The sequence below is a fragment of the SAR324 cluster bacterium genome (assembly GCA_015232315.1).
Taxonomy (GTDB): domain Bacteria; phylum SAR324; class SAR324; order SAR324; family NAC60-12; genus JADFZZ01.
Genome location: JADFZZ010000016.1, coordinates 1 through 57,671, shown reverse-complemented (window position 1 = coordinate 57,671; position 57,671 = coordinate 1). Strand labels below are relative to the sequence as shown.

Here is a 57,671-nt window from a genome sequence, read left to right as displayed (position 1 = left end):
GCGATCATTCCGTTGAATTTGTTTTTAAACCCAGGGTTAAATACTTGTTAATAGTTGAAAATATCATTTTCTGGATGGGGGTAGTCATTGTCATTTATGTTAACTCGAGGAGAAAAAGTGGAGTCGTCAATCTGACTTGATGGAAATGTTATCAGGAACCACATGTGGCCTGATGTCAATTATCATCCAGGAAGGGCCTTTTATATCGATGGAACGGACGTCGAAATTAATAAAACTGCTTTCAAGTTGCAAAAAATATTGATCCCTGAGGGAGAACATGTCATTACGTTCCGCTTCAGAAGTGCATACCCATGGTTGTTTTATTCGCAATTAGTATTAATCCCTTTAGGATGGGGGATGATTGTGTTCTATTTGGGAACTCAAAAAATCAAACAATACAGTGATCCTTTACTGACAAAATTAACAGGAGTATATAATGACACCAGAAATCAGGAAAAAATTATATTTTGAAATGCTCCGAATTCGGATGATTGAGCAAAAAATTGCGGAAGTATATCCTGAACAGGAAATGCGCTGTCCGGTGCATTTGTGTATTGGACAGGAAGCGGTTGCGGCAGGAGTCTGCGCTAATCTGAAAGTGGAAGATCAAGTGGTGAGCGCTCATCGGTCTCACGCGCATTATCTGGCAAAAGGAGGCGACCTTAAACGGATGCTCGGAGAACTTTATGGCAAAGTGAGCGGATGCGCACATGGAAAAGGCGGTTCCATGCATCTGATTGATCTGAATGCGGGATTGCTGGCGGCTGTACCGATTGTGGGAAGTACCATTCCCATTGGAGTTGGTGCCGCTTGGGGAATGGTCATGAAACAATTACCGCATCTGGTAGTGGTATTCTTTGGAGATGGTTCGATTGAAGAAGGTGTGTTTCATGAAAGCCTCAATTTTGCGGCTTTGAAAAAACTGCCGGTTTTGTTTCTGTGCGAAAATAATTTTTATTCCGTGTATTCACCTCTGGAAGTAAGGCAACCTGCGGGAAGGGAAATTTTTGAAATTGCGAGGGCCCACGGTATTGAGAGCCACCAGGGCGATGGGAATGATGTGGAAGAAGTTTATTCGATGACAGCCCATGCCGTGGAAAAAATCCGACAGGGAAAAGGCCCAATGTTTCTGGAGTTCAAAACTTTTCGATGGTTGGAACATTGTGGTCCGTTTTGGGATGATGAATTGGGATATCGAAAAGAAAATGAATTGCAGAACTGGCGTGAGCGTTGCCCGGTGAAACTGCATGAAAACAAGCTCAGATCAGAAGGTTTATTAAACGAGCATGATATGGTGCCAATGGTGAACCAAATTACAGAGGAAATCAACGAGGCCTTCCATTCCGCAAAGACGAGTCCTCTTCCACCGCCGGAAATGTTGTGGACACACGTGTATGATGAATCCTTACCAACTGAATAGCAGGAGAAATTTGTGAGAGAATTAAAATATTTTGAAGCGCTTCGTGAAGCGACTGATCAATGTATGGAACGTGACTCATCCGTATATCTTATGGGACTGGGAGTTCCTGATCCTAAAGGCATTTTTGGAACAACTGCCGGTTTGTTGAAAAAATATGGAAAGAACCGTGTGTTGGATATGCCAACTGCGGAAAATGGCATGACCGGCGTGGCGATAGGCACAGCATTGATGGGGATGAGACCCATCATGACTCATCAACGGGTTGATTTTGCGTTACTGGCCCTGGAGCAGATTGTGAATCAAGCCGCTAAATGGTATTACATGAACGATGGGCAGATGCATGTTCCCTTGGTGATTCGCATGATTGTAGGTCGTGGCTGGGGGCAAGGACCCCAGCACGCTCAAAGTCTGGAATCATGGTTTGCTCATATTCCCGGTTTGAAAGTGGTGATGCCCGCAAATCCCTATGATGCCAAAGGTTTAATGATTTCAAGTATTGAAGATAATAATCCGGTCATCTTTTTGGAAAATCGTTGGCTGCATAACATTTATGGGGATGTTCCCCAGGAATATTACAAGGTCCCCATTGGTAAGGCCAGAATCGCGCGGGAAGGTCGAGACTTGACGATAGTCACTCATTCCTATATGGTGCTTGAATCTTTACGTGCTGCTGACATTTTAGCGTCCGGAGGAATTGATGCTGAAGTGATTGATTTGAGAACACTACGCCCCTTGGATCATACAACGGTGTTGGACTCTGTGAAAAAAACAGGGAACCTTCTGGTCGTTGATCATGGTTGGATTCACTATGGTGTCAGCGCTGAAATCATCGCGATGGTGTCTGAGCAAATATGGGATTGTCTAAAATCACCTCCACGACGTATGGGGGTGGCTGATGTCCCAATTCCGAGTAGCCGTTCATTGGCTCAATACTGTTATCCCCGTTCAGCGGATGTGGTTAAAATGGTGGCTGAAATGCTCCACAAACCAATGGATCAGTTTAAAATAGAAATTTCTGAAATCCCCTCTGATATTCCTGACAGGAGTTTTACAGGGCCTTTTTAATACCTCCAGAATCCTGAAGTCTTGTTTCATTGCATGAAGCATTGAAATGAAAACCACCTCGCATTATCTTTCAAGTAAAGTCGATGAGAGTGCAGTTGAAATGTTTTGCTTCAAATTCAATGATCTCTAAAGTATAAAATTTGTTTGGTGAGGAATCATGTCTAAAGAAATTATCCGGTTAGATTACGAGGAACTAGTCAAGGCCTATTGGCAAAACCTGAATCTTCTGCTGAGGAGCTTCAATACAGGCGGTGAGTTTTTAGAAATGTGGGTGGCGGATGAAAACCCTGAAAAAAGTATTGTGAATCTTATTGAAGCGGCACAGGCCGGACAATGTGAACAACTGGATCTATTTATTTCAGAGACAATCTGGAATAAACTTCATTTTGAAAATATTCATGAAATGTTGAATGGTGTTTGTGATGTGACGGTTCATCAGGAATCAGGAGGAATTCTGATGAGCGTGAGGGGATTACAGGATTGGGCTATGTTTCAGGATGTTCATGCTATCTATCGGAAACGAATCAGGGACGCATATCAGCAGAAAAGTCTGGAAGGTAAACTGGAACCTGTGCCAGGCCAAATCCTGCTGACTAGCCAAACCTCTGGAGTGTCTCTTTCAGTCCTCGTAGATGCTGAATCTCATGTGATTCAGCAGGCGTTATATACAGGCAGTCAATCGCCAACGCAAAAAGGGGTGTTGAATAAACTTTGCCAATGGCTGGTTGGAACACCAGTGCAAGAGGCGAGCGAACATGCGCTGATTTATCTGGAATATTCGCTGAGAGATCCACAGCAAAAACATCACGTACAGGGGATCATTTCTCCTAGAAACGCAGATCCAGTATTCCACTTACCATTAGCACTTACTCGTGAAATTTTACCCACCTATCGTGGTAAAACAGGGTATCAAATACAGCAGAATTTTTTCATCCGAAAACCTTCCGATCAATGGACTCAATTATCTGATCAGGAAAAATTTGCAAAAGCAGAAAGCGTATTATCCGCATTGTGCCCGGGTTTGTCTCTTCAACCAGTGGATGTTGAACTGATTTCTGTTCAGGATACCAAGATCACCGTGCATTTTGTAAAAGAACTTCTTAGCCTCGAAAAGGCCATATTGCTGACTCAAATTGAGCGGGGGATGAAAGATGGAATTGATGGACAATTACGTTTATACATGGAAGAGTTGAAAGATAAAAATATCATTCGTCGAGAAATTTGATTTATACGAGCGCAATTTGACAAGGAGTAATTTATGAGTGGAATGGTTGATCATGTAGAAAAATTGATTCTGGATGGAACAAAGATTGGTTGGCATCTGGATCGAGTCCGAGCTTGGGAGCGTGGAGAGCGCTTTGCTCCCATTACCATTGATATGGCGCTAACACGTGCCTGCAATTATGGCTGTCACTACTGTTATGCTATTCTTCAGGAAAATGATCGACAGGTGATTGATCAAAAATCAATCTATCATTTTCTGGAGGATGCTGCGGAAATTGGAGTCAAAGGGATCAGCCTCGTGTCTGATGGGGAAAGTACTATTTCCCCTGTTTTTGTAGACACCGTAGTGAAAGGGAGTGAAGTTGGACTTTCAATGGCCTGTGGCACCAATGGATTTATTTTTAATCGTAGAAAACTGGAAGAAATTCTACCGCATATGACCTATCTGCGGATTAACATTTCCGCAGGTGAACCTGCACGGTATGCTGAAATCATGGGTGTTAAAGAACAATGGTTCCACCGGGTTGTTCAGAATATCAAAGACATGGTAGACATCAAAAAGAAAAACAATCTCGATGTAACGATAGGGTTACAGATGGTATTGATGCCGGAATATCAGGATCAAATCCTTCCATTGGCGCGACTAGGCAAAGAGCTGCGTCCTGATTATCTGGTCATCAAACATTGTAGTGATAATGAGGAAGGTGATTTGGGCGTGGATTATAAAGGGTATCGTGCCATTTACGAACTTTTGAAAGAGGCTGAGTCATTATCGGATGAAGAGTATCTTGTAAAAGTGAAGTGGTCCAAAATTGATGCAGATGGTACCAGACAGTATCAACGTTGCTATGGTGCGCCCTTTATGTTGCAAATGTCTGGTTCTGGATTGGTTGCTCCTTGTGGGATGCTGTTCAATGAACGTTATAAAAAATTTCATATCGGTAATATCGTTGAACAGCGATTCAAGGATATTTGGGCCAGTGATCGATACTGGGATGTTATGAGGTATCTGAGTTCACCTAACTTTAATGCTCAGGTGATGTGCGGTTCTCTGTGCCTCCAGCATAAGGTCAATGAATTTTTGGATGCCTATCAGAAAGGCTATCTGGAATTGACAGATCCAACAGGTTCCCCTCCACAACATCTCAATTTCATTTAAACATGGAATTTGTTTTAGCAATTCTTCAGGTTCATGGGCGTTATGTCATGCAGCATCGGGACGACAATCTCAATATTCCGGCCCCGGGAATGTGGGGGCTGTTTGGAGGTAAAATTGAGCCTGGAGAAACTCCGGATAATGCGTTGATCCGGGAAATACAAGAGGAATTATGTCTGATTTTGAAAGACTATAAGTTTTTATTTCAAATAAACCATTACAATGATTTCTGGAAACAGACAGTTTCATATTTTGTTTATCATGCGGACATCACTCACTTCTGGGGAACTCACCAGTTATGTGAAGGACAAGCAGTTGATTATTTTGCCTATGAACAATTAACCCACCTTCCCATTCCATCGGTGATTCAAAACATATTGGATCAATACCAAAACACTGATTATATTTCATGAATAGTGATCCTTCCAGATTTGCTGGCCTTCTCCAATTCTTTTCAAGAATACGTCAAAAAAGTATTAAATCGTTAATACTTGCTGTGATACGGCGTATTTTTCGCCATTATCCACGATTGATCACAGGTTATATTCTTTCTCTATTGTTATTGGGTATTTGTTGGATCTTGTTCCCGTTCAAACAAATCAGAATTGGATTCATCAATACTGAACGAATTGGACACCTGGCACTCAATCTTGAATTATTCTGTCGTAAGCAGCAATCAGGTTATTCTAAAGGCTGGACACATATTTTTCTGGCGGGAAATCCATGCAATCAACAATTGTTGACCATGTGGAAACGACATCTTCACATTTTTCAAATACCTGTATTGTGGGAGTTATTATGGCCAGTTCAATGGTTGTGGAAAACATCACGGTTTTTTGAACCTCTGGAGATGCTGTCGAACGAATATGAAGACTTTCAGACTGGACATCCAACTCTTTTTTTTACAGAAGATGAGAAAAAAAAGGGGAGAAATTTTTTATCAACGTTAGGAATTGATCTTGAAAAACATTGGTATGTCTGCGTTTTTGCACGTGATGAAGCCTATCTCAATGTGAATTACCCTGGTGCTGACTGGGGTTACCATCAATTTCGCAATGCGGATATTGATCACTTTATTCCTGCCATTGAATATATCACAAACCGGGGAGGATTCGTGATTCGCATGGGACACCATGTTGGAAAGCCCTTGAAGTTTAGGCATCCTCAGGTGATTGATTATGCTTTATCCGCCCGAAATGATTTTGCTGATATCTATTTAATGGCACATTGCCGTTTTGTATTAGGCACCACTTCCGGTATTTGTGACATTGCCATGATTTTTGATGTCCCCCGTATTGGGACTAACTTTGTACCTATCGGACATATGCCGCATGGTAAACATTGTTTATATCTTCCCAAGCTTCTTTTTCAAAAAGAAATGAACCAGCCTGTTCCTTTTAAGTGGATTTTATCAGAAACCAGAAAGCGTGAACACCCCTGGAATTTTGATGGTGAAACAATCACCAAAGCGGGTTATGAATATGTGGAAAATAAACCAGAAGATATTTTAGCCATTACCCAGGAAATGATGGACAGATTGGAAGGAATATGGAAACCATCGATGGAGGATCAAGAATTGTTACTCCACTATTTTAACCTTTTTCCTCAAGATCATTGGTCAAAAATGGTCAAAACCCCCATTGGATTGGAATTCTTTAAAAAATATCGTGAGTTTTTCATTTCATGAAATAGCTGGTGCTATTCAGATATACATTAATTCGAACTATAACTAAGAATAAATTCTATGAAATCCAATTTGGTTGTCCTTCTTTATCGCCACGTCATAGCTGAAAATAAGAAGGCTTTTTGGGGGGTCATGTTGATCAGTGTCTCTGTTGCGATAGGTGAAATGGTTGGGGTTTCTGCGCTTTACCCTTTTTTTTCGATGCTCAGTAAACCGGATTTAATCCAGGAACAGAAAACATTGCAAGCATTATACGATTGGGGAAATTTTGTTAGCACGCAACAGTTTGTTTTCTTTTTTGGTGTTGGCGCATTAGGTGTTTTCATTGCTATCAATATTCTTGGTTATGTTAAAAATGTGTTTATCGCACGATTCGCATTCAGACAATCCGCCAAAATTTCGGTTAAATTGTTACGTAATTATCTGGAACATCCATATCTTTATTTTTTGACACATGATATTGGGGAAATTAGTAAAAATATTATGGTGCAATCGGATGCGGTAGCTCATGGAGTACTATATTCATGGATTATTATAGTCTCTGAATTTATGGTCCTTTTTTTAATAACTTCCATCATTATCCGTGAAAATGCTGTCATTGGTGTGATCCTGTTTGGAGTCTTTTTACTACTACTATTAGTGGTTTATAGATTGGTTAAAAACATCTTATATAAAGCCGGTGAAGAAACAGACGCAGCTAATGGTCGACGATTCAGTTATTGTTTGGAGGTCTTTGGATCCATCAAGGAAATCAAGGTATCTCAGCAAGAATCCTTTTTTGCCGACCAATTTTCACCAATTGCTATGAGGCATGCGCAGGCATTCACAAAAGCGAATATTATTCAATTATTCCCACCTGCATTCATGCAACTGCTTACAATAAGCGGCTTAATGACATTGACCCTATTTTTTATTTATGAGCAGACACAATTCAATACTATTTTGTCAACACTTTCTCTGTATGCAATTGCGGGATATCGCATGATGCCCTCATTTTCAAAAGTTGCTAACGCAATTTCTGTTATTCGGCAGCATGGACCTATTGTCAAGAATGTACTGAATGTGTTAACCCAAACACCAAAAGTTTCTTTGAATCGAGAGCAAATCAATCCAATTTCTTTCAATGACGTAATAAAACTAAATAATTTGTGTCTTTCTTATCCCGGATCCAATAGCAATGTGTTTGATAATCTGAATATCATTTTTAAAAAGAACAGGTTGACAGCACTCGTTGGCCGTTCAGGGGCCGGAAAAACATCGTTAGTTGATGTCCTAACAGGATTGATTCCCCTTCAAAATGGACAGATTCTTGTCGATCATGCAGAATTGTCTGATGACTCCAGATTTAATATGTGGAGAAGACTTATCGCTTATATTCCTCAATCCATTTTTTTAATGAATCGGAGTATAGCTAGTAATATCGCATTTGGAGTTCACAGTGAGGATATTGACTGGAAAAAAATGAAAAAGGTGATTGAACAGGCCCATCTTGAAAGTTTTATTCAGGATCTTCCTGACGGATGGAACACCAATGTTGGTGAGCGAGGAAACAGATTGAGTGGTGGACAAATTCAACGGATTGGTATTGCGAGAGCTCTTTATCGTGACCCAGAAGTGATTATCATGGATGAATCTACCAGTGCCTTGGATGGAATTACAGAACAGCAAATCATTCAAACACTGCAAGAACTTAAAAAACAAAAAACCATTATTGTGATTGCTCATAGGAACACAACGGTTCGCTATAGCGACTATATTGTGTTGATGGATAAGGGAAATGCTGTTGATGCCGGCACTTATGAAGAATTAGTGAACCGCAACCCATATTTTGCGAGCTTAATGGTACATTCAGAGAATAAAAACTAATATGGCTATCGAAAAGATCATTGATCTCTTAAATTCTGATAAGAATTTCCGTTATGTTCTATTAACTCCCTGCCATTATGCCATCGGCAATTGTGCTGAAGAAATATATTTTGGTTTTCTGAAAGCCAGACGAGAAGGTAAAAAATTGATGGTTTTCCATCTTCCTGAACTACCTGGGATGTTCAAATATCGATGGCTCAATAATCATGAAATATTTGATGTGGATTCCGATTATCGTCATTTTTCCACACAAAACAGGATTGAACGATTAGCTCAAGCAGGTCTGATAGCGTATCACATGCCTTTACGGGCACTCAATCGGCCATTTTCAAAGATTGCTCGTCATCCGTTGACTGATCATTATCTGTACCCGTCTATTGGTCCATTTACTTTGTGGCAACCCGAAGCCTCACAGGATTATTTTGCATGGGAGATTGCAGAACGTTATGATTGGCGAACACAGATGCAAACTTATTTACCCATCAGATTAAGGGCTGAGAAACAACTCAACGCAGAGCAAATACGTCAAAAGTTAGGGCTTCCTCGGGATGTGTGGTTTGTCTGTTTGCATGTAAGGGAAGGGGGATATCATAAGGATCATGCCCAAAGTTCGGTCAGAAATGCGGATATCCTCAATTATGTTCCTGCTATTGAAGAAATCACAAAAAGAGGTGGTTGGGTCATTCGTCTTGGTGATAATACCATGAAGCCTCTACCTGCTCTCAAGCAAGTAATAGATTATCCTTTCACGCCATGGAAAAGCGAGTTGATGGATCTTTATTTAATTCAGGAATGTCAATTTTATATTGGCTCTCAATCCGGAATTTGGGATATTGCGGTGCTGTTTCAAAAACCGTTATTGATGCCGAATATGTGTCACTGGACCATGAGTTATCCGCCTAAAGAGGGTGACTTAGGCTTGCTCAAACACGTCTATTCCCATTCACGCAAACGATTTCTGTCTGTTGAAGAACTCTTTCATGAACCTTGGGAGGCTCAGCATTTTTTAGGAATTGGGCCGGATTACCATATGGAAGAAAATACCGCTGAAGAAATAAAAACTCTGGTGCTGGAATATCTGGATAGATCCACATCCATACCTGCCGAAACAAATTTTCAACAAGCAGCCAATAAGCAACGTGTTGCTCAAGCGAAACAACTATTTGAAAAACAAATGTTTGATCGTCATCGAGATGATATTTATAACAAGTATCGCATTGCTTCTCGTGTGTTAGGTTGTGGCGGAACATTAGGTTCTCATTTTTTAGCAAACTATTGGAAAACATCTAAGTAGGAGCACCGTAGTTTGTTGTGGATAGATGCCTGAACAGCGGGTTTATATGCAAAATGGGATTAGAGAATTGTGGTTTATCCCGCTGCAAGCGGACAGGTATTACTCAAGCGGATTACCTTCCAAGTCCTTTGAAAATCAATCTGAATCTTAATATATGAGGATGCAGTTATGGGACACGTCTTCGCAAAAATTGAACTCAGCAACCCCCGACACCCTGAAGACATGCCTCTTCAGGTAAATGCACTCGTTGATACAGGCGCTCTAATGTTATGTATTCCTGAACATGTTGCGCTACAACTTAATCTGGAAACAGAATCAACACGTGAGGTATCGGTTGCCGATGGGCGTAGTCTGAAAGTTCCTTATGTTGGTCCCATTAAAATAGTGTTTCAAAAACGATTCTGTTATGTTGGCGCTTTAGTCCTTGGCGACGAAGTTTTGCTGGGCGCTGTACCCATGGAAGATATGGATTTAGTGGTCCATCCCGGACGCAGAATTGTTAGTGTAAATCCTGAAAGCCCCAATATTCCTCATGCAAGAGTAAAGGGAGTGGGTTCCGATTCGCAATAATGAATCTTTTTAAACTCAAATAATTCTAATAAAACAAAGGCTCTTGCCACTGCTTAATAATTTTTCGTAACGGGCAAAATCATGTTTTTAAAAAACATGAAAAACTGCTAAGGCTAACTGATTTTTTATGAAAGATTTTTGCAATTTTCTATTTTCTCGATGCTATCAATACCAAGCTGGTCTTTTGGATGAGCATCTGGTTCAGACTGCATTAAATGAGACCATAGCGGATGTTCAGTTTCATTTTCCTCAGATCAGTCAATCCCAGATCATTGAGAAAATTGAATCGAATGACAGTGAGTTGGCAATATTTCTTTACCGTTTGGGACGTAATATTTTGTTAACAATACCCCATTCTACCATGCTCAAACATATCCACTGGATCATGAGAGAAGTTTGTTCGTGTGAGATTTATTTTTCCAATCAAATTGATGTAGGCTTTTACTTGGTCCATGGTATAGGGACAGTGATTGGCTCAAGGAATGTGATTGGCAAGGGATTTAAAATTTATCAGGGGTGTATCATTGGACATCGACTTGGACAAAGTCGTGGCGTGATTATTGGGGACCATGTCACTGTGTTTGCACACTCACAAATTTTAGGAGATATCCAGATTGGGAATCATGTAACCGTGGATTGCCTTTCCCTGGTAATCAAGGATGTTCCTGATAAACAGAAGTGTGTGGGTATTCCCGCAAGATATGAGGCTATCAAATGACGACAGCCATCATTGTATGTGGAGAAACATCATTAGACACAATCAAAAAAATGCAACATGTTGCTGTGTTGAGTCCATTTAGAATACGCGGTCTCCTTAATTCAGGAATTCATTGCATATCGTTATTTGATATTGAACTCAGTGACTCTGACAATCATTCATTGTGCAAAAAACTGGATGAAAACTTACAACAGGAACACCAAAACAATCCTGTTTTAAAATGGGCCCCATTAGCATTTTGTGATGTCTATTTTCGGTTTATTTATTATTACCAATTCAAACAACGACTCACACTGTGGCTAAATGAACGTCCGGTAAAAAAACTGGTTTTATCTTCTGGTAAAGAAGGAGAACTTCTTCTTGCCGCACGATCTGTTTGTGAACAACATGCGATTGAACTGGAAATATTGCAGGGACCGCTGGATGATTTTTCATGCACCCGGAGTTCACATTTTTATTTACCTCATGATTTACCTCTCCCTGATGAATTAGCCCCATCTTGGTCAGTCAATGGGTTGTTATCCTTCCTGAAAAAAAAATCACAACAAAAAGTCTTGGTTCAATCCTACTGGAATCTTCCCACTGAAACCTTACCAGCTATTCCTTTCAAATGGATTTACGCAATTGGAATCAAAAGGGGAATTAAAAATCTGCTGTCCAGACTCCTGAGAAAAACGGTTCAAGAAAACCAGGCATTACCCTGGGAAAATTTTGTATATACCTCTCCTGAGGATACTCAATGGTTGGACGAGTCCAAATGGGATTCTTTTGATCCTTATGACAGATTCGTGATTAATTCAGTACTCAACCATTTTTATCAAAAATATCCTGTTTCTCATCTGGATCAACTGGTCAATCGTGTCACTCACTTCTTAAAAGTATTCGAAACAAAAAAAATTATTTTGATGCATGATTATGTGCCTAGCAGTCGGCTACTCTGTTTTGCCGGGCATATGGTTGGAGCGACTATTCAAAATTTGCCTCATGGCGTTATCTGGGAGGGTTGTTCTCCGGAAATGAACAATGAATTTTCTCCAGATACCATGCTTGTATGGAATGAATCATCAAAAAAAATGTGTTCCCGTTATGTTTCCAATGCTGTTGTAGTAACTCATCCTCGTAATCAAATTCCTTTGGTACCTCTCAAAAAATTTAATCTTGGAGGGACCAAAATCAATGTATTAGTATTAATGGGCAGTCGTGTGATTCCTTCTCTGACCCAACGAATGGATTGTTTTGAAAGCGATTTTCTGGAAATCTGGAAAGGTTTGAAACAATTGGATATCCAGAATATCAGTGTTAAATATCACAACGCTGCTCCTATTATTACAGCTCGAACACAGAACTCTGTGAAATTACTGGAAGAGACCTGTGGAGAAAAATTCACAACGATACCAGCGTCAATTGATGTACGCAAAATCATACAGAACTATGATCTGGTTATTGTTTGTGCTTGTACAACTGCTATTTTGGAAGTTATGCAACGTGGAATACCCCTGTTGGTTTTTCGAGGTTATCTTGAGAATTGTGGCGTATTGAATTCATTCCAATTACCAGAAGCGAATACGGCAGAAGAATTGGTGAGTTTACTGGAAAATTACCCACATGAACTTTATGATGCTCAATTTAAATCATGTCTGGATTCTCTGACTCAGGGTGTAGACTGGTTTTCACTGTAATTATTGAGATTTACCCAATACTGTCTATTAAATAAAGAAAGTTTCATGACTGATATTACGCAACTCAAAGAAATTGATTCCGGGATTTGGGAAAAAGCCATTTTAATTCGCAGAGTCGAAGAGACTTTTCTGGATTTATTTTCTCAAGGGAAATTAAACGGAACGGTGCATACCTGCATTGGACAGGAATTTTCCGCGCTTGCTTTTTGCAATTCCTTGATAAAAGGGGATACGGTTTTTTCCAATCATCGATGTCATGGCCATTATTTAGCGTACACTCATGATGTTGAAGGTCTGATTGCGGAGCTGATGGGCAAATCGACAGGCACCTGTGGTGGAATTGGCAGTAGTCAGCATTTATGCAAAAATAATTTTTATTCCAATGGCATTCAGGGGGGGATTGTGCCTGTCGCCGCAGGCATGGCCTTGTCCCATAAGCTACTGAAAAATGGAAATATTGGAATGGTTTTCATTGGGGATGGAACATTGGGAGAGGGGGTCCTCTACGAAACCATGAATATTATATCAAAGTGGAATATTCCACTGTTGATTGTGTGCGAAAATAACTTCTATGCTCAATCTACGCCTCAATCTATAAATCTTGCAGGAAGTATTCTCAGCAGACCAGATGCCTTCGGGATTAAAACATTTCATAGCAACACCCGGGAGGTTGCCCGGATATTTCATGAAGCTCATGCTGCGATAGATTATGTGCGGCATGAGAACAAACCCGCTTTTTGTTTGATTGATACTTATCGTCTGAAAGCTCATTCGAAGGGCGACGATGATCGGGACCCCGCTGAAATAAAAAAATATGAGGCACTGGATCCAATTCATCAATATGCGCAAAATTTTATGGAACAATACCAGCAGATCCTTCAAGATACGAATCAACGTATCAGCAGCATTATTGATCGCATGACTGAGGAAAAGGAACTCGCCTTTGAAAAATATTATCAACCCGCATATTGTTATTCCAGTTCAAAATGGGACACTGTACTGGATATTGATCGTCGACAGATTGAATTAATTAATGAATTTTTTTACAATAAAATGCAGGAGGATTCTCGCCTTATTTTTATGGGCGAGGATGTTTTATCTCCTTATGGAGGAGCATTCAAGGTGGCGAGGGATTTATCCATGAAATATCCCGATCAGGTGCTTTCAACCCCCATCAGTGAAGCTGCCATTACTGGAATAGCAAATGGTTTGGCCTTGGGAGGCATGAAGCCTTTTGTGGAAATTATGTTTGGTGATTTTATCACTTTGGCTCTGGACCAGATCATCAATCATGCGTCCAAATTCTATCACATGTATAACCACCAGGTTTCCTGCCCAGTCGTCATTCGAACTCCTATGGGAGGGCGACGAGGCTATGGTCCCACCCATTCTCAGACTCTTGATAAATTTCTGGTGGGTATTGATAACGTTTCTGTGATTGCCTTGAACACCTTGATCAATCCCAAAGATATTTATGAAAATGTCTATCAAAGTCAACATCCTGTCATTGTGCTGGAGAACAAGGTGGATTATGGCCGAAAACTGATTCGGAAAAATATTAAAAATTATAAAATTGAAAAAAATCGTGATCCATTTCCTTGTATTCGTGTTTCTCCTGTAAAATCTCTTCCAACTGTGACCCTGATCACCTATGGCGGTATGCTGGAGCAGGTTATAGAACAACTGGAGCATATCTTTATTGAAACAGATTTTCTGCCTGAATTGTGGGGCCTAACCCAAATTCATCCGTTAAATCTCACACCTGTTCTGGAATCTGTAAAGGCCACAAAATGTGTGTTGGTTCTTGAAGAAGGTAGTGGCTTTGCTGGAATAGGGAGTGAAATCATTGCCTCTATCGCAGAACAAATGCCGGAGGCTATTTTATATAAAAGAATTTCTGCCCTGCCTGTGCCAATTCCTTCTGCAAAAGGACTTGAAAACAGGGTTCTCCCAACTCATGAATGGATTATTCAAACACTTCAGGAGATGAAATCATGAAGGTTCTACAGGAAATAATCATTCCACAGGAAACAGTGAATGATGAGTTCGCAACAATCATTAAGTTGTATTTCCCTAATGGACAAAAAATAAAACAAGGGGATACACTGGTAGATTTTGAATCGTCGAAAGCTGTGGTTTCCATTGTCGCTGAACAGGATGGCTATATAACTTATGATTGTCAGGAAGGTGAAGAAGTTCCAATTGGGAAAGTTGTAGCAAAAATTACGGATACATCAGATGTTGCACAATTGATAGACAATCAAACTCAGGATGTGTCACAGCATAGTGAAATCCGGACTATTTTCTCAAAAGAAGCTCAGCATTTGGTCCAACAGCATAAATTGAGATCTGAATTATTTAACGGTCAAGCTTTTGTTTCCAGAAAAGATGTAGAAAAAAACCTGGGCCTCAGCCCCACTGTACCTGTTAAAATTCAGAAAGAACTTCCTAAAGCCCTGAATGTTGATCTGTCCAGAGTAGAACTGAAAAAAGTCACGGCCAGTAAACGTACTGAAATCAACTGGTTATCATCAGTACAGTCAGCCAACTTAAATAGTGTTCTGTACATCACTGTAGAGACAGAAGGAATATTTGATTTCACCAAAAATTCGCTCCTGTATCTGAAGGAATCTCTCTTACCCTTGATTTCGTATGAGAGTTCCCGTTTATTATTAAAATACCGTGAACTCAATGCTTTTTTTGTAGACGATCAGATTGCCTATTACAAAGAGATTCATTTAGGTATTGCGGTGGATCTGGAAGATGGATTAAAAGTTTTAACTATACCTCATGCTGATCAAAAAAACTTGCTTGCCCTGGAAGAAGAAATTTTTAATCAGGTCAATAAGTACATAGATCAAAAATTGGAGGCGACTGATATTACAGGTAGCACATTTACCATTACAGACTTGTCTGCTGATGGTGTTTCATTTTTTTCACCACTCATAAATAAAGATCAGTCTGCCATTCTGGGCATTGCTTCGATCGATACAAAATTAAATCAGTGTGTATTATCGCTGGTTTTTGATCATCGCGTTACAACAGGGAAACAAGTCTCAAATTTTCTGAGTCAGTTGAAAACAAGATTGGAAAGTTATCGATATACGCCAAACAACGATTTGATTCAAAACCAGACGCCCCCCATTCCGCTTCATCAGATTCAGTGTTGTCGCTGTATGAAAGGTCTTGAAGAAGACGCAGCTATGGATGGTCCTGGCATGATCAAACTTTTTGATCACCAAGGAAAAGAAAAATTTATTTGCTGGGTCTGCCTGAACGGAAGTAATTTATAACAGTGAAACAATATGATAACGGATTTTCAAACGATCAAAGAAATTATTGCGCCATTCAGAAAATTGGAGGCCGGAGCTATTACAACGGATACTGTGATTGACAAGCGTACAATTGGTTCCATCATGATTCATCGGATGTATGCGTCCCTGGCTAAAGCAGGTTTTAGTATCCCGTCATTTGATCAGATAAAAACTGTTCAGGAACTGTTGACTGCGTTAAAACTTGATTCCTTCAGTTCGAATAACAGTCCTAATCATGCCTCTGTGAGGCAGGCATTTCCCCAAAAAATAATAAAACCTGTTTCAGACTCAGCAGCGCTGGACACTATCTGGGAGCAATATTCTCTCCAAATGGGGACTCTCTCCATTGGGATGGATCTTGAGATGATTCATAATTTCCCTAACGCAGTGGATTTTAGAACGGAATCTTTTTATCAACTGAATTTTTCCTCTCAAGAGATTTCTTATTGTATTCTCCAAAAACATCCTGTGCAGAGCTTTGCTGGTAAATTCGCTTCAAAAGAAGCTATCCTCAAAGCAGATAATTCTTATCGTGGGATGCCTTTTTCTCAAATCTCCATTATGAACTCACCGGATGGAAAACCTTTTTTTCCGGGATTTTTGATTTCTATTACCCATACAGAAGAATATGCGGCAGCAATCGCCGTTAAAATCAGCTAGAGCAGGCAGATGAAGTTACTATTATTTCTAAAAAAATGGCTCAAAAAAATACCGGGGATTCTGTTTCTGTACGAGTTTCTATTGCTATGCAGGGCGGATATGTTTGCCAGAGGACGTACAGTGCTCCTGTTAATGATTTCCAATCTGCTTCCTGACTTTCTATGTTTTGCCAAAATACGCCCATTTTTCTTGTGGTTGGCAGGAGCAAAAATAAAAAGTATCCGAAAAACTTTTATCCGTCAGGGGTTTTTTGTGGAATATGCATCCAACTTGATCCTTGGGGAATATAGCCTTATCAATCGCAATGTCTATTTTTGTGGTAATGGAATAATCCAGATTGGTGACTTCGTTCGGATCGCCATGAATGTCCAGATTATTAACATTTCACATGAAGGTGAAATTTGGGAGCGTGATGTGGTTCAGCCTGTCATTATTAAAGATGGATGCCATCTTTCAGCGGGTTCAATCATATTACCCGGTACGGTATTGGAAAAAAATGTTTTTGTTGGCGCAGGAGCGGTGGTTTCAGGAAATACCCGTCCTGGGGGAATTTACATAGGCAATCCCGCACGTCTGGTTGGTTTTCGTAAGGATTTGAATAATGCTTCCACAGTGTCCGATGCAGGAGTGACTAATGGCTGACAATCCAGAATTTAAATACTTTTCCAATAAAGATCTGGATCGTATCAATGAAAATTATATGAAGCCAGTCTTTGATGAAATCATATCCAAATATGATTCCCATCTGAACCATGTTTTGGATTATGGTTGTGGCAATGGCGTCTTTGGCAGTTATTTTAAGGAACACACATCCTGTTCACTCACAGGCATTGATGCAAGTACCTATGCTTTGGAACAAGCCATAAAATCAGGTTATGATCAGGTCATTCAGTTAGGTGATTTTTGCTCCCAGAATGTACCTCTCCATGATAACAGTATTGATTTTGTTTTATGTAAAGATGTGCTGGAGCATTTGTTGGACCCGTTGTTTGTTTTGAATGAAATTCATCGAGTGTTGAAGATAAATGGACTGTTATTACTTCATATTCCCAATCACTTTCCCTGGGTTTATCGGTTGAAATTTCTGTTTACCAATGATCTGGATACTCAAAAGTATTTCCCTGACGCAACAGATTGGGATTTTCCCCACATTCGTTTCTTCAGGTTGGCTTCATTGGTCAATAAGCTTGAGGAACGGGGTTTCAAAATTCTTGAAAACTACTCTGATTTTTTTACCCTCTACCTTCCTAAAACAGGAAGAATACCAGGATTAACCCATCTTCAAAAATATCTTGCGGCTAAAACTCCGGATCATTTTGCCGCAGGATTCACGTTATTGTGCCAAAAGTCCTGCTAACGCTGTTTAATTATGAAAATTTTGTTGTTTACTGAAAACTTCTGGTGTGGAGGTCTCGACACGTTTATCATTACCCTGATAAATAGTTGGCCTTATCCAGAAGATGAATTTGTTGTGGTGGCCAATCAGAGCCATCCTGGATTGTCAATCATCAGGCAAAGAGTAAAACGTCCCTGTCGAATTGTCGGACATAATATTCGATTGTATTCAGAATTTTCTCTGAAGGTGAATATGCGTCCTTTGTTAAAAAAGATGTGTAAACCTTTGAATCCTTTTTTGAAATATTCTTTTTTTGAATATTACATAGTTTCTCTCAAAAAACTGTTCCTGACAGAAAATGCTGACGGCCTGATTGTTATAAATGGAGGATATCCGTCCTCAGATTCATGCCGTGCTGCCAGTATTGCGTGGGGGATCTCCGGGAAAAAATACTCAATCCATAATTTCCATAATATGGCCACGCCCTCTTCCTGGTGGAATACAGCCCTGGAAAATGAGATTGATCGGTTAGTTTTAAACTATTCTGCGGCCATAATTTCAGTATCCCGTGTCTGTGCCGAGTCCATCCAGATTCGTCCTGCGATAAAGGATAATCCCAAGGTAACTTATATTTATAATGGAATTGAGTCCCCCACTTCTACAGCAAATTCTTTGTCATTAAGACACGAACTGAAACTGTCTGAAAACGAATTGATCTGTCTCATGTTGAGCACCTATGAACCCCGCAAAGGACATGATTTTTTGTTGCAAGCTTTTCAGCAAGTTATTCAGCAAGTTCCATCTGCCCGTTTAGTGATATGTGGTGATGGGTTTCCCGCTGAAATTTCCAGAGTCAAATCCCTTGTGACTCAATATTGCCTGAACCAGTCTGTTTTTTTAATGGGATTTCGTAAGGAGATCCACCCCCTGCTAAAGGATGCGGATATATTGACTGTTCCCTCCCAGTCATTTGAATCTTTTGGGCTAACGAGTGTGGAGGCCATGTCGTGCAAAGTCCCAGTGGTTGCCACCAATATTGGAGGAATTCCTGAAGTTGTCGCCAATGATGACGGGGGATATTGTGTGCAGCACAATGATGTGAATGGATTTGCCCAAGCCATGATTCGCTTGCTCAAAAATCCGGATTTACGCCGAGAACAAGGGCAAAAGGGATTTGAAAGATACCAAAAATTATTCACAGCAGAACGAATGGCCTCAGAATATGCCGCACTGCTCAGGAATAGTGCGATGAGTCGGGGTGATGGTTCCATTTAATGCATTGCGTTTTGTCTGGTTTTTCTCATGAATAGATCAGTAGATTTCACCTCGGAGGAGGCGAAATCTGCAACTTACTGATCAACACGGTCCTTTTTGAGAGGCCCCTGAAATTATTTTTTGTGACTGATCACCCACAGTCAGAATAACTGAACCGTATCATATCAAAAGGTGCGTTATGAAAAAAACAGAACAGGAATTGCAAACAAAACTGGAAAAACTTGACTTACAGGTACAGCAGATCGTTCTTGAAGGACGAACCAGAAAATGGTTTCACTGGCCATCCACCATCATCGGTGTATTGGTGTCATCTGTCATGTTAGCTGTTTTGGGTTATGCCAACACACCAAACAACATCAGTCGCTCTGATTTCACATCTGGAACGGTTATCAGCGCATCCAACATGAATTCCCAATTCAACAACATTTATGCTGTAATGAATGACCTACTGTCGCTCATCCAAGTCAAATCTGGAAAAGTCGGTATCAACAACGCCACGCCTGAACACACACTTGATGTGTCTGGAAACGCCCGTGTTACGGGGACATTAAATGCTAGCTATTTTCCTTCTGGGCGCAACGATAAAATATTCATACAACCTCATTCAACCAATCCAACATTTCAGATTTCTATTAATGCGGATTACCTCACACTGTATGGATCTGCCAATATTGTGCATATTGCATCGTCAGTCTCAACAATAGTCGATATCACCGTCAGTGGTTCTGGTGGGTTGGACAGCGGATCGGAAGCCCCTAATACTTGGTATTATGTTTGGACTATATCGGATGGCACAACAGTATCAGGTTTATTATCAACGTCCGCAACATCTCCTACTTTGCCAAGTGGATCTATCTACAAGAAATTAGTGAGTGCCGTACGAAACGATAATGCAAGCAATTTCATTTATTTCTATCAACAAGGAAATCTTTACTGGAAAATTCCAATCAATATTGATGGTGCAGGCCCAGGTTACGGGATTTCCAATGCAGGCTCATCGGCAACCAGTCAAGTGATTACTGAAATGCCGGTTGCGTTTGGTGGTAAAGCTTTAGCTGAGAAGTTATTTCTGAATTTTTCTGGCACAGTTTCCAACACAATCAATATTGGTCCTAATTCATCATTAACAAATCAGATAGTGATCTTGAATTCGACGGGATCTTTCTCTTATCCGGTTCAAACAATAATGGATGCAACGGGGAGTTTTTACCTTAATATATCGGGAGGGTTTAATGTCAAAGTTTATGGTTGTGAACTGAATTTTTTCTGACGTGAACTGCGGGCAAACTTAAATAGTAATTAAACCAATCCAATTTGAAAGCATTCGCTTTGAAGATTCACGATGCACTGGTTCATCATTCTATCAAGGATGAAATTGTGGAGTGTTAAAATTGGATTGAATAATATATTCACCAACATAATCAATGATTAACGGATAGGCATGAGTATTTCTTCATTCAAATCAACGTATCACGGAAAAAAAGTACTGGTCACCGGGAACACGGGTTTTAAAGGTTCATGGCTGACCGCATGGCTGCTGCACATGGGCGCTCATGTCTATGGATTATCCAATGGAATACCCACGAATCCCTCTCATTTTGAGGTCGCTCATTTAAGAGATCATATTCAATATTTGCAGGTTGATATCTGTGATGCGGTACAAGTTGAAAATGCCATTCTGGAAATTAAACCTGATTTCGTATTTCATTTAGCCGCGCAACCTCTGGTAAGGCTGTCTTATCAAGAACCGCTACTGACTCTCCATACGAATATGATGGGAACAGCGCACATTCTGGAAGGACTAAGAAAATTGAATTCGTTGTGTTATGCGGTAATGATAACCAGTGATAAATGTTATGACAATGTGGAATGGACTTGGGGTTATCGTGAAACTGATCCGGTTGGTGGAAAAGACCCTTATAGCGCCTCTAAAGGTGGTGCGGAACTAGTGATTAGGACATATGCAAAATCATATTTTGCGCAAAAGGATAGTTGCGTTAAAATAGTTGTCGGAAGAGCTGGAAATGTGATTGGTGGCGGCGATTGGGCTTTGGATAGAGTAGTGCCGGATAGCATGGTGGCTTGGGCTTGTGGAGAGAATGTGTCGATTCGTAAACCTCAAGCCACCCGGCCCTGGCAGCATGTTTTGGAACCTTTGAGCGGTTATCTGGTTCTTGGTGAGAAATTGTTTGAAAACCCTGACTTGAATGGAGAAGCCTTTAATTTGGGACCACACGCAAATCAGAATCATACCGTTAAAGAGTTAATTGAAGAAATGCAAAAACACTGGAGTAATGTTCATTGGACAGATGTCTCCAATGAAACAAAACCCATTTATGAAGCTGGTTTGCTAAAATTATGTTGTGATAAGGCGCTTCATTATTTGGACTGGCAACCCACTTTGAAATTTGATGAAACGGCAAAGTTGACGGTGGAATGGTATCGACAATATTATGAACATCCCACACAAAATATGCTCCCCTTTACTATGGCACAGATAAGCCAATATATTGCTTTGGCGCATTCCAGAGGGATTTCATGGGCAATATGATCGCAGGCATAAAAGTGACGCCTTTAAAAATTATTCCATTGGCTGCTGGAAATATTTTGCATGCCATGAAAAAAGAAGATCCTGGCTTTGACGGTTTTGGAGAAGCTTATTTTTCGCTGGTTAAATCAGGAGAAATTAAGGCATGGAAACGCCATCATCAAATGACACTCAATCTTGTGGTTCCCGTAGGTGCAATTAAGTTCGTGTTATATGATGACAGGCCAGATTCACCTTCAACGAGATCATTTTTTTCTATCCATTTATCTCGCTCCAATTATCATCGATTGACTGTTCCACCAATGATATGGATGGGGTTTCAGGGGGTTGGGCCAGAAGAAAATCTCCTGCTGAACATTGCTAATCTTCCACATGATCCTGTCGAGGCTGATCGTCAGGATATCCACTTTTTTCCCTATGCATGGTGATTTAAGGAGCTTGACGTGAGAATTCTGGTTATTGGCGCGGCAGGTTATCTTGGTGCAAAACTTTCTGATCTGTTAATCAGCCAAGGGCATGAAGTAATTGCCTTAATGCGTACAATCCCAAAAAATGCGGAGGCATGGACTCAACGCATGACCCGAATTATTGAAGGTGATGTCCGCCACGAATCAACCTGGGATACCTTGCAGGAAGAATCCATTGATGCCGCTGTGTATCTGATATCACTGAATCACAAACAGTCGGAAGGAAATATTGGTGAAGTGATTGATGTCAATGTGACGTCGATGTGGCGTGCGTTGTCATGGTTGAATAAAAACAACTTAAAGCAGTTTATTTATTTATCTACTCAGCAAGTTTACGGAATATTACCTCCAGTCTGTATTGATGAAACATTTCCGTTGTCACCTCAAAACAACTATGCTTTGACACACATCATGTGTGAAGAGATTTGTTATTTATTTAACAATCGGAAGCCTGTTCATTGCGTCAATGTGCGGGTGTCCAATGGCTTTGGCGCACCAGTGTTCATGGAGAATGATTGCTGGTGGTTGGCGATCAACAATATGTGTGAACTGGCGATCAAGGACGGCGCCATTCAGCTTTTATCTGATGGAACACCTCAGCGGGATTTTATTCACATCGATGACATTTGTCGTGGAATTTCAATGTTATTGGCAGTAGAAAAATCTTATTCTCATACCCACACATATAATCTGGGTAGTGGGCAAACCCTTACCATATTACAATTGGCCCACCGGGTAGCAAATTGTTTTCAGCAGAAATTTGGAAGACAGATTCCTGTATTACTCCCTGGAGGCGTTCAATCCCAATCGGATCATCATCATGATTCAATTCCGAAATTTGAGTATCAGGTTCAAAAACTCAAGGCTCTTGGTTTTTCTCCACAAAAAACCTTAGAACAAGGTATTTTGGATGTTATGGATTATTTAGTGAGGCATAAAACATTATGAAAGTAGTTATTTTGGCAGGCGGTTTTGGCACACGTTTATCGGAATACACGGATATTAAACCCAAACCGATGGTTGAAATCGGCGGTCACCCGATTCTGTGGCATATCATGAATATCTATGCGCATTATGGATTTAAAGATTTCATAGTGGCCTTAGGTTACAAAGGTCAGACAATAAAAGAGTTTTTTCTGAATTATTATGCGCTGAACTCAAGTTTTACTATTGAATTGGGCAAAGGTCAGATTCAATATCATGATGTCCATCCGTGTGATTGGAGAGTGACCCTGGTGGATACGGGAATGGATTCCATGACGGGAGGAAGATTAAAACGTCTAAAGGAATATCTGGGGAATGAGACTTTCATGCTGACTTATGGCGACGGTGTAGCGGATGTTGATTTGAAACAACTGTTAGCGTTTCATCAAAGTCATGGAAAAATCGCGACCATGACAGCCGTTCATCCCAAAGCAAGATATGGAGAGCTTGAAATTCAAGATGGAATCGTCAGGGAATTTAAAGAAAAACCTCAGTTTAAGCAAAGCTGGATTAATGGTGGATTCATGGTGATGGAACCTGCGTTTCTGGAGTTGATTGATGGCGATAACACCATTCTGGAAAAAGAACCCATGGAAAGATTGACTCTTGAAGAAGAACTGATGGCTTTTCATCATAAAGGATTTTGGCAGTGTATGGATACTCTTAGGGATATGAAATATCTCAATGAATTATGGGATTCAGGAACAGCACCTTGGCATATCTGGACATAAGGACCAACATGAATAGTAAAAATCCTTTTTTTTCCGTGGTCATTCCATCCTACAATCGTGAAAAAATATTACCTAAAGCTTTAGAGGGTGTTTTACAACAAACTTTTTCAGATTTTGAAATCATCATCATTGATAATGGTTCAACTGATGGGACTGCCAAAGTAATCCGAGGCTATGATGATTCCAGAATTCGCTATGTTTTTCAAAAAGGAAGTGGAAGTCCAGCTAATCCAAGAAATCAAGGGATGAAACAAGCCAGAGCACTGTGGATCGCTTTGCTGGATTCAGATGATGGTTGGGAATTAAACAAGTTACAGCGTATTCATGAAGTAATTCAGAAATACCCTGAAGTGGACGTATTTTGTCATTATGAATTAATGAAAAATCAATCCAATGGCAAAAACACTGTACTCACTCATGGTCAGGGACGAGATATGGATGACATGTATCGAAGTATGCTGTTAGACGGGAATTGTTTGTCGCCATCAGCCACTGTACTCCGACGTTCATTTATTGAGCAAAAACAATTATATTTTAATGAGTCCCCAGATTTTGCGATTGTTGAAGATTATGATCTCTGGTTGCGTATTGCCAATGCCGGTGCCAAATTCCATTTCATCCCGGAAGCGTTGGGTGAGTATACCGTTAATGGTGAAAACATGATTGGAGACTGGCCCCGTTATATCAAAAACCTGCGCCATTTGATGCGATACCATACATTTGAAGTACAATCTTTTGAAAAAAACACTCCGAAATTATGGCATCATTTTGAAGCACAGTTAGCTTGGATGGATGCTTATCATGCCTTACAGGATAAAACATATAGCGCATTTATCAGCAATGCCATGAAAAGCGCGATTTATGATCCACGCTGGTTTATGGAACGCCTGAAAAGAAAATTAGTTAGTTGAACCAACTTCATTGCACATTATGTATCAACGCATCCCCCCTCTCTATTCCTTCAAATTACTACCGACAACAGAAGTTGCTTTTTTTGAGGGTGTGGGCAAATTCGCATTTGCCAGAACGGCGCTCAAATATGGACTTATGGCGCTCAACCTGGGCAGAGGTGATAAAATCCTAATTCCTCAAATGATTTGCGATGTTGTTTTGCATCCATTACAGCAACTGGGAATCCAGCCTGTTTATTACGAAGTAGAACCATATTTTTCTCCTCAATGGGAAAAACTGGAATCAGTCGTCAATGAGCAAACCAAAGCGATTTTCATGGTCCATTATTTTGGGCAACCTCAAGATGTGGGGCGATTTCAGGATTTTGCCAGAAAGCATCGGTTGTTTTTGATTGAAGATAACGCTCATGGTCATGGCAGTCTCTGGCAAGGAAAATTTCTGGGAACATATGGGGATATCGGAATCACATCTCCCAGAAAAACGTTTTCAATTCCACATGGAGCTTACTTGTTTCTCAACAACTATCCCTCCACACTTCCCGAGTTTCCAGCCCTCCCTGTAAATTTTTTCAAACAACAAATTAAATCCAGATTAAAAACTTTAATCCAGCATTATCCCGCCCTGGATATACGCAAAAAGATCCGTCCTCCTTATGAAAAACAAGGAGTTTTTTTAGAATCGGAAGTTTCCGACTGGGCCATGAATGAAAAAGTTCATCAATATATGAACAAGCAAGATTTAGCTGGGGTTCTTAAAATTCGGCAACAGATTTATCATATTTGGGAAGCATGGACATCACAACAGGGCTTGAAGCCGTTGTTCCCGAAGTTATTTCATGAGACGGTGCCGATGATTTTTGCAGCCTATACGCAAACTCAACAAGAAAGCATCCGCTGGTTTGAATGGGGGTTTCAACATGGCATAGACGTTCATTCATGGCCCTCATTACCTCCAGAAATTGTGAGAGCTGATAGTCAGGCAATGCGGTATTGGGAACGACTGGTTTGTTTCCCCATTCATCAGGAAATGAATCCTGAACATCTGGTTGCCTATCTGAAAAAAAATCATTCGCCCTTTAGTGTTTTATGAATTTTGAAATCACGGTTTATTCATCACTTGAAGAAATTGAATCCGCTTGGCGTTCCATGGAACAGGACGGAATGCTCCATGCTTTTCAGTGTTATGACTGGCTGTCACAGTGGTATCAATGGATTGGACTCCATGAAACATGGACACTCTGTCCGATTATTGTGAGAACATCCCAAAAAATTCCAATCATGCTAATTCCTTTGGGCATTCAGACATTGTATGGCAGTCGTATTCTGAAAGGACTAGGTGGGGATGTTACCGATTATCACAGCTTGATACTTAACTTCAAGGAACTTGAATCTATTCCATTGGATTTTACAGCGTTATGGTCGCAAATAACTGACCAGCTACCTGATTATGACCTGATCGATTGGGATAAAATCCCTCATTTTATCGGCGATCAAATCAATCCAGTCCTGCAAACCGGTGGCAAACCTGAACATATCAGTTATGCGGCACCGCTCGAATCTGAGTGGATCACTTTCTATCATCAACAAATCAAAACCAGCATGCGTGCTGATTCTAGACGACAACGTAAACGACTGCAGGAATTAGGAGATCTTAAATTTGTTATTGCATCCTCGCCTGAAGAAACAATGCGAATTACCCAGCTCATGATTCAGCAAAAGCAACGACGTTATCAAGAAACTGAAGTACATAATATGTTCACCAATTCGCATTACAGTGATTTTTACGTCCAAACAGCACAAAAATTGGTACCGATTGGATTCATCCATGTCTCCGCCCTTTTTTGTGGAGATCAGATCATTGCGACTCATTGGGGCATTCTATTTCAGGATCGGTTTTATTTGTTAATGCCAACCTACGAAGGTGGTGAATGGAACAAATATTCAGCAGGACGATTATTGGTGGAGTATTTGATCGAATGGGCTTGTTTACAAGGCATTCGAGTTTTTGATTTCACAATCGGTGCTGAACACTACAAAAAAGATTGGTGCAAGCAAGAAATGGTTTTATATCGCTGGACACAGCCAGTAACGATGAAAGGGCGGGGATTATTGCGACTCAGACAGTTTAAAAACTCCTTAAAACGTTATCCTTCGGCCTTTCAATTTTTGAGAAAATTAAAATCGAAATTGCATTTGTAATAGCTGATAGTTCAATATTTTGTAAATTTTTGTAACTTCTCATTATTTCTGACTGAGATCGGTATTTTCACCATTTGAATCAAAGCAGGTTATGATAACTTCATTAACACCTCACATGAAAATATTTATTAAAAAGTCTTTTTATGAAATAGGAAGTTGGCCATTGACACAGCGTCTGGTACGTCCTTGGCGGGGTAAATTGGCCATTTTAATGTATCATCGGGTTTTACCTCTTGAACAGATGGATCCTTTGAATGATCCCAATCGAGATTTAGCTGTTTCAACCCAATTGTTTGAGGAACAGATTCAGTTTATTACCAATCACTATCCTGTGATTAGCATGAACGCGGTTCCCGCTCACATGGAAAATCCAGAAGCACCTTTTTCTATTGTGATCACGTTTGATGACGGCTACCGGGATAATTTACTGTATGCCCTGCCTATCCTCCAAAAATACAAAGTGCCAGCAACCATTTATATAGCAACGCGTTTCCCAGAGGGAGATTGCTGGATGTGGTGGTTTGAATTGTGGGAACTTCTGCAGAATCGTTCTGTATTGGAATATGAATGGAATGCGCAGATATTTCACTGGGAAATACGATCCCAGAAAGAAAAATTGGCGGCCTTCCGTGAAATTAATCCGCAATTTCTATATGCCTCCAATGCATCCAGATACAAATTAATGGACAAATTGGGGGTTGTACATCCTCGACAATACACAGAGTTGTGTCTTTCCTGGGAAGAAATCATCGAACTATCCAAAGAACCGTTGATCACGATTGGTGGTCACACTCATACTCACCCGAATCTCAAGTATTTATCAGAAGAAGAGATCACGGAAGAAGTAGTGAATGGAAAAAAACTTCTGGAAGAAAAGATAGGGAAAAAGGTTTGTCATTTTGCCTATCCTTATGGAGAGGCTGGAGAACGAGAATTTGAAATGATTCCCAGGCATGGATTTAAAACAGCGGTAATGACCTGGTGTGAGCCTGTCACCAAAGAAAAAATTTTTAAGATGCCACGCTATGAAACAAGTCGGTTAAGAAATCAAGAACTGAAAGTCAAATTATCCGGCTGGAATGCTTTTTGGAAAAAGAATGTCACTGGTTCCATGTAACTTGAGACGAATAGGACGCAATTTGGAATGGGTAACTTATTGCGGTATTGTCATGCTAAAGCACCACACAAGTAAGGCCCCTAATTGTCCCTGCTGTAAGTAATTTAGTGAAGAAATCCTGTGGCTCACCACGATGTCATCCCTATGAAAACGGGGATCCAGGAGTGTACCGATGGAGTCTGTGTCAAGCAAGGAATGACAATGCGCTACGGTTTGAACCGGATGCTATCACCAGAAAATTTACAGCAGGGGACTTTCTGGAATTGGAGCGAAATTTCATGTGAGTCTAGCCTTACATGATACCCAAAATTTCACGGCAACTTGAATAAACTTCTTAAGTTCTCATTCGTCCTGAATTCTTAACAACCAACTTTATATCCACATTGCTATGATATCGAACCCATTGATCAAGGCCACTTCTCGTTCTTTTTCAGAAAATCCGCAACTTCGTCAGGAAATATTACAGCATTTCCCGAATACTGTTTTCAATGAAACCGGTGATTCATTTCCTCCTGAAAAATTAATCGCGTATTTGAAAGACGCGGATGGTGTGGTCTTGGGCACAGAAAAAATGGATGCCAATGTGCTACGGCAATTGCCAAATTTGAAGATCATCACCAAATATGGTGTTGGTCTTGACAATCTGGATGTGGATGCGGCCAAACTGCTGGGGAAAGTGGTTGGTTGGACGCCTGGAACCAACAAACGATCTGTGGCTGAAGAATCCCTGGGATTCATGTTGGGGTTATGCAGAAATCTGTTTTTCAGTGGTTTTCAGCTCAAGCAGGGAGTCTGGAATAAACATGGCGGTATGCAACTCACCGGAAAATGCGTGGGTATTGTGGGATGCGGAAATACAGGTTCTGAGGTTTTAAAACTTTTACAACCATTTGCCTGTGATGTTTTAATTTGCGATATTCTTGATAAAAGTGAACTGGCCAGAGAGTATGGTGCACGACAAGTATCTTTTGAAGAACTGCTTCCGCAGGTTGATGTGCTGACATTGCATGTTCCGTTGACAGAACAAACACACTACATGATGAACGACACCACTCTTAAAACAATGAAATCATCAGCATTCTTGATCAATCTGAGTCGAGGTCCTGTTGTCAGTCAGGAATCTCTCAAACATGCATTAACAGAAAAAGTGATTGCGGGAGCCGCTCTGGATGTTTTTGAGCAGGAACCTCCTACCGATCTGGAATTTCTGGCGTTACCGAATTTAATGGTCGCCCCACATATTGGCGGTAATGCTCAGGAAGCTGTATTGGCAATGGGTAGAGCGGCCATAGAACATCTGGTAAATTATTTTTCCCTGTGATTCTCATTATTTATTTTAGTGTTTAATATCAGATGTGATATAGAATAGTTTATCCTACCACTCTTACTCAACTTGCAAAAGTTTGAAATTTGTTTCAGGCTTTTTAATATCCAAAAACGAACATTTTTAGTGGTCCTGAAGAATTTAATCCTCGACATATGTTGCGAGGATAAATTTTTATCTCTATGTCATTAGATAAATGTTCAAAATCTGTATCAAAAACAGGACAATTTGATTTAATCAAGTTATCCGTGATTGATGGGTGATGTCTATTATGGAGAGTAAGATGAAAGAAATTTTAAAGAAACAGTTTATAAACTATATCAATTACGTATACCCCAAAAAAGTCGTTAATAAATTACCATTGAATTATAAAATTGAGCCCATATCTGTATGTAATTTACGTTGTCCTATTTGTGTTGATATGACAAAGGATATTCAAAAAAATCTTATGTCTGTGTCCACATTTAAAGGCATAATTGATCAAATTCCGGAAAGATCAAAAATTGATTTATTTGGTTATGGTGAATCATTTTTACACAAAGAAATATTTCAAATGATTCAGTATGCCAAAGAGAAAAATCACCATATTCAAGTGAGTTCAAATTTTAATCTCGATAAAAAATTAATGCAAAATATTGTCGAAAGCGAGGTTGATAGTATCATCATTTCATTAGATGGAAATACGCAGGAATCTTACCAAAAATATAGAGTAAGAGGGGACATCTCAAAGGTATTCAGTAATATAGTTGAATTAAATGAACTTAAACAGAAATTGAACAAAAAAAAGCCTCAATTAATCTGGCAATTTATTGTGAATAAATACAACGAACATGAAATGAATGACGCAAAACTAAAAGCAAAAGAACTTGGAGTTCAAATCATTTTCATTCCAATGGGATTAGCACAAGATGTTCTGGATGGTCCCTACTCGAAAAGTAGAATAAACGAACTAAAAGATGAGTGGTTACCAAAAAATAAAAAATTTCTTGATCCCTATTTTGTTGAAGGTCAGAACTTTGTTCTTGAAGATACTCGATGTCCCATGCTTTGGGAGTGGATGACAATATATGCGAATGGAACAGTAACTCCATGTTGCAAAATAATGAAACCGGAAAACACCTTTGGTAACGTGAATGATTCAAGCCTGCTAGAAATTTGGAATAATGAAAAATTTCAAAATTCAAGAAATTTGTTCATTCATAATGATCGGTCTAACTGCGATACACTGTGTTTAAACTGTGACAATTATGTCATGAAAAATAGTGTGAGTTTTACCAAAAGGAACATTGATTTCACAAAAGAAACCTATGGAAAAGTTCTTAGGAAAATCAAATTCAAAATGCCTGAATTGTTTGGCATTAAATAACTGGGGACTACATAAATTTGTTGCTCTGAGGCTGACTGCCACAAACCACCGCAATAAGTTTATCCCCACCATCACTCCGCCTTGATCAACCTGGAATAGGGACCATCTTCCTGGCTCATTTCTTCATGAGTGCCGCGTTGCATCACTTTCCCGCCTTGCATCACCAGAATTTCATCACAATCACGGATCGTACTCAGGCGGTGTGCCACAATCAGACAGGTGCATCCGCGACGTCGCAGGTTGTCATCCACAAATTTTTCGGTTTTGGGATCAAGGGCGCTGGTTGCTTCATCCAGAATCAGGATGGTGGGATCAATGATCAGGGCTCTGGCGATTTCCAGGAGTTGACGTTGGCCACCACTGAAATTGTGTCCCATGCCTTCAATCATGCTTTCATAGCCATTGGGGCGGGTTGAAATGAATTCGTGCATGCCGACATCCCGGGCGGCCCGATGAACCCGGGATTCAGGAATGGTGCGGTCCCACATGGTGAGATTTTCATAAATTGTTCCTTCAAACATGAAAATATCCTGATCCACCATGGACAATGAATTGTTGATCACAGCTCTGGGAATGTCATAACGGGATTTGCCATCAAACAATATTTCACCATTCCACGGATTGAATAAACCTGCCACCAATCTTGCCACTGTTGACTTTCCACATCCGGAAGGTCCCACCAGCGCCACTCGATTTCCGGGTTCCAATGTGAGGTTGAAATCCTTGATCAGTGCCTCGCCCATTTTGCTGTACCCAAAGGTAACATTCCGTAATTCAATGTGTCCGGTGAGTTTGGTCTGACTCTCATCATCACGGAGTTTTTGTTCAGAATCTGGTTCATTCACTTCGATATGATGAAATTGAGGATCTTTCTGGTAACGCCACACATCATCCAGCCTGTTCATGTCTCCTTCCAGTTCCTGTAACAACCCCCCAAAGCTGACCAGATTATTGACCGGCCCGATAAAACTGGCCATCAAACTCTGAAACGCAACCAGCATCCCTATACTCAATTCCCCATTCATCACTCTCAAACCACCAAAAGATAAAATCGCGATATTGTTCAATGTGGTGAGCAATGGTGGCACTGCGCCAAGATATTCGGAGGACACCCCCAGTTTCTGTTCACCATTGATGACCTTGGTGTGATATCCTGACCACTGCGCAAAAAAATCCGACTCGCCGCCTGTGGCTTTGATGGTTTCAATATTGCCCAATCCCGCCATCGAAAATCCAATCATTTTCCCACGATCCTGCAATAATTTACGGCTGGAATCTATCCGTTTGCGCGCGACAAATCTTAAAAACAGAATATTGATCAACGCAATACCGATTCCAATGAAAGTAAGCCCGACATCATACTGAATCATCAGGATTAAAAAGAACGCGATCATCACCACATCCAGAATGTTGGATGCGAGTTGACCTGAAAGGAGATTGGCGACCTTGTCGTTGATTGCGATACGGGACCCTACTTCACCAGCAAAACGTTGCTGAAAAAACTCAATGGGCAATCGGAGTACATGCCAGAAAAATTGGCTGGAAGAACTCAGGGACAACTTCATTTCAAAGCGCAGTAAAAAATATTTCTGTAACCAAAGCAGTCCTCCCCGAAAAAGCGCTGTGATCAACATTCCCAGTAACAAGGGTTTCAGCCAGTCATCCATGCCTCCGATCAGGATTTCATCGACAAACACCTTGGTGAATGTAGGAACAACCAAACCGGGAATAACCAACGCCAAGCCGGCCCAGACCACATAGGTCAAAGCGGATTCTGAACCGATCAGTCGTTTCCGCAGTGATTGAAGCAGATTGGGTTTGTCTCCGGCTGGCGTGAATTCCGGACCTTTTTCAAAGACCAGGATGACACCGGTGAAGGATTCATCAAATTCTTTGGTAGTCACCACTCTGGGGCCACTGGCAGGATCGTTGATATAAAACCGGTCTGCGCCAAACCCTTCCAGCACCACAAAGTGATTGAAATTCCAAAAAATGATCATTGGCAACGAAAACTTGCGAAGATCCTCAGGTTCCTGTTTGTAGCCTTTGGCGATCATGCCAAATTTTCTGGCGGCTTTCAGAATGTTGTCCGCACGAATTCCATCCCGTGAAACGCCACAGGCAATACGCAATTCTTCCAAGGGCATGATTCTGCCATGATAGCCCAGTACAATCGCCAATGCGGCGGCCCCACACTCCACAGCCTCCATTTGTAAAACGGTCGGAGTTTTCACTCGTTGCAGTGGAAATATTTTTTCGAGAGATTTTACCAGCCTGGAATCAGGTGATTTTTCTCTCAGTTTTGTAAACAGTTGATAGGACCAGGACATTGTATCTCTTTAGGAATTACCAGATTTTTACAATCCAAGAAAATTTCTCAGGAATGGCATGACCAGACTGATGGGACGCTGTTCTGTCACCGTGATTCCCGCAGTACACAGAGTTCCACTAAAAATTTTGGTTGGCGGACCTTTGGAGGAAGTCCATTGATAGCTGCTGATAGTGTTCTCATCAGGCAACAGATCCACCCTGAGTTCAATTGGCGCCCCGCCACTGGAAAGTTGCTGAACCAGATCTCTGTTTTTTAATACATGCAACATCCCTTCAGACGTCGTTGGAAATTCAGAAACATACGTCACTTTGCCTTTCATATATCCATATTCCTCTTTTTTCACTGTGGATGGTGAAATCCCCACATTCATCCCCAGTCTTACCTTTTTTCCTTCCAGAGCTGAAACGAAGATGACCGCGTTCAAGGTGTCTTCCTGACCTAATCGTTCGAGGCTCAGAACAGGTGACCCCATCCCGACAATACTTCCTTCATCCACTCTGATTTCAAGAATACGTCCACCATAGGGACTCACCACCCGACTGTTCAAAATCAAACGATCTTCCAGCACCCTGATATTTCGTGTTTCTTCGTTGATCCGTTGTTCGATCGAGTTGAATTCCTGTTGTTTCTGCTGTCCCAGGTTGAGTTTCTGAACATCGAGTTGGCTCAGTCTGCTGGATTTCTGTTTGATATCCTGCTCTGTGACAAAATATTCCTGCCGTGTATTTTCCAGTTGCTGTTTGGTGATCAATCCCTGTTTGAGCAGGCTTTCAAGGCTCTGGATTTTTTTTTCCAGAGAATTGAGGTGTTTGCGAGAGATTTCAATCTCATTTTCCAGATTCGTGCGCTGTTGATCCATGACCCGTGTCTGGAGTTTGACATCCTTGCTACTGAATTGGGTGATATCGTTTTTTTGCCGTTCCCATTCTATCAGTCTGGATTTAGCAATCCGGATCTGCTCAACAATTTCAGGTTGGGCAATCCGGGCAATGGTTTGTCCTTTTTCAACATGTTCTCCCACGGTCACAGCAATATCTGAAACCTGTCCGCTGCTGAAAGCCACGATATCAAACACACCTCCGGGCTTGAACAGAATCCCCTGTCCCAGCACCTTGCTGGGAATGCTTCCACTGACAGACCAGATGAGCAACGCACCGATGAGGGTGCTGATCGCGATCAAGGCAAACCATCCTTTGGGAGTGGTGATCTGCATCAGTTGGTCCAATTGTTCCGGCGATGACAACCGTTCCAGAGATACTTTTCTAAAAATATGTTTGCGCATAACAAATCTTGTGATTACGGGTTATCAATGGCGTCGTCACTGTCCTCACAACAGGATTCTTCACCCGACGGAACATCAGGCGTAGTGACAGGATTCAGTGAGAGGATCTGACTCAGGTTTTCCCAGGTTACTTCAAATTTTCCATCTTCATCATTGCCCAGCAGTGTGCTTGTTTCATAGCGAAGCAAGGCCAGAGCCTGTGCATACTGCAAACGTGCGGAAACATTTCGAAGCAGGGCTTCTGTCAGACGGTTTTCCATCAGAATTAAATCAATCGTGGTGGAAAACCCCAGTTTGAGCTTCTGCCGTTCTGTCTCCAGTGCTTCCCTGTTGAGTTCCACCGCGTTCTGTGAATAACGAAGCATGTTCAGGGCACTTTGCAGATTGGTCAATCGCAATGTGACTCCGGCCCGAATGATACGTTTGCTGTGTCTGATCTGAATTGCATGCTGTTGGTAACTCGCTTCAGCACTCTGAATCAAACCGTGAGCCGCATTGTTTTTAAAGGGCCAGGCAAAAGACAGGGTTCCCTGCACACTGGTATCCGCCTGATTTTTCTGAAATGAACCGGGATTTTGACTGTCATCATCTTCCGCTGTTCCAATACGATAGGCGTTGATGGTGGCATCAATCTGGGGACGAGTGCTTTTACGGGCAAGCGTCATAGTCAGATGCGCCGCGTTTTTGCGTATCCTGATTGCCTGAAGGTCTTTTCTGTTTTTCAGAGCTTGTTCAATGTAGGTCATGACCTCTGGTTTGAAATTATAATCGGGGGGTGTGTCTGGAAAATCGTCAGACGCTGGCGGCAGGGTATTGACCTGTGTAAAGGGCAGTCCCATGATGGTTCCCAGCTCATGTTTAGACTTGGTCAACTCCTGTTCAGCCAGAATTTTGGCTGTGGTTTTATCTGCCAGATTGGCCTGAAGTTGTTTGATTTCAGTTTTGGGTCGTTCTCCAGCCTTGACCAGAATCTGAATCTGATTCAGCAGAATTCCCGCCTGTTTTTCTGATTCTTCCAAAATATCAAGGTTCATTTGTGCCGCATGATAATTCCAATAAGTGCTGACTGTTTCCAGTATGGAGGAATTGATGATATGTTGCAGGTCCAGATAAGAAGCTTGTTCCTCCATATAGGCCATTCTCTCTCCGGCTGTGGTAAAATCGTCCCCCAATCTCAAAAGAGGAATTTGAAATGACAGTCCGTAGGATCCCTGGCTGTATTGAGTTGCCGGTGTTCTGGAATTGGCTGTGCCCTGAATCACCTGAGTCACCTCCGCGTAGGGCGTGACAACAATGCCGTTGCGTAACTGCTTATCAATACTCAACTGATAAGTTTTTCGTTCGGTGCTCCTGAATGGTTTGATTTTTCTGGCCTGGGTTGGGTTGCCCGGATTGAATATATTATAAATCGACACAAAAATTTGTTCACTTTGCTCTTCTGAATCACGTTCTGTCGGCAATAACGGTGTGTTTTCCACATTTCTGCTGACCGTTGCCTTGATCATCGGATCAAAAACACCGCTTTCCGTTTGACGTTGCCCCCGGATGATATCTATCTGATTTTCCTGAACGAGAATATCATGCCTGCGTGTCAACGTAATGCGGATCGCCTTGACGATGCCAAAATCCTCGCCTTCAACCAGGTCCTCCTGAGCAAGCACTGTCCACGGCAGAAGGAGACTGATCATGACCAGTCCGGCCACTTTGGAAAAAAATCTGTGATATTCATCCCTATTGCGGAACATCCCTGTCAAGCGATTCAATCTCCCAACCTTTTAATTGACTGCATGGATTCATTAAATTCTTCAATGTGCGAACGAATGTGCCTGGTAAAAAACGCGACAGCTTTGGGCATGCTCATGAGCGTAATGAATGTTACTTTTTTTAATTCCTGATCCGGATGCGCGATATGCCGGCGGATTCCTTCACCTATCAGTGAAACACCCAAACCGAAATGCTGGACTGACTCCCTGACAAATGTAGCCGTATAGCGCAAGGTGTCGTTTGATATTCTGTGTGTGATGTGCCATCCAATCACTTCGCCGGAGTCCCTGATTCTCAATCCCAGACAGGTATCAGGTTCCTGAATGTGTATTTCATTGAACGGTGAGAGTGTTTCCGGGAACCATGGGTTTTCCTGACTTTCGTGTCGTATGCGTTCTTTTTCAGATTCAGGCACCTCTTTCCATAACAGAATTTCGTAAGCCGCAGGAAGCAGATTTTTTTTCACAAAAGGAATATTGGTCTGACGGACATCATGACAGCGTCCAATCATGGCACACGCTTCCGGTTCCGAATACCCGCCCTTGTCAAGCAAACCCAGAATCGAGGCTGTCATGGGCCGGTTGTTTTCAAATTCCACCCTGATTGAGGCGCAACCTCGCGCTTTCAAGGTGCTTTCCAGGGTAGCGCCCATTTTGAGCGCAAGCCCCTGTCCCCGGTGCGATTTTTCTACATACACGGACAGAAAGTCTGCCTGCGCATCCGTCTCATGAATCCTGGCTAACGCCAATCCAACCGGTTTTGCGTCCAGATAAGCGCCAACAGCAACAACTTTTGATTGTGGTGTCTCAATATCTTTTTGAAACAACAAATGTTGAAACGCAGGAAATGTGAATTGTCTGAACCAAAGCCCCCTGCTTTGATCCAGATTTGTAACCGTATACTCCATGAGATACTCCTGATCCTTTAATTTACGATTAATTTGGCCTTAACGAGAACATGGACGAAAGTCCAGAAAATTCTCGTATATTCATCATCGCAAAATTCATTTCCATGCAGGGCTGTTCACTTCACTGGCAGGACGAAACTACGTGCCTGTCAAAAATACGATGTTTGGCGTTTGCGGGGAATGTAATCCACGCCTGCCATCCGGTTGACGCTCAAAAAATGACATCGTTCCCACCTGATGAAAGGGAATAAAATCAATAGCTATATTTCAGTATCGCAAAGGCCCGGTCCTGTTCCCGGATATTGAAGAAAACCCCCTGGTCTTTGGCAATGTCATAAATGGCTACCCCGATTTTGAGTTCCAGATTGTCTTTCAGGCGATATGCGGCCTGAACCCTGTGGAAATTTCCATTTGCTCCTGAAAATACCAGAAAATAGCCCAGATTCATGGTTTCTCTCATTACTGAACGATTGAACGTGAGAATAAATTGATCCGCGCGCTGGGAAGATGCCAGTGTGTTGTCATAATTCCAGATATACTGGGATGACATTTCAAACAAAACCTGGGTGTTGGCAAAGCCGGTATAATCAAATCCCAGACTGGTGCCGATGTTTCCTTTTTTCACACTCACCTCAGGATTATAGCCCGGAATGGTGAGTGCGATCCGTTCCAGAATCACATCAGGTTTAAGTAATTTTCTTTGTCCACGAGTGTAAGCGGACTCCAGTTTATACACAAAACTCCCGCTCACATAGCTGGCGGCAAAACCCGCGATTTCCACCCGTTCATGACGCAGGGCAAACGAATGTTTCTGAACACCCCGCGGATCTTTGACCACACCGTCATATTCCAGATGCGGCATATCGTCATACACCTGAGCCGCAACCAGCGACACTGAGCCATTCGGAATATCCTGCTTATAACGTCCACCCATTTCCCAGTTTTGAAATTTCTGATCTGGAAATTCCTCGCCCTTGAAATAGATCAGATCACTTTCCACCAACTCACGGGGAATCACGCTGAAATCAGCCCCGGGAGGTGCCATTTTATTAAATCGCAATTCGCCAATCAGGATCAGGGTCACACTGGAATCTGTTGAAGGATAGAGATCCATCTTGGCCATTGTCACCGGCAACCGGGCTTCAGTGACAGGTGTCAGAAAAAACTCACGGTAGTCTCTGGGATTGATGATATCGGTCACAGCGGTTGCGTCAGCGGTTCCCCAAACCACAATCTGGCGTCCAATACTCAAATCTGCGAAATCATAAAAGGAACCGCCCTTCCAGAACTCATTCACATCCAGTTCCTGTGAATAGGCCTTCAGAACATCCGGATCAAAATTTTCCTTTCCTTTCAGGTCATAGGCGTTGTCCACAAAACCTCTGACTTCCGCAACCGATCTGCCGCCATTTTTATATTGATACTGCATCCGCAAATCGACGGTTTGCCTCCATTTGACCAGACCCGGATCTTTGCCGAATCCCGGATAGCGTGGATTTTCTGTCGATTGTTTTTCAATGCGATAACCCATCTCACTGGAAATGTAGCCTGTGGTTTCAATCGGAAATGTATTTTCAGGGGGTGGGGCATCCTTGAAGGCTGAACTGAGTGCATGAACATCTGTCACTTCTTCTGTCTTGTCCTCCCGTGTTTCAGGACTCTGCATGGACTGAGTGAGATAATCATCCAGACTGACACCCAGATCCACTTCCAGATCCAGATCCAGTTCTTCATCTTCATCGGACAACAAAGAGAGGTCATCCGCAACGGAAGCTTTTTCCAGTTTCTGCTTCACATCGTCTTCATCCATTTCATCCTTACCAAAGCGCATATCTTCCGCCTGGTCATCCTCATCCTCTGTCAGCTTTGCCCGGAATTCTCTCTGGAGCGCCCCATATTTTTTGAATTCTTCGGCGGAATACAAAATTTCACCGTCTTCATCGGCTGTACTGGGAGGCGTATATTTCAGGGATGAGGCCGCTTTGCCACAGGCGCTGAGACTGATCACCAGAAACAGACACAAAACAGATAGCAATGAAGGATACCGCTGACCGGACATAAGACGCATTTTTTCAGGGAACAAGATTACACAACAGACTTTCTATGTCTTTTAGCAACCCGAGGCACAACAAGTAAAGGGGGAAGAAAGCGAAAAACCCGCAGAAAAAAAATTTTCCGGGTCAATCGCGATGAGCAGACTGGATAAAACGAGGCTGAAACAGTTGCATACCGGCGGGAATCAGGATGATGGTACACATGGCACTGACCAGCATGGTGATGGTGATCATCCAACCCATGGTCACAATCACATTGAAGCTCGAAAACAGTAATGCGATAAAGCCAACCCCCACAGTGATCGCGTTGAACAAAATCGCTTTTCCACTTTGTTTGACAGTGGCCGTCAGTGCGTCTTCAAAAGGCAGTCCCTGATTGAGTCCTTCCAGCAGGCGGTTCATGAAATGGATGCTATAATCCACGCCAATACCAATCACGATACTGGTCAACACAGCGGTTCCGATGTTCAAGGGCACTGACAGAAACCCCATTATCCCGAACACGCACAGACTGGTGACCAACAATGGAATGATGGCAAATAGTCCCTTCTGCACTGAGCGAAAAATCCCCCAGAGCAGTCCAAATGTCATCAGGAGTGACAATAAAAAATTTGAATTCTGACTGTCAACAATCTCTCTGGTTCCTGCAATGTTGAGGAATGAAAGACCATTGAAATGCAGTTTCATATGTGGCGGGAAATGCGTGCGGGCATAATCGTCAATGGTATCCAGAAGAAGGGACAATTGATGCGAAGAGGGTGTTCTGACCATCAATGAAATATTCACCGTTCTATATGCGGGATCAATGGTGTTACTGAGCGCTTCGCCACCGCCATTTTGATACAGCAGGAGATATTGAGCAATCAACTCACGTCCTGACACAACTCCCGTTGAAGAGTCCCCCACTGAAACTGAAGAACCATCGCCAACAGGTTCCTGGACAAACGGGATTCGATTATATTCTGGATTCTGGTTATGCATGACATAGTTGATTCGCTGAATCAAATCAGACAAAGACAGGGCTTTTCCTACCAGCGGTTGCTGTATCACAAATTTTTCCAGCTCTGCGATCACCTGCAAATTCTCTGGTTTTTTCATAGGATCCGGGTCGGGATCGGTGGTTTCAACCAGCAGATTGAGCGCATGACCACCCATGGCCTCATTGTTGGTTTTATTAATGGCAATGACCAACGGTGAGTCTGGATTGAACTCTCTCACAGAATTGCTATCCACAATCACGAGAGTCGCACCATAGCCAGCCAATGCGCATACCCCTAGAGTCAGCACCACAACAGTGCGGGCATGACGAATCACCCAACCGCTCAGATATTCCAGTGCCTGTGTGATCCAGCGGTCGAAACTGGAGGCTTCACCACGCCCTTTGATCGTTGGCTCGGGAAGAACCATCAACATTGCAGGAATGAAATACAGGGAAAAAACCATGGCAATCATGGTACCGACACATACAAACCAGCCAAAATCCCTGATCTGAGTGATTTCCGTGAGAGACAGGGATAAAAAAGCCGCACCTGTGGTGACAGAAGTCATGATCACGGGCATTGTCAATTCACGCATGGTGTGGCGCAGAGCGTTTTCTTTGGATTTCCCCATCAACAGGTGATCCCGATATTCATTATACATGTGAATTCCATCAGCGACGCCGATGGATAGAATAAACACAGGTAATCCGGTTGAAATCACATTGACAGGAATGCCGAACAGAGCCTGCAACCCCAACGTGCAGACCAACGAAAGCAATGTCACCAGCACAGGAACAAGCACTCCGTTGATCAGTCGAAAAGAGAACCATAAACAGCCCAGCACCAGCGTCAGCACAATCGGAAACAGAAACTTCATGTCCTTGTCAATGGTTTGTGAAATGGTAGTCGCCACAACCGGCAATCCTTCCATATAATATTTTTCAGGCCCCGGAACATCATGATCCAGGATTTTTTGAATAAGCGCACACAGTTCCGACTGGGATTCATTGTCTTCATCGCCCAGGTTCAAGGCAATGGACATGAGTGTGAATTTTTCATCAGGCGTGATCAGTCCATTGACAAACAGATCATTGCCCATCACTTGCTGTCGCAATAATTCCAGAGCTTCCGCGGATTGTGGCACTTCCTGATATATCTGGTTCACGTCCAGTGAATTTTCGGTCCCCAGAATGTTCTTGGTATTCGCCAGCGATGAAACACCGCTGATGGGAGTGATACGGCGTTTGATCCGATCAAATACCTTTTTTGCCGAGTCTGACGGATAACCAGCGGCTTCCAGAAGATCTACCACATCCGCAAAGACCTCCCAGGAATCCTGATCCAGGCCCCATTCCAGCAAATCCATTATTTTTTTCCGTGCTGTTTCAGGCAACGTTTGCGCAAGGTCCCTTAATTTTTGCTGATCCTGTTCAAGCGGAAGCTGGATTTGTTGAAAGGCGTTTGTCAATTTCTGAATACGCTCCAGTGTGGCTGTAGTGAACACAGAGTGATCGGTTTCCAGCAACACCAGCACAGCGACTTTGGTTCCGGTGTAAGTCTTGCGCATTTCGTTAAACTGGATGCGACTCTTGTGGGTTTCCGGCAGTAAATTGGAGGAAGGATTTTTTTGCAGAGAAGGCAACTGAATAGCCAACAAACCTGTGATACTCAAAAAAAACAGCAGAACCCATTTGTGATATTTGAGAACAATATGTTCCATCATAAACTTGTGGCAGGAAGTTAGCAATGATCAGGGTGATTCTTTTGTCTAACCAAAGATGCTATCTTTAGACAAGACATTTTCCATTCACCTTTTTGTCGTCAGCATTACCCTCTTTCATCGCATCGCTAAGGGACGTTCAAAAAATAATATGGAAAACTTTACATGCATTGCTTGCTTCTGGCAGTCAATCCAGCATAATTCTGTTTAAGAAAAGCATTTTTCTGTCACACCGTTTGCGGGAGGATTCACAACGTGTATTGAAACATCCGGAATAACGGCGAGCATAAAACCGGGAGGCGATCTATACACAGAATATTTCTGACACAGACGATATTCACACCACACAGTCAACCAACCTACTGACAAGGAGAACCATGATTATCAATATTGCCAACCAATGGTTTGATCCATCCAAATACGATGATATTACCATTGAGGATCAGAAACTTCTGATGGAAGGTTATGATAAAGCTATTGAAGCTCTCAGAAAAAATATCACACCACTCGGCTTTTCCGCCTGTTCACTGACGGATAATCCTGCGACAGGGACCGATGCAAATTACCGTTCGGTCTGGGCACGGGATGGTTGCATGACGCTGATCTGGAGTTTGCAACTCTCACAATATGAAGACATTCATCAATGCCAGCGACAAACCCTCATTACGTTGCTGGATCATCAATCTCCGACAGGACAAATCCCGGCAAACGTTCGGATTGATTCAGAAAGTCCTGATTATGGAGGAGTGGGGGGAATTGGTTCCATTGACAGCGGATTATGGCTGATTATCGCGGTTTGGCGCTATACTCAAGCAAACCAGGATCGGTTTTTTATTGATAATTATGCGTTTCAGCTTCAGCGCCTGATGGATTGGTTGAGTGCCCAGGATATTAACAACTGTGGAATGCTCGAAATTCCGGATTCCAGTGACTGGATGGATCTGTTTCACAGAAATTACAATGTGCTGTATGATGAGGTTCTGTGGTATCGGGTGCTGGTGTGCTATGCCAATATTCTGGAATGGCAGGAAGAACCTGAACGCTCAGGGGATTACCGGAAATGGGCGGTTCATGTGAAGGACGTGATTCTGGAAAATTTCTGGCCTACCACCATCAATGAACGTGGAAGTCGGGCCAAAGAATTCAGTCAACGACAATTTGCCATGGGAAATTCTCAATATCTGATCAATCAGATTTCACCTTTTTCCTATAGCTGGCGCTGTGACATTTATGCCAATTTACTGGCTTACGTCAATGGCGTCACCTCAACAGAACTCGCTCGCGTGACTTTTAACTTTTTATGGGGAGTTGGCGCAAACATTCCATGGCCTGTGAAAAACCTTTATCCTCCGGTTTATGCGGGAGATCCGGAATGGCGTGATTTTTTAACGGTCAATCTGCTCAATCTGCCCAATCACTATCACAATGGCGGAATTTGGCCGTTTATCGGAGCGTTATGGGTTCGTGTCATTCATAAACTCGGACTCAAAACACTCGCGCGCAATGAAATGGTCCAATTGGCCCGTTTATGCAAACTCGGACTCAAGCATGAGTGGGAATTCAATGAATGGTTTCATGCCGATACTGGCCGGCCCATGGGAAAATATTTCCAGGCGTGGAACGCCGCCGGATTTATTCAGGCATGCCATGATCTTCAATTAGACCCGTCACACCTGAAAGAGCAGGAATAATCAGTCCTCCAGATTCCAGGGTTCGTAAGGTTTTTCCACCAACAAATTCATGGAGGGCGAGTACCGTGCCTCCGCGACACTGATCAACTGTTGCGCGATGCTGGTCCAGGTGAACAGACTTCGTGCTTTATGGGCACCCATGCGTTCCATTCTGGCTCTCAATTCAGGATATTTCAGGACTTGATACAAAGCGATCCCGAATTCTTCTGTGTCAAACGGATTGGCATACAAGGCATGACGACCAAACGTGGTGGCGTTCCATAACCCACCTTCGGTTGTTACCACGGTTGCGGTTCCGCAGGCCATGGCTTCCAAAGCAGTCATTCCGAAAGGCTCATAGCGGCTGGGCATGGCAAATACCGTTGCGGCCCGATACCAATCCGGCAGTTCGTCTTCGGTGATATAACTTCGTAGCGTGACATACTGTTCCAGCTCCAGTTCATGGATGATCTGTTTGATTTCATCCATATAGGCCTGTTCCTCCTGATTCAGGTCGCTCCCCCCCGCCGCAAGAGACAGGCGCACATTCGGCATACGATTGACTACCTGGCGAAACGCCCTGATCAACAAATCATACCCTTTGTTGCGCGCCATCCGCCCCAGGCAAAGCACCGTGGGATGCTCCAGATCAAAATGCTGTCTGATCGCATTCCGGGTGGCGCTACTCACCGGATAAAACCGGTTGTCATCGTATCCTGCAGGTAGCAATACCAACTGTTCTTTGGGAACGTCATATTCTTTCTGGAACAAATCCAGTTGAAATGGTGTTGTTGCGGCTACAAATTGGCAGGAATGGTAAACCTGGAGTTCATGATGAATGCGGTTCTTAAAATTATATTTTTGTTCAAAATGTGCCGCATTCTCCGGATAATCCTGCAACATTTGAAATTTCTTCCAGATTCCCAGAGAATGGGGCGTGTGGATATGGGGAATATTCAATTCTTCCGACAGATTCTGTGCCGCGACCCCGCCATCCCAATAATGGCTGTTGATGAATTGATAAGCGATTTTGTTTTTTTTAATAAACCGCAAAGCATTCTGTCGCCATTCCGGAAGGTATTCATACAGATATTCCTTGGGAATGAATTTATTGCCTCCGCAAGGGACTCGAAGGATACGGACCTTGGGTGCGACTGCTTCAATTTCAGGCTGATCCTCAAATTGTCGTGTCCAGATATCCACTTCATACCCAAGTTGTGCCATTTTCTTGGACAACTCCAACACATAAACCACTTGTCCGCCGGTATCCGCATTACCCAGCGGAGGTTCTGCCGCGACATATCCGTGCGTTGAAACCATGGCCACTCGTTGTGCCCGGGAACGTGGTTTTTTCGATTTGGCTGTTTCCATCATATTCTCCTTATTCATGAAGTCATTGGCTTCACTCAAGACTCAAAAAAATTGGAAATAAAATTCTAGCCGTATTGTGTCAATGCGATCAAATGGAGTGATGTTTCTAATGCTTGAGCGATAACTCGTATCATTCATTCGAACTGACACACGAGGCTGATGACTGGTAAGCCAATTTTGCTAACCAACGACAAAGTCTGACATAATACAGCCATTGTTCCAATATATAAATTTTGATCAACAGGAAATCCGGACATAAGATAGCTGACCAGATAAGTTTCTTCCGGACAGACAGTTTGTATGATGCGTCGCAAAATGTCCTGAAATTGCCAGAAGAACTGAGAAATGAGAAATGAACAATATTTAGCGGGCCGAGCGGGAAGAGAAACTTGTTTTTTTCAGTTCAGATCTTGATAATGAATCATCATTCAAATAATGACTACAAGGAGTCTCACGCTATGGTGTTCAGACTGATTTACAAAACAAATACATGTGTCTGTAGTCTGATTTATTAAACCACACTTATCCAAAGGATTGATATGAGCGGATTTTCTTATATTACCCCCAACATTGAACAACAACTTCAGGCATGGCATTCGCTATCACAAAACGTTGCCAAAGAAGAAATTCTTCCCACCATTGCTATCTCTCGGGAATTTGGCTGTGAAGGCTATCCGCTTGCGGATATTCTGGAAAAGAAACTCAGTGCTTTTCAAAAGAATACCTGGATCGTTCTAAGTAAGGACATTATGAACAAGATTGCGGAAGACTCAGGATATTCCACCCACGATCTGGAAAAAATCAAGCATGTTTCCGGCCCCTTCAACTCCATGATTTCCAGTATTTTTGGAAAAACTCCTGACCAATATGAAATTTTTCAATACACAAAAAAAACCATCCTGCATGTCGCGAAGCAGGGCCACGCGATTCTGGTCGGGCGGGGAGCCGCTTGCCTGACACAGGACATGCCCAACGTCGCACATTTCCGGTTAGTGGCCCCCAAAGAGTTTCGGATCCAGCGAGTGATGAAACAACTGCAACTCAATGAAACGGATGCGTCCAAATATCTGGATGAACATCAAATTGAACGAACACATTTTGTGAATAAATTTACTGGAAAAGATGTCACCGATCCGACCTTGTATGATTTGGTGTTGAACAATGGCCGAAATACGCCGGAACAAATGGCTGATATCATTGTTTCCTACCTGAAGCAAAAAAAACTGATCTGAGTTTCACGCCAGCCTTTCCTTGATGGGCGGACTCACTCCGCCCTGTTGTTCCTTCCTGTTTGTGGACATTGAATCTTGATCTCACCATGAAATTTTTATTCAACAGCATCGTAATCAAAAATTTTGGGGTATTTTTTCTGGGCATCCTCGTCGGTGGTTTTCTACACAACAATTATCATCAGCTTGACAAACTTGGGCGCTACTATGAGCGGATGAACCAGTTTCTCACGGAATATCGCGAGAACAGGGTTCGAGACCGTTTAAAAAAATCACTGATCAGCCAACAGCAATTGACCCATCCAGAGCTGTTCAATCCTGGAGACATCATCTGGTTTCAAGGCAAATTTGTGGCAACAGAACTGATGCACAATCAACTGGCAATCTTTGACGATCTCCAGTTCACCAACTTGCGCCATTTTGATCCCCAAAGTATCGGCCAGAAATTCTACAACCCTCATTTTATGGCAATCAGTCCGTGGAATACGTTGCTTCTCAGCGATGGCTGGGGTTCTGCCATCGTTGAAATCAAGGATCTTGAGGGAAACGGTTGGAAAACTTTTGATGGACCGGACCACTCCATGCACGGTCCTCATGGAATCTGTGTTGCTCAAGACGGTTGGATTTATGTGGCTGATTCAAAAAAATCCAGAATCGTTCGTTTCAGGGACATGGATGGTAAAGACTGGCAGGTGTTTGCAGACCATCAACACAAAATATCCTATGCCCGGCAATTGATCTGTGACGAAGACGGAATCTGGATTGCCAACAGTTATGAAAACTTGCCCGGACTCAATCAGGGCCAGGGAGCCAATATCCTGAAAATTGCTAATTTTGAGTCGGGCATGACCGAGGAAATTTTTTCTCTGCCTTACACCAATATCACCGGAATGTTACGCATAGGTAATCAATTCATATGGGGCGAATGGATCATGGGACAACGTCTGGTCACCGGTCAGTTGGGACACAATATTACTGTTGAACTGGTACCAGCTCAATCTCTGGGTGTTCCTTATGGCATGAGATTCTTTCCTGAACAGAATTTATGGCTGGGGACTTACTTTGGATCATGGGATTGGCAAAAAGATAAAGGTGGAATCCTTTCCATGAAAATCGATTGATCCCTGAAACAAAAATAAGTTTGTGCTGGCAAATCAAAGCCGATACAACCCGGCTAAAATATCAATGCTTGTTTTTCAGGAGGAATATGTTTCGATTGCCTGTTATTGCCGGATATGGAGGAGTCAACGCGGCAGGACGCAGTTCCTGTGCCAGAGGTTATCAGCGCATGATTCTGGATGTGCTACCCGCTGATAAACAACAGGAAACCCTGTTGGGGTTGGCCTCACAAATGCGGTTAGTCGAATATCAGAATGGACAGTGGCTGGAAGAGGGAACCCCGGTCACACCAGCGTTCATTGTAGAAAAATACCGTGCCTTTATTCTGGAAAATACCCTGATCCGTAAAATTTCCGGCGAGGCATTTCCCGGCCAGGGCATTCCATTTCATCGTCCGGTTCATCTTAATTCTGAAAAAAGCATCACATTTCAAATCAAACGGAAAGATCTGCCTGAGACGGTACCTTCATCGTGGGAAATTCATGATACGGGCAACGAGATTCTGGAAATTCATCTTAAAAATCCAGCAGGAGTTCTGTTGGCTGAAACCAGACCTTCGTTGGTAAACGCCGCGGGTCAACTCCCCACAGGTTTCAATCCTCAACAATGGTATCCAGCCCGTCAGCATCCCCGCGGACTCCAGATGACCATTTTCGGTATTTCTGACGCCTTATCTTCCTGTGGGATTCCGTGGGAAACCATTCTCAATAAAATCAAACCCGACGAAGTTGGCGTTTATGCGTCAAGCGCAATGAGTCAGCTTGATGATCAGGGCTATGGTGGAATGCTCAAGGCGCCCTATCTTGGCACTCGCCCAACCTCAAAACAACTCCCGTTTGGTTTTGCGGAAATGCCCGCTGACTTTATCAATGCCTATGTTCTGGGAAATCTTGGTGCCACATCAGGCATCCTTGGGGCCTGTGCTTCTTTTCTGTATAACCTTGAAATGGGCGTGAGAGATATTCAGAGCGGAATTCGACGCGCGGTGATCGTGGGAACCAGTGAAGCACCTGTTTTACCGGAAGTGATTGAGGGCTTCCGTGTCATGAAAGCTCTGACTGAAGACAAGGATTTGCTGGAACTGGACAAGGCCCGGGGACGAATAGTCCCTGATTATCCCAGAGCGTGTCGTCCCTTTGGTAATAATTGCGGATTTGTGATGGGGGAATCGGCACAATTTCTGGTTCTGCTGGATGATGAACTTGCAATGGAGTTGGGAGCACCAATTTATGGAGCCGTACCCGGAGTGTTTATCAATGCCGATGGTTTTAAAAAATCCATTTCAGCACCAGGAATCGGTAACTACCTGTGTCTTGGAAAAACAGCAGGATTGTTGCGGAAAATGCTCGGAGATACCGCATTGAGTCAACGCACTTACGTGCATGCTCATGGGACAGGAACGCCTCAAAACCGTGTGACAGAATCGCATGTGCTCAATGAAATCGCTAAAGCGTTTTCCATTCCTTCCTGGCTGGTTACGTCGGTCAAATGTTACACAGGACACTCCCTGGGTACCGCGGCCGGAGATCAAATGGCCACAGCCCTTGGCACATGGAATGAGGGCTGGATTCCCGGAATTTTCACCCTGGACCAGATTGCCGATGATGTGCATCGTTCCAATCTGAAGTTGGAACAGGAACACCAGTTCGCTGGTATCAATGGAATGGACGCAGTGGTGATCAACTCCAAGGGATTTGGCGGAAACAACGCAAGCAGTGCGGTGTTGGCGCCGCACATAGTCCATCAGATGCTGAAAAAACGTTATGGAGAATCCCGTTTCAAAGAATATCGCAAACACCTTGAACAGGCGGAGCAATCCATTGCGGATTATGATCAACGGGCACTTCAGGGGGAAATCACCCCAACTTATATTTTTGGAAAAAATGTCCTTGAGGGCGACATGCTGAACATCAGTCGAGAGGCCATTCACATCCCCGGATACACGCATCCGGTTTCCCTGGATATACCAGATCCTTATGCTGAGATCAGCCCCAAAAACTGATCAGGAATTGAGGTCTGTAACACTGAAACCCTTTAGCAAAGTGGAAATTTATGAAAACAGGTTGGGATAAATTCAAAAACAAAATTTTTGTCAGTCTTTTCCAAATCCCCTGGGTCAAAGAACGCTGGACCAGTCAATACAACGCCCTGGAATCAGACAGCATCCCCTGGACGCCATTGTCCAAACCGCTGTCCCAATGCAAACTCGCACTCATTACAACCGGCGGAGTCCACCTTAAAACAGATCCACCCTTCAACATGAGTGATCCTGAGGGAGACCCTTCTTATCGTAAAATCCCCTCAACTATCGCTATCGAGCAATTGATGATTACACATGATTATTTTGACCACAAAGATGCGGATCAGGATATCAATCTGGTCCTACCGATCGAAATTGTCAGAGGTTTTCAACAGGAAGGGCGAATTGGTCAATTAGCCGATCATTTCTATGGATTGATGGGACACATTGAAGGACAGCATCTGGACACACTGGTCAAAAAAACCGCTAAAGTTTTGGCAAAACAGATGAAACAGGAATCTGTCGATATTGCCCTGCTGGTTCCTGCCTGAGGTTTGTGCAACCAGACGGTCGGTCTGGTACAACGTGAACTGGAACATCAGGGAATCACTACTGTGGGAATCTCCATTGCTCGTTCGATCAGTGAAAAGGTAAAGCCCCCCCGAACCTATCATTTGAAATATCCTTTTGGCCATGCATTGGGAGAACTCCGTAAGGTCCGTCAACAACAACAAATTGTTGAGGATTGCCTCAAACTCATGGAAACAGCCACAGAACCGGGCGTGATTACGGATTCGCCCTATCGCTGGAAGCGGCATAATTTTGAATAAAATTGTCAATGGTCTCTTTTTTGCTTCTTTTCGGTAAAGACTTTCCTGTTTATTAGAATAAGGACCCATTTACCGTTTAAAAAGCTTATAAAGTTCTCCAGGCAGGATTGACTTAAGCCCCGGTAATTTGTAAGGAAATGAATTAAGGTCTGAATTCTTAAGGATTCTAACTATCATGATAAACTTCAATGTAACCACCCATGACGTCAAAAGGAATGAACTATGGTTCAGATGATTGGATACAAAATCATGGAGCCTTTGTATAAAAGCGACAGAACCCATGTATTTCATGCGATTCGTGAAGCGGACAATCTTCCTGTTACGTTAAAAATTCTGAATGTCGAATATCCTCTTCCTGAACAAATTCAACATTTCAAAACAGAATTTGAACTGTTAAGCAGTCTGAACATCAAAGGTGTCATTCAAGCTTACGCTCTGGAAAAATATAAAAATTCACTGGCAATGGTTCTGGAAGAATTCAGTGGTATTTCCCTGGCAGACTACCTGGAGCAACAATCCATGTCCATTCCCGATTTTTTGGAAATCGGCGTGAACATTTCGAATATTCTCCAACAAATTCATGATCTCCGTATACTTCACAAAGATCTGAATCCCTCCAATATTTTATGGAATGCGGAAGCAAAGGAAATCAGAATTGTCGATTTCGGAATATCTGACTACATCGATGATCTTCCCGATCAGATTGATGTTTTTGAAGGAACGTTGGCCTACCTCCCGCCTGAACAGACCGGGAGAACCAACCTGAAAATGGATAACCGCAGTGATCTTTATGCACTGGGTGCGACGTTTTATCATCTACTTACTCATCGAATCCCCTTTGAGGGCGATGAAGCGGAAATCATTCATGGGCATCTTGCCAAAGATCCTGTTCCTCCACATGAACTGATTCCTGAAATTCCTGTTATCATTTCAAAGATTATTTTGAAACTCATGGAAAAATCCATGGATCAGCGCTATCCCAGTGCAGCCAGCCTGTTAACGGACCTGAATGAATGTCTGACCCAATGGAAACTTTCCGGGACTATTGTCGAATTTGAACTTGCCCAGATGTCCTCACGCAAAGAACTGAAATTTCCTGATAAGCACTATGGTCGCCACTCAGAACGCCAGGAGGTTATCAGTCATTTCCAGCGCATATGTGATGGAGACAAAACGTTTTTGTTGATTGAAGGACATTCCGGTTCAGGAAAAACAACATTTATTCATGACATCGAATTTTATTTAAGAGAAAATCAGGCTACTTGTTTACACAGTGATCCACATCCATCCAATCAGAATATTCCCTATTCTACCATCATTGAAGCGCTTACAGAGTTTCTTCAGAGTATTCTGAGTGAAGATGAAGTTCATGTGAGTTTCTGGAAACAGCGCTGTTTGGATGCCTTGCATGGAAATGGGAAGGTGTTGATTGATCTGCTTCCAGATTTGGAACACCTGATTGACAAACAACCATCTGTGCCAACCTTGCCCCCCATTGAGTCCCAGAATCGACTCCATTACGTTTTCCGGCAGTTTCTCAGTGTCATTGCTACTGTTGATAATCCTGTAGTGATCTTTATCGACAATCTGCATCTTATTGATGACGCTTCCGCCAGCCTGATTGAAAACTGGATGAGTTCCCCTGAAATGAAATATTTGCTCATTGTTGGGACGATTGATGGAGAGATTTCACATTCAAGGCAGGTGGAACGACTGCTCAATGATCTCAAAAAATGTCAGAATAAAGCCTTCTATGCGCTTAAATTATCGCATCTGACTATAGAGAATGTCGCAGAAATACTAGGCGATGTTTTTTCCATGGAAACCGCTGAGGTGATCGACTTAGCAGAAACCTGCCACCATAAAACAGGAGGAACTCCATTTTTTCTGGCACAATTTGTTGAGGCGCTTCAGGGCTGTGGCTTTGTGTGGTATGACGATTCTAATCAAAAATGGAAATGGAATCTGGAAGAAATTCAAAAACAGGAATTTACTGATAATGTCATCAGTCTTATGATTGAGAACATCAATCAGCAGGATGAAACCCATCAACTGATTTTAAAACATGCCGCCTGTCAGGGGACGGATTTCAGTGTTGAAATACTCCATCATACCACCGGGATTGATCACAAAGTTATTCAACAAATGTTGAACGATCTGGTTGAGCATGATTTCATCCATGAATTGGTATCCCGGGAAACCGCAGAAGAACATGATTGTTCCAATAAGACATGCGCCTTCACCCATTCAAGAATTCAACAAACGGCATATTCTCTGATGAATGTGAGCGAAGCCGCAAAAATTCATCTCAAAATAGGGCAATTTCTGGTGCAAAATCTTTCACCGAAAGAAAAAGAATCTCGAATTTTTGAAATTGTTAATCATTTCAATGCGGGCATATCCGAAAGTACCTCAACTAAAGAAACAGAAATTGCCGCACAACTGAACTTTGAAGCAGGTCAGAATGCAATGCAGACCGCGGCTTTTCAAGAAGCAGAGCAACTGTTTGAAACCGCTGTTTCCTTATTGCCTGATAATTCATGGAGTTCCCATTATCGCTTCAGCCTGGACTTGCATACCGCAGCAGCCACAGCCGCACGTCTGAGTCCTGATTATGAGCGCATGGAGTTTCACACCGCTAAAGTGCTCGAACACGCAAAAACACTCCTGGAAAAAATTTCGGTTTATGAAAATAAAATTGAAGGATTGATCAGTCAGAATCAATTCAGAGAAGCCATTAAACTGGCCCTATCGGTCCTAACTCAGCTTGGTATCTCTTTTCCAAAAAATCCTACTAAACTTCATGCCGCGTTGTCCCTGTTGAAAGTCAAACGACGTCTATTCCATAAATCAATGGATGATCTAATGGCACTGCCACCGATGCGAGACCCTGAAAAATTGGCGGCCTTACGTCTGATCAACACGATATTTTCAGCTACATATATTGCATTCCCACCACTATATCCGCTACTGATCCTCAAACAGGTTGATCTCTCCTTAGAATATGGAAATGCGCCTTTATCTTCATTGGCCTATTGCGACTATGCTTTACTGCTTTGTGGAATTCTTGAAGAATTTGATCAAGGCCAGAAGTTTGTGGAATTGTCACTGCATCTATTGAACAAATATCCATTACCGCAACTTGAAGCACGAATTCATTTTCTCATCCATGCATTTATCCGTATCTGGAAACACCCGATTGTCGACACGATTTCTCCACTGAAAGATGCCTATTATCAGAGTTTGTTTGCGGGTGATCTGGAATATGCCGGTTATATCGCCAGCCTGCATGCCAATCATGAGTATTTTTCCGGAAAGAATCTGCCAGAACTGATTCAGACATTTGAACAATATATTGAAGAACTAATCCAGCTTAAGCAATCCGCGGCGATTGAATACATGGAGATCTCCTCACTGGCTTTTAAAAATTTGAGTATTCCCGGACCACATCCTGAACAATTGATCAGTCCAACTTTTAATGCTATCGAAAAAGAACAGAAATATCTTGATACCCAGAACTATACGGGGCTGTTTACCTTGCAACTGAACAGAGCTTTTCTGTGTTATCACTTTTATGATTTTGCCAAAGCGTTGGAATATACCAGCGAAACCAAAAAATATCTCGATAGTGTAACAGCATTATATTCAGTCACATTGTATAATTTTCATAATTCACTGATTATTTTGGCATCGCTGTCTCAGGTCACTGCATTAAAACGAGCCCGATTGCTCAAGGAAGTAGCAGACAACCAGAAAAAAATGAAAAAATGGGCTGATAATGCTCCAGCCAATTTTCTGCACAAATACTACCTGATCGAAGCTGAACGAGCTCGATGTTCACGCAAAGAGAGTCGGGCTCGACAGTTTTATAACCTGTCTATCGAATATTCCCGTAAGTATGGTTATATTCAGGATGAAGCATTGGCTAATGAACTATTCGGGAAATTCTGGATGGAACAAGCAGAACCTGAGGTTGGACAACTTTATTTGACCAAGGGACGACATCTATATCATTTATGGGGCGCTGATAACAAATGTGAATTTCTGGACAGGCATTTTCCACAATTACTGAATTCCAGAAAAAAATCTGGCACCCTTTCTCAAACAGTCACTGGAACACTACAACAAAATACGACCCTATCGACTTCATTTTCCACCAATCTTGATTTGACCGCGATCATAAAGGCAACCCAGGCCATTACCGGTGAAGTATACTTAAATGCTGTTCTGCGAAAAATCATGCAGATTGTTATGGAAAATACTGGATCACAACGTAGTTTCTTTCTGGTTCATCGACAGGGGGAGTGGAGTATCGATGCGATGATTGATCTCCACGTGTCAAAGGACTCTGTCGAATTAGCCATTCCGTTGGAATCAGACATGGCCAATGAAATGCTACCATTACCAATTGTGAAATATGTGATAAGAACCAAGGAACATGTCCTGCTGGATGATGCTGTTGGAAATTCAAAATTTGAAGACTTGCCCTATATTCAAGAAAATCAAGTACGATCGCTACTGTCTTTGCCCATTAAAAATAGAAATCTCCTCAACGGGATTATTTATCTCGAAAACAATCTCACAACTGGCGCCTTCACGCCAAATCGCCTGGAAGTTTTAAAAATTATGGCGACGCAGGCCTCCATTTCTATCGAAAATGCGTCATTGTATACTAATCTTGAGCAAAAAGTTCAGGAACGCACCCAGCAGCTTAATGAATCGTTACAACAAGTAGAACAACAGAACACTACACTGTTGGCCAGTAATCGAAAACTCGAAGACCTCAGTCATATCAAAGCTCAACTTCTTGAAAAACTGAGTCATTTGTATGAAGATGATCTTGGTGGGATGCAAAAGCATTTGGAACAAATGAAGCAGGATCCCATTGAAAGCTATCAGGATCATCTCAGTGCGTTGGAGCGTCATTTGTTTCAGATTGAGCATGTCCTGCAACCCGTCACAGCAATGCACCGAACAGAAAAGGCGATCAAAAGCAAACGCCTGCTTCTAATGGAAACCAATAAAAAACAACAGATTTTGGCTAAAATGGCTTTGCGGGGAACTGGTGTTGAACTGGATATTGTGTCTGACTATGAATCAGGTAAAGAACAACTGGAACAACAATCTTATGATATAATTTATACCAATGCAGACCTGATTGATCTCGCAAAATATGCTCACACCAAAAACCCTGAAATTGCTACAGTGTTTACAACCTCTGCAAAAGCTCAGGATTATCTACCGATTCTCCGTCAGTATCCTTTTCTTTCGAATATTGTTTCCACCAGTGAGGAAGATCGAACTTTTACTATAAAAAATATTATCACAACAGTCAGTAAACTGCTCAGCAAGGATTTTTTTGGAATGGAAAAATATCTCAACTGGGGTGTTGAAGTTCATCAAGAAACCGTAACAGACAGTGATTCTAGAGGTCTGTTGGTGGAATCTATGACTGATTATTTTCAACAATTGGGAATCCGTAAATCATTTTTAACTCACTGCACCATGATAGCAGAAGAGTTACTGATGAATGCTATTTATGATGCACCCCATGATTCCGCTGGAAAACCGATTTACAATCATCTCCCCAGAACCATTCCTGTTGCACTTAAACCTGAAGAACAAGGAACTTTCCGTTATGCCTGTGATGGGATTCTTGTCGCAATTTCCTGCGAAGACCCCTTTGGAGCATTGAGTAGACAAATTGTATTGGATTATCTGGACAGTTGTTATCGCGGTGAAGCTGGTAGCATTAATCTTGAGAAGGGTAAAGGCGGAGCTGGACGAGGCTTATTCCAGATAATGGAAAAATCTGATCTGGTCGTGATGAATGTTAAATCAGGAATTAAAACTGAAGTCATTGCCTTTGTAAATATCTCTCCTGATAAACCAAAAACTGAAAAAATCACTTCATTCCATTATTTCTTTGATTGATCACCTATTGGATGTTTTCATTGTCTGAATCTCCCCATACGATCTCAATCCAACCAGAAGAAATCCATTTCTGGCAAACCAGTGTTGATCATTATTCAGAAGCAACCCTTAGACAGTTTTATACATGGTTAAGTCCGGAGGAACTTTCTCAATATGATCGTTTCAGCTTGGATTCATTAAAAATCCGGTATCTGGTTACACGTGGTTTTGTCAGAAAACTACTAAGTGATTATTTAGGTAACACTCCCCAAGCTCTTCAATTTATCAAAAACAAATATGGGAAACCCTCACTTTCAGCAAAATACCAACCACCTGATTATACGCTTGAGTTCAATCTGTCTCATACAAACAACGTGATTGTCTGTGGAATATCCAGAAATCATGAAATTGGGATAGATATTGAGAATTATACTCGCAGCATCCATCTTGAAGGGATTGCAAAAAGATTCTATGCACCAAGTGAAATGGAAAGTATTTTCCGCTTACCTGAACCCTCACAAGCAATACGATTTTTCAGCTATTGGACACTCAAAGAATCTTTTCTCAAAGCGCTCGGAACCGGCATCGCATTCCCTCTAAGCGATGTGATTTTTGATATATCCGCTGAGGATTCGCTCATTGATTTGTCTTTTGGTAAAAATATCAAAGAATCGCCTGCTCAATGGCAGTTCTGTCTTTTCAATCATTTATCACATGATTTAATTTCTATTTGTGTCAGGAAAAATGAACTGAAATCTATATCTTTAAAATTTTGGGAGTTAGTAGACAGTAATAATCACCCATTCCTTTTTCAAAGAATTTTCTTAAGAAAAGGAACATGGAATATATAAATTTGATTTATTACTGATTTCGAAAAATGGATGGTTTTTGAGGATTTTTTGAGTTGTTTTTTTGGTGCCGAGAGCCGGAATCGAACCGGCACGGGGGGATACCCCACTGGATTTTGAGTCCAGCGCGTCTACCAGTTTCACCACCTCGGCCTGCCTTAACAAGAACGCAATAAGGAATCCGGCGCTGACCGACTCTCCCACCAACGTAAGCTGGCAGTACCATAGGCGCAACAGGTCTTAACTTCTGTGTTCGGGATGGGAACAGGTGTAACCCCTGTGCCAAAAGCACCGGACTTCTTAAAGGTTCTCAGATGAAGCATGAGGAATCAGGAAAGAACCCTTTGGGGACAGAGGAAGGGACAGGAGATGTAAGTTAAACCACCCGGTCGATTAGTACAGGTCAGCTTCATGAGTTACCCCACTTTCACATCCTGCCTAACGAACTAGTAGTCTTCTAGAGACCTTTGGGGGCCATAAAGACCCGGGAGATCTATCTTGAGGTTGGCTTCCCGCTTAGATGCTTTCAGCGGTTATCCATTCCGAACATAGCTACCCGGCGATGCGCCTGGCGGCACAACCGGAACACCAGCGGTTCGTCCACTCCGGTCCTCTCGTACTAAGAGCAGATCCTCTCAAATAAAGTTGTCCAACCTCAGGTTCTGCTTGTTCCATCCAGAATTTCCCGAATAGTTCATTAGCCAATGCTTCATCCTGAATATAA

The 57,671-nt window shown here is 42.3% G+C and carries 45 protein-coding genes, 1 tRNA gene and 2 rRNA genes (1 of these 48 running past the window's edge); 38 read left to right on the top strand and 10 right to left on the bottom strand.

Annotated elements, in window-relative coordinates:
* From HQM11_12075 to HQM11_11930, 30 genes are all read left to right on the top strand, one after another.
* Positions 1-140: the 3' end of a YfhO family protein gene (locus tag HQM11_12075; protein MBF0351760.1), read on the top strand. It extends 2,065 nt beyond the left edge of the window; 140 of the gene's 2,205 nt are visible here — the last part of the coding sequence; the start codon falls outside the window, past its left edge; the stop codon is at positions 138-140.
* A gap of 22 nt (positions 141-162) precedes the next feature.
* The gene (locus tag HQM11_12070) at positions 163-471 is read left to right on the top strand and encodes a hypothetical protein (protein MBF0351759.1); all 309 of its coding nucleotides are present in this window, start codon (positions 163-165) and stop codon (positions 469-471) included.
* A complete protein-coding gene (locus tag HQM11_12065) occupies positions 437-1,420 on the top strand; it encodes a thiamine pyrophosphate-dependent dehydrogenase E1 component subunit alpha (GenBank protein ID MBF0351758.1) in 984 nt (327 codons plus the stop codon). Before HQM11_12070 ends, HQM11_12065 begins: the two co-directional genes overlap by 35 nt.
* A 12-nt stretch (positions 1,421-1,432) precedes the next feature.
* Positions 1,433-2,485, top strand: a complete 1,053-nt coding sequence (locus HQM11_12060; protein ID MBF0351757.1) for an alpha-ketoacid dehydrogenase subunit beta — start codon at positions 1,433-1,435, stop codon at positions 2,483-2,485.
* Positions 2,486-2,642: 157 nt separating this feature from the next.
* Entirely contained in the window at positions 2,643-3,710 is a 1,068-nt protein-coding gene (locus tag HQM11_12055; GenBank protein MBF0351756.1) for a hypothetical protein, read from the top strand.
* 33 nt (positions 3,711-3,743) lie between these two features.
* A complete protein-coding gene (locus HQM11_12050) occupies positions 3,744-4,868 on the top strand; it encodes a radical SAM protein (protein MBF0351755.1) in 1,125 nt (374 codons plus the stop codon).
* 2 nt (positions 4,869-4,870) lie between these two features.
* Positions 4,871-5,278 carry an NUDIX domain-containing protein gene (locus HQM11_12045; GenBank protein MBF0351754.1) on the top strand — a complete coding sequence of 136 codons (408 nt, stop codon included), beginning with the start codon at positions 4,871-4,873 and terminating at the stop codon, positions 5,276-5,278.
* Between the two features lie 167 nt (positions 5,279-5,445).
* Complete coding sequence (locus HQM11_12040; GenBank protein ID MBF0351753.1) at positions 5,446-6,552, top strand: TIGR04372 family glycosyltransferase; 1,107 nt, start codon at positions 5,446-5,448, stop codon at positions 6,550-6,552.
* A 57-nt stretch (positions 6,553-6,609) separates the two neighbouring features.
* A complete protein-coding gene (locus tag HQM11_12035) occupies positions 6,610-8,415 on the top strand; it encodes an ABC transporter ATP-binding protein (protein ID MBF0351752.1) in 1,806 nt (601 codons plus the stop codon).
* Between the two features lie 220 nt (positions 8,416-8,635).
* On the top strand, positions 8,636-9,709 hold the full coding sequence (locus HQM11_12030) for a TIGR04372 family glycosyltransferase (GenBank protein MBF0351751.1): 1,074 nt from the start codon (positions 8,636-8,638) through the stop codon (positions 9,707-9,709).
* A gap of 168 nt (positions 9,710-9,877) precedes the next feature.
* Positions 9,878-10,279: a clan AA aspartic protease gene (locus HQM11_12025; protein ID MBF0351750.1), complete on the top strand. Its 402-nt coding sequence runs from the start codon at positions 9,878-9,880 to the stop codon at positions 10,277-10,279.
* A gap of 127 nt (positions 10,280-10,406) precedes the next feature.
* Complete coding sequence (locus HQM11_12020; GenBank protein MBF0351749.1) at positions 10,407-10,997, top strand: hypothetical protein; 591 nt, start codon at positions 10,407-10,409, stop codon at positions 10,995-10,997.
* Positions 10,994-12,676, top strand: coding sequence for a hypothetical protein (locus HQM11_12015; protein ID MBF0351748.1), 1,683 nt, complete (start codon positions 10,994-10,996; stop codon positions 12,674-12,676). Before HQM11_12020 ends, HQM11_12015 begins: the two co-directional genes overlap by 4 nt.
* Positions 12,677-12,721: 45 nt before the next feature.
* Positions 12,722-14,674, top strand: coding sequence for a pyruvate dehydrogenase (locus HQM11_12010; GenBank protein ID MBF0351747.1), 1,953 nt, complete (start codon positions 12,722-12,724; stop codon positions 14,672-14,674).
* Positions 14,671-15,969, top strand: coding sequence for a 2-oxo acid dehydrogenase subunit E2 (locus tag HQM11_12005; protein MBF0351746.1), 1,299 nt, complete (start codon positions 14,671-14,673; stop codon positions 15,967-15,969). Before HQM11_12010 ends, HQM11_12005 begins: the two co-directional genes overlap by 4 nt.
* Before the next feature lie 135 nt (positions 15,970-16,104).
* Positions 16,105-16,650: a 4'-phosphopantetheinyl transferase superfamily protein gene (locus tag HQM11_12000; GenBank protein ID MBF0351745.1), complete on the top strand. Its 546-nt coding sequence runs from the start codon at positions 16,105-16,107 to the stop codon at positions 16,648-16,650.
* 132 nt (positions 16,651-16,782) lie between these two features.
* Entirely contained in the window at positions 16,783-17,292 is a 510-nt protein-coding gene (locus tag HQM11_11995) for an acyltransferase (GenBank protein ID MBF0351744.1), read from the top strand.
* Complete coding sequence (locus tag HQM11_11990) at positions 17,285-18,007, top strand: class I SAM-dependent methyltransferase (protein ID MBF0351743.1); 723 nt, start codon at positions 17,285-17,287, stop codon at positions 18,005-18,007. Before HQM11_11995 ends, HQM11_11990 begins: the two co-directional genes overlap by 8 nt.
* Before the next feature lie 231 nt (positions 18,008-18,238).
* Positions 18,239-19,261, top strand: a complete 1,023-nt coding sequence (locus HQM11_11985; protein MBF0351742.1) for a glycosyltransferase family 4 protein — start codon at positions 18,239-18,241, stop codon at positions 19,259-19,261.
* A 178-nt stretch (positions 19,262-19,439) separates the two neighbouring features.
* Complete coding sequence (locus tag HQM11_11980; GenBank protein MBF0351741.1) at positions 19,440-20,531, top strand: hypothetical protein; 1,092 nt, start codon at positions 19,440-19,442, stop codon at positions 20,529-20,531.
* A 171-nt stretch (positions 20,532-20,702) separates the two neighbouring features.
* Positions 20,703-21,812, top strand: coding sequence for a CDP-glucose 4,6-dehydratase (gene rfbG / locus HQM11_11975; protein ID MBF0351740.1), 1,110 nt, complete (start codon positions 20,703-20,705; stop codon positions 21,810-21,812).
* The gene (locus tag HQM11_11970) at positions 21,809-22,237 is read left to right on the top strand and encodes a dTDP-4-dehydrorhamnose 3,5-epimerase family protein (GenBank protein MBF0351739.1); all 429 of its coding nucleotides are present in this window, start codon (positions 21,809-21,811) and stop codon (positions 22,235-22,237) included. The genes rfbG and HQM11_11970 overlap by 4 nt, the downstream gene beginning before the upstream one ends.
* Before the next feature lie 15 nt (positions 22,238-22,252).
* A complete protein-coding gene (locus HQM11_11965; GenBank protein MBF0351738.1) occupies positions 22,253-23,224 on the top strand; it encodes an NAD(P)-dependent oxidoreductase in 972 nt (323 codons plus the stop codon).
* The gene (rfbF, locus tag HQM11_11960) at positions 23,221-23,991 is read left to right on the top strand and encodes a glucose-1-phosphate cytidylyltransferase (GenBank protein ID MBF0351737.1); all 771 of its coding nucleotides are present in this window, start codon (positions 23,221-23,223) and stop codon (positions 23,989-23,991) included. Before HQM11_11965 ends, rfbF begins: the two co-directional genes overlap by 4 nt.
* 8 nt (positions 23,992-23,999) lie before the next feature.
* Complete coding sequence (locus HQM11_11955) at positions 24,000-24,902, top strand: glycosyltransferase (GenBank protein ID MBF0351736.1); 903 nt, start codon at positions 24,000-24,002, stop codon at positions 24,900-24,902.
* A gap of 91 nt (positions 24,903-24,993) precedes the next feature.
* Positions 24,994-25,992 carry a DegT/DnrJ/EryC1/StrS family aminotransferase gene (locus HQM11_11950; GenBank protein MBF0351735.1) on the top strand — a complete coding sequence of 333 codons (999 nt, stop codon included), beginning with the start codon at positions 24,994-24,996 and terminating at the stop codon, positions 25,990-25,992.
* A 161-nt stretch (positions 25,993-26,153) separates the two neighbouring features.
* Positions 26,154-27,101: a GNAT family N-acetyltransferase gene (locus HQM11_11945; GenBank protein MBF0351734.1), complete on the top strand. Its 948-nt coding sequence runs from the start codon at positions 26,154-26,156 to the stop codon at positions 27,099-27,101.
* A gap of 91 nt (positions 27,102-27,192) precedes the next feature.
* Complete coding sequence (locus HQM11_11940) at positions 27,193-28,218, top strand: polysaccharide deacetylase family protein (GenBank protein ID MBF0351733.1); 1,026 nt, start codon at positions 27,193-27,195, stop codon at positions 28,216-28,218.
* Between the two features lie 388 nt (positions 28,219-28,606).
* Complete coding sequence (locus HQM11_11935; protein MBF0351732.1) at positions 28,607-29,539, top strand: phosphoglycerate dehydrogenase; 933 nt, start codon at positions 28,607-28,609, stop codon at positions 29,537-29,539.
* Between the two features lie 286 nt (positions 29,540-29,825).
* Entirely contained in the window at positions 29,826-30,908 is a 1,083-nt protein-coding gene (locus tag HQM11_11930) for an SPASM domain-containing protein (GenBank protein ID MBF0351731.1), read from the top strand.
* 71 nt (positions 30,909-30,979) lie between these two features.
* On the opposite strand, the gene HQM11_11925 is transcribed toward HQM11_11930, so the two are convergent.
* The 6 genes from HQM11_11925 to HQM11_11900 form a co-directional block, all read right to left on the bottom strand.
* Positions 30,980-33,238: an NHLP family bacteriocin export ABC transporter peptidase/permease/ATPase subunit gene (locus HQM11_11925; GenBank protein ID MBF0351730.1), complete on the bottom strand. Its 2,259-nt coding sequence runs from the start codon at positions 33,236-33,238 to the stop codon at positions 30,980-30,982.
* A 27-nt stretch (positions 33,239-33,265) separates the two neighbouring features.
* Entirely contained in the window at positions 33,266-34,522 is a 1,257-nt protein-coding gene (locus HQM11_11920) for an NHLP bacteriocin system secretion protein (protein ID MBF0351729.1), read from the bottom strand.
* Positions 34,523-34,536: 14 nt separating this feature from the next.
* Positions 34,537-36,267: a TolC family protein gene (locus HQM11_11915; GenBank protein MBF0351728.1), complete on the bottom strand. Its 1,731-nt coding sequence runs from the start codon at positions 36,265-36,267 to the stop codon at positions 34,537-34,539.
* A 14-nt stretch (positions 36,268-36,281) separates the two neighbouring features.
* Positions 36,282-37,193 (bottom strand): GNAT family N-acetyltransferase, encoded by a 912-nt coding sequence (locus HQM11_11910; protein MBF0351727.1) that lies wholly within the window; start codon positions 37,191-37,193, stop codon positions 36,282-36,284.
* A gap of 253 nt (positions 37,194-37,446) precedes the next feature.
* Positions 37,447-39,252 (bottom strand): hypothetical protein, encoded by a 1,806-nt coding sequence (locus HQM11_11905; protein ID MBF0351726.1) that lies wholly within the window; start codon positions 39,250-39,252, stop codon positions 37,447-37,449.
* A gap of 121 nt (positions 39,253-39,373) precedes the next feature.
* The gene (locus HQM11_11900; protein ID MBF0351725.1) at positions 39,374-41,950 is read right to left on the bottom strand and encodes an RND family transporter; all 2,577 of its coding nucleotides are present in this window, start codon (positions 41,948-41,950) and stop codon (positions 39,374-39,376) included.
* Between the two features lie 374 nt (positions 41,951-42,324).
* Between HQM11_11900 and HQM11_11895 the strand changes: the two genes are divergently transcribed.
* Positions 42,325-43,638 carry a hypothetical protein gene (locus HQM11_11895; protein MBF0351724.1) on the top strand — a complete coding sequence of 438 codons (1,314 nt, stop codon included), beginning with the start codon at positions 42,325-42,327 and terminating at the stop codon, positions 43,636-43,638.
* Here HQM11_11895 and HQM11_11890 read toward each other — a convergent pair whose 3' ends face one another.
* The gene (locus HQM11_11890) at positions 43,639-44,991 is read right to left on the bottom strand and encodes a glycosyltransferase (GenBank protein ID MBF0351723.1); all 1,353 of its coding nucleotides are present in this window, start codon (positions 44,989-44,991) and stop codon (positions 43,639-43,641) included.
* A 536-nt stretch (positions 44,992-45,527) separates the two neighbouring features.
* Between HQM11_11890 and HQM11_11885 the strand changes: the two genes are divergently transcribed.
* The 7 genes from HQM11_11885 to HQM11_11855 all read left to right on the top strand — a co-directional run bounded on the left by HQM11_11885 (position 45,528) and on the right by HQM11_11855 (position 56,950).
* Positions 45,528-46,220, top strand: coding sequence for a cytidylate kinase-like family protein (locus HQM11_11885; GenBank protein MBF0351722.1), 693 nt, complete (start codon positions 45,528-45,530; stop codon positions 46,218-46,220).
* Between the two features lie 86 nt (positions 46,221-46,306).
* Positions 46,307-47,338: a hypothetical protein gene (locus HQM11_11880; protein ID MBF0351721.1), complete on the top strand. Its 1,032-nt coding sequence runs from the start codon at positions 46,307-46,309 to the stop codon at positions 47,336-47,338.
* Positions 47,339-47,424: 86 nt separating this feature from the next.
* Entirely contained in the window at positions 47,425-49,338 is a 1,914-nt protein-coding gene (locus tag HQM11_11875; protein ID MBF0351720.1) for a beta-ketoacyl synthase, read from the top strand.
* A gap of 50 nt (positions 49,339-49,388) precedes the next feature.
* A complete protein-coding gene (locus tag HQM11_11870; protein ID MBF0351719.1) occupies positions 49,389-49,907 on the top strand; it encodes a hypothetical protein in 519 nt (172 codons plus the stop codon).
* 3 nt (positions 49,908-49,910) lie between these two features.
* Positions 49,911-50,186 carry a hypothetical protein gene (locus HQM11_11865; GenBank protein ID MBF0351718.1) on the top strand — a complete coding sequence of 92 codons (276 nt, stop codon included), beginning with the start codon at positions 49,911-49,913 and terminating at the stop codon, positions 50,184-50,186.
* Between the two features lie 222 nt (positions 50,187-50,408).
* Positions 50,409-56,120: an AAA family ATPase gene (locus HQM11_11860; GenBank protein ID MBF0351717.1), complete on the top strand. Its 5,712-nt coding sequence runs from the start codon at positions 50,409-50,411 to the stop codon at positions 56,118-56,120.
* Between the two features lie 20 nt (positions 56,121-56,140).
* Entirely contained in the window at positions 56,141-56,950 is an 810-nt protein-coding gene (locus HQM11_11855; GenBank protein ID MBF0351716.1) for a 4'-phosphopantetheinyl transferase superfamily protein, read from the top strand.
* Between the two features lie 62 nt (positions 56,951-57,012).
* Here HQM11_11855 and HQM11_11850 read toward each other — a convergent pair.
* From HQM11_11850 to HQM11_11840, 3 genes are all read right to left on the bottom strand, one after another.
* Positions 57,013-57,100: transfer RNA gene (locus HQM11_11850), tRNA-Leu, on the bottom strand.
* A 26-nt stretch (positions 57,101-57,126) separates the two neighbouring features.
* Positions 57,127-57,243 (bottom strand): 5S ribosomal RNA (rrf, locus tag HQM11_11845).
* A 76-nt stretch (positions 57,244-57,319) separates the two neighbouring features.
* Positions 57,320-57,671: ribosomal RNA gene (locus HQM11_11840) — 23S ribosomal RNA — on the bottom strand; the annotation flags it as partial.

Coding starts and splice junctions, on each gene's coding strand:
- HQM11_12070 (MBF0351759.1), top strand. CDS start 163: ATGTGGCCTGATGTCAATTATCATCCAGGAAGGGCCTTTTATATCGAT.
- HQM11_12065 (MBF0351758.1), top strand. CDS start 437: ATGACACCAGAAATCAGGAAAAAATTATATTTTGAAATGCTCCGAATT.
- HQM11_12055 (MBF0351756.1), top strand. CDS start 2,643: ATGTCTAAAGAAATTATCCGGTTAGATTACGAGGAACTAGTCAAGGCC.
- HQM11_12050 (MBF0351755.1), top strand. CDS start 3,744: ATGAGTGGAATGGTTGATCATGTAGAAAAATTGATTCTGGATGGAACA.
- HQM11_12045 (MBF0351754.1), top strand. CDS start 4,871: ATGGAATTTGTTTTAGCAATTCTTCAGGTTCATGGGCGTTATGTCATG.
- HQM11_12035 (MBF0351752.1), top strand. CDS start 6,610: ATGAAATCCAATTTGGTTGTCCTTCTTTATCGCCACGTCATAGCTGAA.
- HQM11_12025 (MBF0351750.1), top strand. CDS start 9,878: ATGGGACACGTCTTCGCAAAAATTGAACTCAGCAACCCCCGACACCCT.
- HQM11_12020 (MBF0351749.1), top strand. CDS start 10,407: ATGAAAGATTTTTGCAATTTTCTATTTTCTCGATGCTATCAATACCAA.
- HQM11_12015 (MBF0351748.1), top strand. CDS start 10,994: ATGACGACAGCCATCATTGTATGTGGAGAAACATCATTAGACACAATC.
- HQM11_12010 (MBF0351747.1), top strand. CDS start 12,722: ATGACTGATATTACGCAACTCAAAGAAATTGATTCCGGGATTTGGGAA.
- HQM11_12005 (MBF0351746.1), top strand. CDS start 14,671: ATGAAGGTTCTACAGGAAATAATCATTCCACAGGAAACAGTGAATGAT.
- HQM11_12000 (MBF0351745.1), top strand. CDS start 16,105: ATGTATGCGTCCCTGGCTAAAGCAGGTTTTAGTATCCCGTCATTTGAT.
- HQM11_11995 (MBF0351744.1), top strand. CDS start 16,783: ATGATTTCCAATCTGCTTCCTGACTTTCTATGTTTTGCCAAAATACGC.
- HQM11_11990 (MBF0351743.1), top strand. CDS start 17,285: ATGGCTGACAATCCAGAATTTAAATACTTTTCCAATAAAGATCTGGAT.
- HQM11_11985 (MBF0351742.1), top strand. CDS start 18,239: ATGCGTCCTTTGTTAAAAAAGATGTGTAAACCTTTGAATCCTTTTTTG.
- HQM11_11980 (MBF0351741.1), top strand. CDS start 19,440: ATGAAAAAAACAGAACAGGAATTGCAAACAAAACTGGAAAAACTTGAC.
- rfbG (MBF0351740.1), top strand. CDS start 20,703: ATGAGTATTTCTTCATTCAAATCAACGTATCACGGAAAAAAAGTACTG.
- HQM11_11970 (MBF0351739.1), top strand. CDS start 21,809: ATGATCGCAGGCATAAAAGTGACGCCTTTAAAAATTATTCCATTGGCT.
- rfbF (MBF0351737.1), top strand. CDS start 23,221: ATGAAAGTAGTTATTTTGGCAGGCGGTTTTGGCACACGTTTATCGGAA.
- HQM11_11955 (MBF0351736.1), top strand. CDS start 24,000: ATGAATAGTAAAAATCCTTTTTTTTCCGTGGTCATTCCATCCTACAAT.
- HQM11_11940 (MBF0351733.1), top strand. CDS start 27,193: ATGATAACTTCATTAACACCTCACATGAAAATATTTATTAAAAAGTCT.
- HQM11_11935 (MBF0351732.1), top strand. CDS start 28,607: ATGATATCGAACCCATTGATCAAGGCCACTTCTCGTTCTTTTTCAGAA.
- HQM11_11930 (MBF0351731.1), top strand. CDS start 29,826: ATGAAAGAAATTTTAAAGAAACAGTTTATAAACTATATCAATTACGTA.
- HQM11_11925 (MBF0351730.1), bottom strand. CDS start 33,238: ATGTCCTGGTCCTATCAACTGTTTACAAAACTGAGAGAAAAATCACCT.
- HQM11_11920 (MBF0351729.1), bottom strand. CDS start 34,522: ATGCGCAAACATATTTTTAGAAAAGTATCTCTGGAACGGTTGTCATCG.
- HQM11_11915 (MBF0351728.1), bottom strand. CDS start 36,267: ATGTTCCGCAATAGGGATGAATATCACAGATTTTTTTCCAAAGTGGCC.
- HQM11_11910 (MBF0351727.1), bottom strand. CDS start 37,193: ATGGAGTATACGGTTACAAATCTGGATCAAAGCAGGGGGCTTTGGTTC.
- HQM11_11905 (MBF0351726.1), bottom strand. CDS start 39,252: ATGTCCGGTCAGCGGTATCCTTCATTGCTATCTGTTTTGTGTCTGTTT.
- HQM11_11900 (MBF0351725.1), bottom strand. CDS start 41,950: ATGATGGAACATATTGTTCTCAAATATCACAAATGGGTTCTGCTGTTT.
- HQM11_11895 (MBF0351724.1), top strand. CDS start 42,325: ATGATTATCAATATTGCCAACCAATGGTTTGATCCATCCAAATACGAT.
- HQM11_11890 (MBF0351723.1), bottom strand. CDS start 44,991: ATGATGGAAACAGCCAAATCGAAAAAACCACGTTCCCGGGCACAACGA.
- HQM11_11885 (MBF0351722.1), top strand. CDS start 45,528: ATGAGCGGATTTTCTTATATTACCCCCAACATTGAACAACAACTTCAG.
- HQM11_11880 (MBF0351721.1), top strand. CDS start 46,307: ATGAAATTTTTATTCAACAGCATCGTAATCAAAAATTTTGGGGTATTT.
- HQM11_11875 (MBF0351720.1), top strand. CDS start 47,425: ATGTTTCGATTGCCTGTTATTGCCGGATATGGAGGAGTCAACGCGGCA.
- HQM11_11870 (MBF0351719.1), top strand. CDS start 49,389: ATGAAAACAGGTTGGGATAAATTCAAAAACAAAATTTTTGTCAGTCTT.
- HQM11_11860 (MBF0351717.1), top strand. CDS start 50,409: ATGGTTCAGATGATTGGATACAAAATCATGGAGCCTTTGTATAAAAGC.